General features: G+C 39.8%; 50 protein-coding genes and 1 riboswitch (1 of these 51 cut by a window edge). Of the genes, 12 read left to right on the forward strand and 38 right to left on the reverse strand.

Annotated features, from left to right (window positions below; translation table 11 throughout):
- From QYB95_RS14555 to QYB95_RS14625, 15 genes are all read right to left on the reverse strand, one after another.
- Positions 1 to 729, reverse strand: partial view of an ABC transporter substrate-binding protein gene (locus QYB95_RS14555; RefSeq protein ID WP_345783724.1) — the 5' end (the start) only. Its footprint begins 843 nt before the window's first position; 729 of the gene's 1,572 nt are visible here — the first part of the coding sequence; it begins with the start codon at positions 727 to 729; the stop codon falls past the left edge of the window.
- A gap of 442 nt (positions 730 to 1,171) precedes the next feature.
- Entirely contained in the window at positions 1,172 to 2,485 is a 1,314-nt protein-coding gene (locus QYB95_RS14560; protein ID WP_301139080.1) for a GHKL domain-containing protein, read from the reverse strand.
- Positions 2,486 to 2,638: 153 nt separating this feature from the next.
- Complete coding sequence (locus QYB95_RS14565) at positions 2,639 to 2,809, reverse strand: hypothetical protein (RefSeq protein ID WP_301139081.1); 171 nt, start codon at positions 2,807 to 2,809, stop codon at positions 2,639 to 2,641.
- Between the two features lie 201 nt (positions 2,810 to 3,010).
- Positions 3,011 to 3,874 carry a ParA family protein gene (locus QYB95_RS14570; RefSeq protein ID WP_301139082.1) on the reverse strand — a complete coding sequence of 288 codons (864 nt, stop codon included), beginning with the start codon at positions 3,872 to 3,874 and terminating at the stop codon, positions 3,011 to 3,013.
- Between the two features lie 1,192 nt (positions 3,875 to 5,066).
- Entirely contained in the window at positions 5,067 to 5,594 is a 528-nt protein-coding gene (locus QYB95_RS14575; protein ID WP_301139083.1) for a chromate transporter, read from the reverse strand.
- Between the two features lie 3 nt (positions 5,595 to 5,597).
- Entirely contained in the window at positions 5,598 to 6,149 is a 552-nt protein-coding gene (locus QYB95_RS14580; RefSeq protein ID WP_301139127.1) for a chromate transporter, read from the reverse strand.
- Between the two features lie 13 nt (positions 6,150 to 6,162).
- Positions 6,163 to 6,360 carry a hypothetical protein gene (locus QYB95_RS14585; protein WP_301139084.1) on the reverse strand — a complete coding sequence of 66 codons (198 nt, stop codon included), beginning with the start codon at positions 6,358 to 6,360 and terminating at the stop codon, positions 6,163 to 6,165.
- 154 nt (positions 6,361 to 6,514) lie between these two features.
- Entirely contained in the window at positions 6,515 to 7,081 is a 567-nt protein-coding gene (locus QYB95_RS14590) for an NUDIX hydrolase (protein ID WP_301139085.1), read from the reverse strand.
- Between the two features lie 27 nt (positions 7,082 to 7,108).
- Positions 7,109 to 7,735, reverse strand: coding sequence for a hypothetical protein (locus tag QYB95_RS14595; protein WP_301139086.1), 627 nt, complete (start codon positions 7,733 to 7,735; stop codon positions 7,109 to 7,111).
- A 56-nt stretch (positions 7,736 to 7,791) separates the two neighbouring features.
- Positions 7,792 to 8,256: a GNAT family N-acetyltransferase gene (locus QYB95_RS14600; protein ID WP_301139087.1), complete on the reverse strand. Its 465-nt coding sequence runs from the start codon at positions 8,254 to 8,256 to the stop codon at positions 7,792 to 7,794.
- A gap of 308 nt (positions 8,257 to 8,564) precedes the next feature.
- The gene (locus QYB95_RS14605; protein WP_301139088.1) at positions 8,565 to 8,702 is read right to left on the reverse strand and encodes a hypothetical protein; all 138 of its coding nucleotides are present in this window, start codon (positions 8,700 to 8,702) and stop codon (positions 8,565 to 8,567) included.
- Positions 8,702 to 9,169, reverse strand: a complete 468-nt coding sequence (locus QYB95_RS14610) for a GNAT family N-acetyltransferase (RefSeq protein ID WP_301139089.1) — start codon at positions 9,167 to 9,169, stop codon at positions 8,702 to 8,704. Before QYB95_RS14610 ends, QYB95_RS14605 begins: the two co-directional genes overlap by 1 nt.
- A gap of 248 nt (positions 9,170 to 9,417) precedes the next feature.
- Complete coding sequence (locus tag QYB95_RS14615) at positions 9,418 to 11,628, reverse strand: MMPL family transporter (protein ID WP_301139090.1); 2,211 nt, start codon at positions 11,626 to 11,628, stop codon at positions 9,418 to 9,420.
- A 274-nt stretch (positions 11,629 to 11,902) separates the two neighbouring features.
- A complete protein-coding gene (locus QYB95_RS14620; RefSeq protein WP_301139091.1) occupies positions 11,903 to 12,490 on the reverse strand; it encodes a nitroreductase family protein in 588 nt (195 codons plus the stop codon).
- A 155-nt stretch (positions 12,491 to 12,645) separates the two neighbouring features.
- On the reverse strand, positions 12,646 to 13,182 hold the full coding sequence (locus tag QYB95_RS14625) for an amidase domain-containing protein (RefSeq protein ID WP_301139128.1): 537 nt from the start codon (positions 13,180 to 13,182) through the stop codon (positions 12,646 to 12,648).
- Between the two features lie 375 nt (positions 13,183 to 13,557).
- Here QYB95_RS14625 and QYB95_RS14630 point away from each other — a divergent pair, with 375 nt between their 5' ends.
- Positions 13,558 to 14,586 (forward strand): DUF2804 domain-containing protein, encoded by a 1,029-nt coding sequence (locus tag QYB95_RS14630; protein ID WP_301139129.1) that lies wholly within the window; start codon positions 13,558 to 13,560, stop codon positions 14,584 to 14,586.
- Positions 14,587 to 14,730: 144 nt separating this feature from the next.
- Here QYB95_RS14630 and QYB95_RS14635 read toward each other — a convergent pair whose 3' ends face one another.
- Entirely contained in the window at positions 14,731 to 15,471 is a 741-nt protein-coding gene (locus tag QYB95_RS14635; protein WP_301139092.1) for a glycerophosphodiester phosphodiesterase, read from the reverse strand.
- 109 nt (positions 15,472 to 15,580) lie between these two features.
- Positions 15,581 to 16,153, reverse strand: a complete 573-nt coding sequence (locus QYB95_RS14640) for a TetR/AcrR family transcriptional regulator (RefSeq protein WP_301139093.1) — start codon at positions 16,151 to 16,153, stop codon at positions 15,581 to 15,583.
- A gap of 103 nt (positions 16,154 to 16,256) precedes the next feature.
- On the opposite strand from QYB95_RS14640, the gene QYB95_RS14645 reads away from it, so the two are divergent.
- The 4 genes from QYB95_RS14645 (at position 16,257) to helD (ending at position 21,212) form a co-directional block, all read left to right on the forward strand.
- A complete protein-coding gene (locus tag QYB95_RS14645) occupies positions 16,257 to 16,787 on the forward strand; it encodes a hypothetical protein (RefSeq protein WP_301139094.1) in 531 nt (176 codons plus the stop codon).
- 160 nt (positions 16,788 to 16,947) lie between these two features.
- Positions 16,948 to 17,526 carry a copper resistance CopC family protein gene (locus QYB95_RS14650; protein WP_301139095.1) on the forward strand — a complete coding sequence of 193 codons (579 nt, stop codon included), beginning with the start codon at positions 16,948 to 16,950 and terminating at the stop codon, positions 17,524 to 17,526.
- Between the two features lie 3 nt (positions 17,527 to 17,529).
- A complete protein-coding gene (locus tag QYB95_RS14655) occupies positions 17,530 to 18,615 on the forward strand; it encodes a copper resistance D family protein (protein WP_301139096.1) in 1,086 nt (361 codons plus the stop codon).
- 320 nt (positions 18,616 to 18,935) lie between these two features.
- Complete coding sequence (helD, locus tag QYB95_RS14660; protein WP_301139097.1) at positions 18,936 to 21,212, forward strand: RNA polymerase recycling motor HelD; 2,277 nt, start codon at positions 18,936 to 18,938, stop codon at positions 21,210 to 21,212.
- Between the two features lie 331 nt (positions 21,213 to 21,543).
- On the opposite strand, the gene QYB95_RS14665 is transcribed toward helD, so the two are convergent.
- The 5 genes from QYB95_RS14665 to QYB95_RS14685 form a co-directional block, all read right to left on the reverse strand.
- Positions 21,544 to 21,840, reverse strand: coding sequence for a rhodanese-like domain-containing protein (locus QYB95_RS14665; protein ID WP_301139099.1), 297 nt, complete (start codon positions 21,838 to 21,840; stop codon positions 21,544 to 21,546).
- A 1-nt stretch (position 21,841) separates the two neighbouring features.
- Positions 21,842 to 22,201 carry a rhodanese-like domain-containing protein gene (locus QYB95_RS14670; protein WP_301139100.1) on the reverse strand — a complete coding sequence of 120 codons (360 nt, stop codon included), beginning with the start codon at positions 22,199 to 22,201 and terminating at the stop codon, positions 21,842 to 21,844.
- Positions 22,202 to 22,360: 159 nt separating this feature from the next.
- Positions 22,361 to 22,921 carry an RNA 2',3'-cyclic phosphodiesterase gene (thpR, locus tag QYB95_RS14675; protein WP_301139101.1) on the reverse strand — a complete coding sequence of 187 codons (561 nt, stop codon included), beginning with the start codon at positions 22,919 to 22,921 and terminating at the stop codon, positions 22,361 to 22,363.
- Positions 22,922 to 23,062: 141 nt separating this feature from the next.
- Positions 23,063 to 23,377, reverse strand: coding sequence for a DMT family transporter (locus tag QYB95_RS14680; RefSeq protein ID WP_301139102.1), 315 nt, complete (start codon positions 23,375 to 23,377; stop codon positions 23,063 to 23,065).
- Positions 23,377 to 23,709: a DMT family transporter gene (locus QYB95_RS14685; RefSeq protein WP_301139103.1), complete on the reverse strand. Its 333-nt coding sequence runs from the start codon at positions 23,707 to 23,709 to the stop codon at positions 23,377 to 23,379. Before QYB95_RS14685 ends, QYB95_RS14680 begins: the two co-directional genes overlap by 1 nt.
- A 60-nt stretch (positions 23,710 to 23,769) precedes the next feature.
- A riboswitch (guanidine-I (ykkC/yxkD leader) is annotated at positions 23,770 to 23,866 on the reverse strand.
- A gap of 165 nt (positions 23,867 to 24,031) precedes the next feature.
- On the opposite strand from QYB95_RS14685, the gene QYB95_RS14690 reads away from it, so the two are divergent.
- A complete protein-coding gene (locus QYB95_RS14690; RefSeq protein ID WP_301139104.1) occupies positions 24,032 to 24,853 on the forward strand; it encodes a S1C family serine protease in 822 nt (273 codons plus the stop codon).
- Between the two features lie 154 nt (positions 24,854 to 25,007).
- Here the strand turns inward: QYB95_RS14690 and QYB95_RS14695 are convergent, their stop codons facing one another.
- Positions 25,008 to 26,000 (reverse strand): ABC transporter substrate-binding protein, encoded by a 993-nt coding sequence (locus tag QYB95_RS14695; protein ID WP_301139105.1) that lies wholly within the window; start codon positions 25,998 to 26,000, stop codon positions 25,008 to 25,010.
- Positions 26,001 to 26,133: 133 nt separating this feature from the next.
- On the opposite strand from QYB95_RS14695, the gene QYB95_RS14700 reads away from it, so the two are divergent.
- Both QYB95_RS14700 and QYB95_RS14705 read left to right on the forward strand, forming a co-directional pair.
- Positions 26,134 to 27,180, forward strand: coding sequence for a FecCD family ABC transporter permease (locus QYB95_RS14700; protein ID WP_301139106.1), 1,047 nt, complete (start codon positions 26,134 to 26,136; stop codon positions 27,178 to 27,180).
- Entirely contained in the window at positions 27,177 to 28,199 is a 1,023-nt protein-coding gene (locus tag QYB95_RS14705) for a FecCD family ABC transporter permease (protein WP_301139107.1), read from the forward strand. The genes QYB95_RS14700 and QYB95_RS14705 overlap by 4 nt, the downstream gene beginning before the upstream one ends.
- Before the next feature lie 336 nt (positions 28,200 to 28,535).
- Here the strand turns inward: QYB95_RS14705 and QYB95_RS14710 are convergent, their stop codons facing one another.
- Entirely contained in the window at positions 28,536 to 29,531 is a 996-nt protein-coding gene (locus QYB95_RS14710; protein ID WP_301139108.1) for an LLM class flavin-dependent oxidoreductase, read from the reverse strand.
- A 997-nt stretch (positions 29,532 to 30,528) separates the two neighbouring features.
- On the opposite strand from QYB95_RS14710, the gene QYB95_RS14715 reads away from it, so the two are divergent.
- Complete coding sequence (locus QYB95_RS14715; RefSeq protein WP_301139130.1) at positions 30,529 to 31,464, forward strand: aldo/keto reductase; 936 nt, start codon at positions 30,529 to 30,531, stop codon at positions 31,462 to 31,464.
- Between the two features lie 95 nt (positions 31,465 to 31,559).
- On the opposite strand, the gene QYB95_RS14720 is transcribed toward QYB95_RS14715, so the two are convergent.
- The 5 genes from QYB95_RS14720 to QYB95_RS14740 form a co-directional block, all read right to left on the reverse strand.
- Entirely contained in the window at positions 31,560 to 32,501 is a 942-nt protein-coding gene (locus QYB95_RS14720) for a ring-cleaving dioxygenase (RefSeq protein WP_301139109.1), read from the reverse strand.
- A gap of 156 nt (positions 32,502 to 32,657) precedes the next feature.
- Positions 32,658 to 33,569 carry a 1,4-dihydroxy-2-naphthoate polyprenyltransferase gene (locus QYB95_RS14725; protein WP_301139110.1) on the reverse strand — a complete coding sequence of 304 codons (912 nt, stop codon included), beginning with the start codon at positions 33,567 to 33,569 and terminating at the stop codon, positions 32,658 to 32,660.
- Positions 33,570 to 33,803: 234 nt separating this feature from the next.
- On the reverse strand, positions 33,804 to 34,682 hold the full coding sequence (locus tag QYB95_RS14730) for a GNAT family N-acetyltransferase (protein ID WP_301139111.1): 879 nt from the start codon (positions 34,680 to 34,682) through the stop codon (positions 33,804 to 33,806).
- Between the two features lie 102 nt (positions 34,683 to 34,784).
- Positions 34,785 to 36,611 (reverse strand): ABC transporter ATP-binding protein, encoded by a 1,827-nt coding sequence (locus QYB95_RS14735; RefSeq protein WP_301139112.1) that lies wholly within the window; start codon positions 36,609 to 36,611, stop codon positions 34,785 to 34,787.
- Positions 36,611 to 38,344: an ABC transporter ATP-binding protein gene (locus QYB95_RS14740; RefSeq protein WP_301139113.1), complete on the reverse strand. Its 1,734-nt coding sequence runs from the start codon at positions 38,342 to 38,344 to the stop codon at positions 36,611 to 36,613. The genes QYB95_RS14735 and QYB95_RS14740 overlap by 1 nt, the downstream gene beginning before the upstream one ends.
- A gap of 444 nt (positions 38,345 to 38,788) precedes the next feature.
- Between QYB95_RS14740 and QYB95_RS14745 the strand changes: the two genes are divergently transcribed.
- Positions 38,789 to 40,816: a sensor domain-containing protein gene (locus tag QYB95_RS14745; protein ID WP_301139114.1), complete on the forward strand. Its 2,028-nt coding sequence runs from the start codon at positions 38,789 to 38,791 to the stop codon at positions 40,814 to 40,816.
- Between the two features lie 91 nt (positions 40,817 to 40,907).
- On the opposite strand, the gene QYB95_RS14750 is transcribed toward QYB95_RS14745, so the two are convergent.
- Positions 40,908 to 41,396, reverse strand: coding sequence for a threonine/serine exporter family protein (locus tag QYB95_RS14750; RefSeq protein ID WP_301139131.1), 489 nt, complete (start codon positions 41,394 to 41,396; stop codon positions 40,908 to 40,910).
- 18 nt (positions 41,397 to 41,414) lie between these two features.
- The gene (locus tag QYB95_RS14755) at positions 41,415 to 42,164 is read right to left on the reverse strand and encodes a threonine/serine exporter family protein (protein WP_301139115.1); all 750 of its coding nucleotides are present in this window, start codon (positions 42,162 to 42,164) and stop codon (positions 41,415 to 41,417) included.
- A 132-nt stretch (positions 42,165 to 42,296) separates the two neighbouring features.
- Here QYB95_RS14755 and QYB95_RS14760 point away from each other — a divergent pair, with 132 nt between their 5' ends.
- On the forward strand, positions 42,297 to 43,739 hold the full coding sequence (locus QYB95_RS14760; protein WP_301139116.1) for a polysaccharide deacetylase family protein: 1,443 nt from the start codon (positions 42,297 to 42,299) through the stop codon (positions 43,737 to 43,739).
- 41 nt (positions 43,740 to 43,780) lie between these two features.
- Here QYB95_RS14760 and QYB95_RS14765 read toward each other — a convergent pair whose 3' ends face one another.
- The 3 genes from QYB95_RS14765 to QYB95_RS14775 all read right to left on the reverse strand — a co-directional run bounded on the left by QYB95_RS14765 (position 43,781) and on the right by QYB95_RS14775 (position 48,752).
- Complete coding sequence (locus QYB95_RS14765) at positions 43,781 to 45,937, reverse strand: beta-propeller domain-containing protein (RefSeq protein ID WP_301139117.1); 2,157 nt, start codon at positions 45,935 to 45,937, stop codon at positions 43,781 to 43,783.
- Positions 45,938 to 46,077: 140 nt separating this feature from the next.
- The gene (locus QYB95_RS14770; protein ID WP_301139118.1) at positions 46,078 to 47,247 is read right to left on the reverse strand and encodes a saccharopine dehydrogenase family protein; all 1,170 of its coding nucleotides are present in this window, start codon (positions 47,245 to 47,247) and stop codon (positions 46,078 to 46,080) included.
- Positions 47,248 to 47,270: 23 nt separating this feature from the next.
- The gene (locus tag QYB95_RS14775) at positions 47,271 to 48,752 is read right to left on the reverse strand and encodes an aldehyde dehydrogenase family protein (RefSeq protein WP_301139119.1); all 1,482 of its coding nucleotides are present in this window, start codon (positions 48,750 to 48,752) and stop codon (positions 47,271 to 47,273) included.
- Positions 48,753 to 48,937: 185 nt separating this feature from the next.
- Between QYB95_RS14775 and QYB95_RS14780 the strand changes: the two genes are divergently transcribed.
- Entirely contained in the window at positions 48,938 to 49,741 is an 804-nt protein-coding gene (locus tag QYB95_RS14780) for a TIGR00266 family protein (protein ID WP_301139132.1), read from the forward strand.
- A gap of 42 nt (positions 49,742 to 49,783) precedes the next feature.
- Here the strand turns inward: QYB95_RS14780 and QYB95_RS14785 are convergent, their stop codons facing one another.
- From QYB95_RS14785 to QYB95_RS14800, 4 genes are all read right to left on the reverse strand, one after another.
- Positions 49,784 to 51,076, reverse strand: coding sequence for a globin-coupled sensor protein (locus QYB95_RS14785; protein ID WP_301139120.1), 1,293 nt, complete (start codon positions 51,074 to 51,076; stop codon positions 49,784 to 49,786).
- A gap of 303 nt (positions 51,077 to 51,379) precedes the next feature.
- Positions 51,380 to 51,817, reverse strand: a complete 438-nt coding sequence (locus QYB95_RS14790) for a cell wall hydrolase (RefSeq protein ID WP_301139121.1) — start codon at positions 51,815 to 51,817, stop codon at positions 51,380 to 51,382.
- A 171-nt stretch (positions 51,818 to 51,988) separates the two neighbouring features.
- Positions 51,989 to 52,816, reverse strand: coding sequence for an undecaprenyl-diphosphate phosphatase (locus QYB95_RS14795; protein WP_301139122.1), 828 nt, complete (start codon positions 52,814 to 52,816; stop codon positions 51,989 to 51,991).
- A gap of 127 nt (positions 52,817 to 52,943) precedes the next feature.
- Positions 52,944 to 54,029, reverse strand: coding sequence for a metallophosphoesterase (locus QYB95_RS14800; RefSeq protein WP_301139123.1), 1,086 nt, complete (start codon positions 54,027 to 54,029; stop codon positions 52,944 to 52,946).
- Between the last annotated feature and the right edge of the window lie 44 nt (positions 54,030 to 54,073).

Raw genomic sequence — 54,073 nt, forward strand, 5'->3', positions numbered from 1 at the left:
ATTTTCCGGGATTACGCGGAACACAACTTCTTCCCATTCTTCTACTTTTCCATCATAGTAGTTGTCGTATGGAACAAGGGTGATATGGTCATCGCGTACCCATTCTTTAAATTGATATGGGCCAGTCCCGACTGGATTGGAAAGGAAGTGGTCCCAACCGTTTTCATCGATATATTTCTTAGGAAGGATACCAGACCCTAAACGAGAAAGTCTGTGGAATAGAGATGGTTCTGGTGCATGCGTGATTACTTTAAACGTTAAATCATCTACAATTTGCACCTCTTTAATTTGCTTATAGTTTGGATATTCCTTCAGCTTATCATCTGTCGCTACTCTTTCTAGCGTAAACTTCACGTCTTCGGAAGTAAGTGGATCACCATTATGGAAAGTAACACCTTCTTTTAATTTCATTTCAACTGTTAAGTCATCAATGATATTAAATTCCTCAACTAATTCAGGGTGGATTTCCCCATTCTCATCTTTTTTGAATAAGTAATTGAACATATTGACATGAATTGCTTCTGTAGAAGTGTTGTTATGATCGTGGATATCGAAGGTAACCATATCCGCACCAATCGCAATAGTTAAATTTTTGTCAGCTTCACTGCCTGTACTATTTTGTTCAGTATCGGTTGGTTCACTGGTAGTTGTTTCACCTGAACAACCTACTAGTAAAATTGCAGTAATAACAAATAAGAAAATCCCCCAAAATCTCTTTCTCTTCATCATTTCCCTCCTAAGATAGTTTTTTTCGTTCTTCCCAATTCAGATTGGGAGATTAACATTATTTTGAATAATATTAATATTCAAAATAATAAGTCATCTTTTTCCCAAAATCAACACTATTTTGTATTTATGTATATTATTGGAACGGAAGAGCCGGTTGAAATTATGATAGAAATATATCTTTTTCCGAGATGGGATTCTACTTTTTGAAGGCTTAATCTCACAAAAGGCTTATTAAAAAAAGGGTAGGTTTACAGGTAGGAAATTTTCAGAATGATGTAAAGATTTTATCAAGAAAGTTGATACTTTTAACTTGATTGGAGAAGAGATTACAGGCTCGAGCCATGCCATTGATTGGGTGTCCACACAACTTCAATCAATACAAGCACAAAAAAACCAAATTTCTCGGTTAGAAATTTGGTTTTTTTGCTTAAGTTTCACAAAACTATCTAATTGGAATGACAACGGTTGCTGTCGTAATATTTTCATCTGTAGAATGAAGCGAGATTTTACCGTTATATTTTCTTACCACTTCTTTTACAATGAACAACCCTTGTCCCCGTACTTTTCCGTCTTCGGCTGGCTTTGTTGAAAAGCCTTGTTTAAAAATCTCCTTATTGCATCCAATTTTTGGACCTGTATTCGTAATTTCAAAAATATAATGCGTCTCCTCTTCATTCACATCACATAGAATCGAGATTCTGCGCATTTGTTCGGGTAGCTCTTTCGTTGCATCAATTGCATTATCGATTAAATTTGAAAGAATTTTGATCATATCGGTCGTTTTAATGGACTGGTAAGAATTCTGGGCAATCTTCGTTTCCAATGCAATTTGATGATTTTGAGCAGCAATTTTTTTCGATTTGAGCAGGATACCCAGGCCAGGGTGCTCAATTGTAGAATTAATCGATTCGATCAATTGCACTTCGTTAGATAGCGAGTTTACATATTGCAATGCCTTCTCTGTCTCACCGATTGTAAGCAGCCCATGAATCACCTGGATATGGTTTGAGTAATCATGGCGCAAGGATGAAACCGAGCTAAGTAAAGTTTGGATTTCCCCTTGATATGTATCTTCCGTATTTTCTACTTCTTTCGCGACTTCCCTTTGATACCAACTCTGAATTAAATAAGAGGAAATAATGACAATCAATAGAAATACTGAATTGATTAAGAATATAACTATATTGTTTTCTTGGACACTGTCGTTAATCGCATTAATTTTATCCGTACTGATGTCTATCCCCAGAAAACCTATTATCTCATCATTCTCATCCATAATTGGTGCGCCGACAGATAAATACTTTCCATGCCCAGGATCATGAATAATATTCGACGTATAAGGTGTCCCTTTATAAAACGCTTGGCTTACTTGCTCTTTTGGTAAAGTGCAAATCCAGCCAATTCCTGGACCTTGCTGATCCTTAGGTACTCCATCAATCATCACATACGATACATTCGGATTATTAATTTCCAATATATATACATATAGAGCACCTATATTCTCTCTAATACTGTTTAATTCATTATTAAGCTTCCAGTAATAGTCATTTTTTTCGCGATTCTCCAAAAACTTTTTATATGTATCAATATCAATTCTTGCGGAAACCTCTTTTGCTGTATCCAGGGCTTGATTGGCAATCGCCTCTTCCACCGTTGCTTCTATGTTCCGGTCCGTTACAAAAAAACTGAAAGCATTGAAGACTACTAATAATACAGCAGAGATTACTAGAATTAGTTTTATTTTATTGTTTTTCATTACTAAGTACTTCCTTAATTTATTTCACTCAGTATTATAGTACTATAGCAATAACCTTTTTAAAACAAATAAATAGTGGGACTAAAGAGTTATCTCTATTTAGTCCCACATTTCTCAAGTATTAGAATAGCCTTCACAAACTCCCAAACGTCACTAATTCCAAGCAGTTCGTTCACTCACTGGTCGGCTGTTCCGTTTCTCGTTTTGTTTACCAAACGCTTTTTTCGATTCATAGGTTTCCAAATTTGCATCTTTATGAATCTCAGAAGCAAACTCCTCATTGTTGTTGGTTTGTTTGTTCTGATTAACATGGAGTTTATTCATTCTACAAACATTCCCTTCCCTATTGGAGTCACAATTCGTGTTGTTCGCTTCCACATTCGGCATGAGCGCTATCCTTCAGACTTGAATAGTGAACAAATAAATCATGCACTTGAAAAGCATTTTCTATTTGCTACTCGAATAGTTTGTCCAACAATGGGTATTTTATTGTAGGAGGAATATAAAAAAATGAGTTCACTCTCATTAATCAGTGGTATATCCTTCATATCTGTCTATAATTTCTTTTGCTAGATTATAGAACGCATTATATTGACCATCTTCATTCCACTTTTCCTTAAAGGCAGTATATTGTTTATCATAATCCGCTGCCATCGCCACCTGGTTATTCTCTCTAAAAATTGTCCTAAACACGTACGGAGTCAGTCCTTTTTTAAGCTTCCCCAAAGTAGTTTTATGTACTTTTGAATCTTCTTTGAACTTGGTTACAACAATTCCCAACGCTTCAATCTTAATCTCCATATTCTTTGAAAATTCATGGATGCGATCTACCACATAAGGAATGCCATAAGTAGAAAGGACATCAGGGATTGTGGGAATGATATACCCATTAGCGATGCGGAGCCCGTTCAATGTGATAATTCCCATATTCGGAGGACAGTCAATTAGAATGTAATCATAATTATATTTGATTGGGCGTATCGCCTTTTTCAAGATTTCGATTGGGTTGTCCGAGTAAAACGGGCCTGTCGGCATTTTGGCCAAGACATCTTGAATATTGATCAAATCCAGGCTGGAAGGAAGCAAATCCAAGTCTTTTACAGATGAAATATTGGATACATTTTTTTGAAGCGTTTTTTCAAGCAAGAACTTTGTATCATCAGGGTCCAAAGCTTCTTCAAATAAAGTAGCCAAGGTATAGCCATTTTCATTTAACTCTTTCCATCGCCGATCACCGATCAACATCACGGTGGCATGAGTTTGTGGATCTAAATCAATCAGCAGCACTTTCTTTTTAAATTCCGAAGTTAACACTTCCGCAAGACCTACCGTTGTCGTTGTCTTTCCTACGCCGCCCTTTAAATGAATCATCGGTATAACAATCGCCATTTAATCGCCCCTTTCCTTGTCATATAAGCTATTTCATTATTTCTATATACTAATGTCCAGAATCCACCAATCAACGGATCCGTTCCAATTTCCATAGGATAAATGCCTTAAAACAAGGTATGTCCACTCCCTTCAATTCATTAATCATTTGAAGATTTATACATTTTCCCCCTCCAAATCGCAAAATAAGACATTTCTCGGGAAATAAGTTGCTGGGTTGTTTGGAAGTTGTTGAAAGATGGAAATAGGAGAGGTTTTATTAGGTTACTTGCGGGTTTGTTCTATTTACGTGCGAGTTCACTCACTTTATTTGCGGGTTTCTCTACTTTACGTGCCGGTTCGCCCAGCTTACTTGCGAGTTTCCATTTTACGTGCGACTTTTTCTACTTTACGTGCGAGTTCGCCCACTTTACGTGCTAGTTTCTCTACTTTACGTGCGGGTTCGCCCAGCTTACTTGCGAGTTTCCATTTTACGTGCGAGTTCGCCCAGCTTACTTGCGAGTTTCCATTTTACGTGCGAGTTCGCCCTCTTTACTTGCGAGTTTCTCTACTTTACGTGCGGGTTCTCCCAGCTTACTTGCGAGTTTCCATTTTACGTGCGGGTTCGCCCAGCTTACTTGCGAGTTTCCACTTTACGTGCGAGTTCGCCCACTTTACTTGCGACTTTCTCTACTTTACGTGCGGGTTCGCCCAGCTTACTTGGGAGTTTCCACTCTACGTGCGACTTTCCCCTCTTTATTTGCGACTTTCTCTACTTTACGTGCGGGTTCGCCCAGCTTACTTGCGAGTTTCCACTTTACGTGCGGGTTCGCCCAGCTTACTTGCGAGTTTCCACTCTACGTGCGACTTTCCCCTCTTTATTTGCGACTTTCTCTACTTTACGTGCAGGTTCGCCCAGCTTACTTGCGAGTTTCCACTTTACATGCGAGTTCACTCACTTTACGTGCGAGTTTCGCTACTTTACGTGCGGGTTCGCCCAGCTTACTTGCGAGTTTCCACTTTACGTGCCACTTTACCCTCTTTACTTTCGACTTTCTCTACTTTACATGCGACTTTTCGCAGCTTACTTGCGAGTTTCACTCTCTTACGTGCGACTTCACTCCTCAATAACTCCCTTTATCAAACCTTCTCCACAACAAAAAGCCGTCAACCCATCCCCTCCCCGGAACAAGTTAACGACTCCCACAAACTATTATAAGAAAAATCCACCGACTATTAGCCCGGCCATGATTACAAAGGCTGGATGAATTTTCATTCTTTCCAGCGCCAAATATGCTGCTGCCATTAGAAGCACCGTCACCACTAAGCCGATTGCATCGTAGGACGTGTTGAAGAAGTCAAAGGTCATGTCTGCTAGCAAAATCGCAATTGCGGGCAGGACAAAGCTTGACAGCCGCTTCACTCGAGGCGAGTTTCGGTAGCGATATAAAATATTCAATAGGATAAGCATCAATATTAACGACGGCCCGACCGTTGCAAGCAAAGCCATTAGGGCGCCTGGGATACCTGCTACTTCATAACCAATAAAGCCCGCCATTTTCGTTGCGATCGGACCAGGCAGCGCATTTCCCAAAGCCAGCACTTCACTAAATTCGCTGGTTGTCATCCAGCCGTAATTATCAACAACCTCATGCTCAATCAACGGAATCGAAGAAGGCCCTCCGCCATATCCGAGAATGCCAGGATAAAAGAAGGCCAGAAAAACTTGAATGTAAACCATCCTTTATTCTCCCCCTCTTTTTTTAATTGGCAGCGTCAGGGCAAGAATCAATAATACCGCGATGACAATACCTGGATGAACGCCTAATAAAATCATTGCAACAAACGAGGCGGTAAGAATAATCGAGCCAATTTTCCAGCCCAGCGATTTCTTTGATTTCTTTAAAAAGTCCCATGTCAGTACCCCAAGCATTACTGCCACAACAGGAACAACGCCTTTCGTCATGCCTTTTACAAAATCATAATCCTTAAATTCGTTCAATGAAGCCAGCAGGATAATCATCAACACCACTGTCGGTATTACCGTCGCAATTAAAGCTGTCACCAAACCGAGCCAACCACTTACTCGATAGCCAATATACCCGGCCATCTTGGTTGCGATCGGGCCTGGCAGTGTATTCCCGATTGAGAGAACATCCGAGAACTCTTCATCATTCATCATTTTAAAGATGTCTACTACTTCTTTTTTCACTAATGGAATCGTGGAAGGGCCCCCTCCGAACCCTAAAATGCCCGAACGAAAGAAGGCTACGAAAATATCCCTTTGCTTAGCCAATAGGTCCTTCTCTTCAAACGGTACTGCTATTTTCTTCGTAACCAATTTCCAATCCCTCTCCCCCTGGGTTAGTATCACCATTTTTCACTTTCGACTTGGCATCACAAAAAAGCAAACAAACCTTTCTGTACTCCGCTCTATCAAAATTGAGTGTTTTATCCCAAAATATTTTTTTAAATAAAAAATAAACATCTTTCAACTTTGGCAGCATCACCAAGTCCTCTAAAATGTTTTAAAAAATTATATTAAAATTCTGTAGGTTCAGATATTTAATTTAAAGGTTACCTGACTACCATAAAAATGTAAAGAGGCGCCGGCTAACAGCACCTCTCCCTCACGTTCCCGTTTAAATGTGCATACTACTACTACTTCGATGTATTTACCGCGAGCTTTTCGTTAAGTTTGCAGTATACGACCTTCATTTCAGGTTCTGTGCTTGCCTCAACCGCATTCTCTAATTCAAACCAGCCAATATCACTATTTTCATCTGCTTTAATGTGTAATAATTCGCTTTCACTTGCCTCTAACAAGTACGTCACATTTAAGTGAACATGGGTTGCTACATGTTTCCCTTTCTTTTCATGAGCAGGAACGCCTAAAATCTCAATTGAATAAATTTCCTCCGAAACAGGTTTTACATTTTTCAGTCCCGTTTCTTCTGTAGCCTCTTTTAAAGCAACATGCAATAAGTCCGTATCCCCATCAGCATGACCACCTACCCAAGACCATGAATTATAAATATTATGATAAGCCATCAGCACCTTTGTATGCTCCTCATTTACAAGCCATGCAGAGGCTGTAAAGTGGGCAAACTCATTGTCCCGAGTAAATAAGTTATCGAAAGTGTCCATGTAGCGCAGAATTATCTCCTGATCCTTCTCTTCCTGTGCGTTATAGGGTTTGTATTGTTCAAGCTGCTGTTTAATATTCATTGATCGTACTCCTTAAATTCTTTATGTCTATGCCAAAAGCTGTCTATATATCTTGTGGATTCTTCTTGCTTGGGGTTTCGTCATATATGGTTCGCGTTCTTTCAAAACATGCAAAACCTCGCTCTTTGTTTCATTTGTCACAGCTATCAGGATGCTTTCCGCATGCTGGGGGATTTCTTTTGTTCGACATGTTTTCAAATGCTCGATGAGGAACGGGAAAATAACTTCGCAGTTATAATCATTCACTGTTGCTAGTTTTGCTAAAGTTAGGATTCCTTTATCAGTCGTAATGACAGTTCCAGTTTTAACCGCTAGTTGAATGGTATGCAGATGTTTCATCAATGCAATCGCACTTATTTCCGCAATTGTGGACAATACTTGCATCGCTCCCCAAACTAAACGGTTGTTAGGGCTTTTCAACAAATTAATAAAAATTTCCGCATAGTCACAAATTAATTCGGGTTTGACTCTACCGATTTCATAAGCAACCTTAATACAATCGGTTTTAATTTTTCTATTGTGGCTTGCCAAATTTTCGATGATCTCTTGGATTCCCGCTATATTATTGTTTTCCATAAGCTCCCGAGCAAGTTCAATATTAGGCCGTTCGTCTTTTCTATCCTGCCTGGATGCTAATTTCGTTAGAACCGTCATTTTCTAGCCCCCTGAAAATCTTCTCGCAATCGCAATATACTCTACTTATATCTCAATCAATTCTTTATTTTCCTATAGCCAACTAAAGTCATTCTATCATTTACGACCTGTTCAAAATCTGTACGTTCATATCCCAATTTTTCATAGAGGTAACAATTCCCCTGCTCCTCCAATATTGTTTGAAGCTCCCAAATGTTATGTTTCGTAAAGATTTCTTCAACTTGGCATATTGCCTGCTGTGCGATTCCCTTCCCTTGAAACTCAGGAAGAACAAAAATTGGGCTAATCCAGTAGCTATTATTTCTCGCGACTATCCGAATTCCACCCACGCACTTTTGGTCTACAACCATTTTAAAAAAAGAACTATATTGTATTTTTTCAAACAATCGATTGATCGGTTCATTCGCTGGATTCTTCTCGTAATCCAGATACTTTTCCAATAAGGGTTGGAAGGCCCTTGTTTGCACGTCATGCAGCAATAGGACATCTCCCGGAATCGCTTTCACCAACTTGATCTCCAATAATCTTACCCCCACAAAAAGCTCATCTAACTTAATTCGACAAACTTCTCTTCTTTCCTTCAATTCTATAAAAACATCGATTATAAAAAAAGCATTTCCTTTTCTTGAAAAGAATGCTGCACTCTACTGCTGTTTGCTTTTTTAATTTACTTACCAAGAATGAAAAATCTTAAACGAAGGAATAAAATTACTTAAAATAAGTCTATTAACATACATTTCCGCGTCAAAAAAACGACTACTTATTGATTCATTTGCCAAAATCAAACATTTCTCGGGAAATAAATCGACAATTTCCTTGCATAAAAAACTTAGAGTACCTCACTTAGTCCATTCAAGTTGCTTGCTGTTTGCGGGAATTGATGACGATGTAAGCTAAATAAAAAAAGAATGGTACTTAACCATTCCGCACTTTCTCTTTCATCCATTGGACCTTGATATAGCTCCATTAACTTACCTGTTTTTTCATTGAGACTACAGGTATGACATCGCCACTAATGAGCTGGGCAACCTCTTCTTTAAAAATCTCATAACCTAGATTTTTATATAACAAAACATTTCTTTCCACGTTTTTACGGACTTTACAGTGAACCTCTTGTATTCTATTTTGTTTTGCATATACTTCAAGAGCCTTTAATAGTTGTTTGGCATGGCCCTTCCCCTGGCACTCCGGCAGAACGGATAATCGATAAAAATATAGATAATCCTCTTTCACCTGAAAGCGCACCATGGCAATTGGCTTCCCATTCTTTTCATAGCCGACAAAGGCTTGCTCACCACTATCAAGATCTTCCTGAACTGATTCGCTCGTTTCTTTTAGCGCACTGGAGGGCATTCCGGCTTGATCATACTCTATAAATGCTAGTTGCATGATGTTGTGAATAACTAGTGCATTTTTCGAAAGCTCGATTTGCATATTAATCACCTTTTTATCATAAATATACTTACTTTTTTATTACAATACAAAAGATTTTTACAGAGTATGGGCGTTTTAGGTAGTGGTTTTTGGGGGCGATCCTATAAACTGTTTCATGTTCATTACTTTATTATCGCACTCATCTTTATCTAATAGGTATTGTAGCCAACTTTGCTACCTTTCCAGCCTTTTGTATTTCCTTATCAATAAAAAATGCTTACCCAGTCATTGGATAAGCATCTCCGCTCTTAATCTTGTTTTTTAAAGAGTTTCCCCGGCCAGAAAGAATAACGACCCAGTACCATCGTAATCGCCGGCACTAATAGTGGACGGACAATAAATGTATCAATTAACACACCAATTGCCGTAATTACTCCAAATTGAACCAGAACCTGGATAGGCAAGGTTGCGAGAATCGCAAATGTTCCAGCTAGAATTAACCCAGCCGATGTGATTACCGAACCGGTTTGGGCAATTCCATTTTTTATTGAATCTTTGATGCTTTGCGTTTTGCGGTTCTGCCAAACCTCTGAAATCATGAAGATATTATAGTCTTCCCCGAGTGCTATCAAGAAGACAAAGGAATATAACGGTATTGAACTAGCGATGGAGTCCGCTCCAAAAAATGCGGTTAAGACTAGCCATCCTAATCCCAATGCGGCAAAGAATGAAACTAGCACGGTCCCTACCAAATATATAGTTGCCGGGATTGAACGCAAGTACACTAGTAATAGAATCGCAATGATCGCCACCATTACTGGTTGAATAAGTGATTCGTCCCTCTCTTGAACCGTTTTTGTATCTACCTGGGCACTTGTTTCTCCACCGATCCAGTAGCTTTCATCTGCGTCTTCAATTCCCGCTTCTTCAAGTATTGCTTCCATCTCTTCTTTTAAGCCTGGAATTAACTCCATCGCTTCATTTGAATACGGGTTTTCATTCAGATCTGCCTCGTAAAGTTGGAGGTTGGTCTTGCTTTCCCCGACAGTCGGTTCACTCACCACATCGATATAAGGAATTTCCGCAATTTGTGCCGTCAAATCAATGTCTTCTCCTTTTGTGTCCACAATGATTTGAACGGGTGCTAACTCACCAGGAGAGAAGTTTTCTGCAATGATCGTAAACCCTTCACGTGAATCCATATCCTCCGGGAAAGAGGATAGTAGATCATAACTGTATTTAATTTGAGTGGAGGTAAAGGCTAACCCTCCTAGAACTACAGCCGTTACGATAATGACTAGCCAAGGTTTATTCGTAACAAACTCACCAATCTTTGACATTACAGGGTGCTTTGGTTTTGGCGCTTTATATGGTTTATTTTTTTGTTGTGCATATTTTTTCGCCATCTCTTCTGTACGAGGCAGGAATGGCCAAAATGCAGTACGGCCTAAAATCGCTAGAATTGCCGGTAACAGAGTCAAAGCAGCGACGCCCATAATGAGAATGGCAAAACTGAACGGTACTGCAAATCGTTGGAATGCACCAAAATCCGCCAACCCTAATGTCGCTAAACCGATGAATACGGTTAACGCACTCATCATAATTGCCCCGCCAGATTCTTTCATGGCTATAGAGAGTGCTTCAAATTTATTTTCTACTTCTACTAGTTTTTCACGGAAACGTGTGATTAAAAATAAACAGTAATCGGTTCCTGCACCAAACAACAGAACCAGCATGATGGAGACTGCCTGTGCATCTTTATCAATCCAGCCATTTTCAGCAAACCAACCTAGCAATGGACTGATCGCACCATATGCAATCCCTACAACGAGTATTGGCGTAATAGCTAAAAGTGGTGAACGATAGATTACAACCAGCAGCACTAAAATCAGGATCACCGTGGCAATCATCAGCTTCACGTCTGCTTGCATAAAGAGGTTTGTTGCATCTACGGAGATACCGGCTGGACCGGAAAAACGGGCGTGCAAACCATCTTCGTTCATATCTGTTTCGTATGGATTTTCTCCAAATTGTTCTTCAGTAATATCGTTAATTTTTGCCAAGTTTTCTTTCAGTGTATCTGTATTCGCTTTTTCATCAAAGAAAACAGGTGTCACGATGGACGTACCATTTTCAGAAATACTTCCTAAAAGAGCTTCCGTAGGGATGTCACCAAACGGTGGAAGTGTTGCTTGCTCCTTTAGTGGATTCACAGCCAACTCTCTATAAAGAGCTTGGATGGATTGGATGTCTTCCACCTCTAGACCAGCCTCTTTGTACCAAACAATCAATAAAGGAAGTCCGGAATCGGAGGAGAATTGTTCATCCATGATTGCACTTGCCTGTTCACTCATAACGTCCTGGGGCAAGTCACTTCCACCGTAGTTTTCAATACTGTTGATTTGAGGCAAAGTGATGGATAGCACGACGACGACGGTCAGCCATAGCATAAGTGTTACCCAACGGGAGCGTTTGTTTCCTACAATATTCCCCCACTTTTCCAACGGGTGTTTAGACATGCTTTCCTCCTCTTTTCAATTGTTTACTTTATTACAAAAAAACGCCAGGGCTTTGCTTCCCTAGCGTTTATTTTAGACGATTCAGTAAGATATTTCCTGTTTTATCATCAATAGAAAAATATAGTGATAATACAACGAAAAGAAAACTATTGCTTGAATAGTTCCTGCCCAAAAGTTGGACGCCCCACTTATTAATCCAGATACAAAAAACGTTATACTCTTAATTTTTAATTATATTAATATTATTAAAAGAGACTCTTTCTACAAGAATCCATCAATTATTTTCTTCGTTCTGCCCAAAAAACGTCACAATTTCGTCACTCTTTTTTCGTTCTGCTGCTCTTGGTATGTCGTCGAAGTATCCAATTTGCAGCATGGAAATAATTCTTTCACCTGATTTCACACCTAGTGCCTCACGGAATTGCGGGGCATCCAAGAAATCCGGTGTTTTCCAGCAAGAGCCGATTCCATAATCCCAAGCAAGTAATTGGATGTTCTGGATAAACATGCTTGCTGCAGCATAATCCTCCAAACGCTGCTTTTGTCGAACGTCTTCAGGAACAATCACGAAAGCATATGCACCAGGCAGCGTGAATTTTAGCATTTGTTTTTCCAATGTTTCTTCGGGAAGCTCTTTCCATTTTGGAATCGCCGTGTCGCGTAAAAGCTTATGCAATTCAAGAATTTCTTTCCCACATGCAACAACTAGTCGCCAAGGTTCTCTATTTTGATGATTTGGTGCCCAAACAGCATCATTCACGATTTGTAATAATACTTCGCGATCCACTGGTTGACCATTGAATTTTTTAATCGAGCGTCTCTCAATGATAGCTTCGCGAACAGATAATGATTGTTGGTTCATTTGTTTCTCTCCTTAAAGAAATTAACTAAATATAGAACTATAGTTATATGTTAACCTCATAATTAACCTTAACATATATTGGGGACATTTAAAATATACATCGTTTTTATCCCTTTTTATACAAAGGTTGATAAAATCATATCCCGAGATACATTTTAATTAAATACGTCGTCTATTTTATAGAAGTAATATCGAATGTTTGGGGTATAAGCCAATGAATTTGAATAGTCATAATGTCGATCGGCACTATCTGCTGTATGAGCATGAATGTAAGGGACACCATCTACCATACTCGTTACAATTGTCGTATGATCGACAACGCCGTTCCCTTGAAAATCGTAACAGATTACGTCCCCGATTTGCAGCTCGGATGGTGATCCTACCCGGGTCGCCGTAAGCCCGTTCTTTGCATTTTCCAAGTACCACCGGAAGCTATGTGCAACAGACCAGCTGTAGCTCCAAGATTCTCTCGAGTAATGGCCACCTTCTCCACGTGAACTTTTCCATGCGTCCGTAATCCACCATCCTCTTCCCCGGTTTGGTGCACCGGACATAGGTGCCCCACCAGCACGAAGGCATTGTGAAACAAAATTTGTACAATCCACTAAAAATGCCGGGTAATCCGGGTTTTTCTTATCCCACCAAGCTCTTGCATACTGAACAGCCGCATTTCGATTGTAATAAGTTGGAATATGCGAAACCTCCTTTTTTTATTCTATGCGCAATTTTATCCATCTTTCATACTTCGCGAAACAGCCAGGGAAATTGTGACAATTATTTATTAATTCTCTGTGCCTAAAGAAATAGCATCCATAATTTGTTACAATAAAACTAATTCACTTTTATTTAAGGGTGAAATTTCATAGTAAAAAGAGTACAAAACCTTGAAGCTTGATATATTTTGTAGTTAAAAATCATATTTTACTTCCAATATTAGAAATCCTGGCTAATCGAAAAGTTCTATACGGTTAGCCTTCGTTCCACTTATGCAAAATAAGAAAGTTTATGCTTTCTTGCTCTTCTAGCATTTGCATATACTAGATAACTTGAGTGAAGGGATGTTGGAGTTGATGCAGCACGCTGAAAGAGAATTAACTGAACTAACAAGGCTCTGTGATAATAAGGGAAACTTAAATCCAGCAGCTATCGGTTTTGCTCGCAAACCGATCATCGATTGCAATTTATCTGGGCACTATTTAAGGAAGAAAAAGTGGAATAATTGGTACATTTATGGTGAGGAGATTTTATTCTCCATAAAAATACTCCATTTTGATTATGCTGCGATTTGTTTTGTTAATTTCCTGGAATACGAAACACAGCGATTCTTTGAAAAAACAATGACGATTCCCCTTGGCCTGGGCAGCAAATTAAAAATGCCGACGAGAGTATTGGAGCCGATTCAATTTAAAAATAATGAGATTCATATCAACATTACGTATTTTCAAAACCAAACATTCCTGAAAGTTACGGCTGATGACTTTGATAGTGAGCCTCTTCTTGCTGAGTTGACGATTCATCACCCGCAAGCAGATGATACATTAAATGTGATTGTTCCTTGGAATCGCAAAACCTTCCAATTTACCGCAAAACATCATGCCTTGCCTACTTCGGGCTTTGTGAAACTCGGAAACCGACATTATCGCTTTAACGAGGAAGACTGTTATGGGGTACTGGATTTCAGTCGTGGGGTCTTGCCACGAGAAGCTAGATGGAATTGGGCCATGGCTTCCCAACGCGTCCGTGACCAACGAATTGGCATCAATTTCGGTGGACATTGGACGGATGGTACGGGCATGACCGAAAATGCCGTTTTTGTTAATGGACATATGAGCAAAATTCATGAAGATGTGCTGTTTAACTATGATCCTTCGAATTTTATGAAGCCTTGGTATATTACATCCAAATTCTCGGATACTGTCATGCTGACCTTCCATCCATTCTTTGAACGCTATTCACAAACGGATGCAAAGCTAGTAAAAATCAATAAACAACAATTGGTAGGTTATTTTAATGGGCAAGTCAAACTTGATGATGGCTCCACCCTCTTGATTCAGCAGATGCTTGGGTATGTGGATGAACAACAGGCGAAATGGTAAAAAGAAGGCGTTCGTTTATTGCGATTAAACGGTCGCCTTCTTTTTTTTGCGTTCATTTAGGTATTTCTCATAAAAGGTATTACTTTATGTGCGAGTTTCTACAGGCACTTGCGTGTACCCTCCTACTCCGTGCGTACCGGGGTTCTACCCTTCCATATGGACTTTATTTTGTCTCATATACCCCAACATTCTCTCAGGTTCATCCGTAAAGATGGCCTCCACACCGGAACCGATAATCAGTGCGGCATGTTCCACTTCATTTACTGTATAAACACGCACGACTGAACCTTTTTCAATGGCTTCTCGTATTGGGCGTCGAACGGACGAAGGCAAGGATACATGCAAAGCTTTGGCAGGAAGCTTTGCTTGATACGCGGCAACATCCAGGATTGTATTAACGAAAAGTGCAGCATTTTCAACATTCGGAGCAAGCTGTGCGATACGTGCAACCGCCTCGTGATCAAATGACGAAATCACCACTTGATCCATCATTTCCAGTGCTTCTACTTCTTGAAGCACTAATTCTTCTATCCCCGCATAAGCGAAGATATCGGATTTCAACTCTATATTTACACGAAGATCTGTACCACGGAAAATGTTTAGCACCTCTCCAAGAGCAGGAATTTTCGCACCGGCAAACTCCTCACTAAACCAACTGCCATAATCATATTCGCGTAACTCCTCAAGCGTCATATCTTTCACATAGCCCACGCCATTTGAAGTACGGTCAATGGATTCATCATGTATGACAACGACTCTCCCATCCTTTGTGAGGTGTACGTCAAATTCTACCCCATCGATTGGCAAATTTGCAGCAGCTTGGAAAGCAGGTAATGTATTTTCAGGGTACTTTGCAGAATATCCACGGTGAGCATAAATTTTCATATCTGGACCGTCCTTTAACTTAAGATTGTTAAGGTCTACTTCTTCAATACTTCGTCTAAGAATTATCGTATCAATCTATAGTTAACAATTCATAGTAGATATTTTAAATTTATGTAAATATCCTATCCAGTTCTCTTTCAATTAATAAACGAATCCGATTTTCATCCAATTTCACCAGCCCCATCAGGATATGAAGCGCTAGGCCATCGACTAATGCGTGTAAATGAATTGTTTCTTCCTCCATATTTATATCCTTCCTCAAAAGACCATTTTCATTTAATTGAGTCATCATCGATAGCATCCCTTGATGGACCGAATCCTCGCGAAGCTCCTTTTTTCGCAATTTGTAAGAGATGTATTCCAGCCACACCTGCATTTCGATTGTACGATTTCCAATCGGAATGAACTCCATTAGCATATTCAATACAAGCTGTTTCGGTGGCTGGGGCTGCTTTGTATGTTCCATGATGCGTTCAGTTACTTGTTCTTCAACTAACCCCATTGCAAACTCAAGTAATTCTTCCTGAGTATTGAAGTAGTGTCGAACTGCTCCAAGGGAAAGATTTGCCTCCTTTGCAATCGAACGTACAGAAGCCCCCTCCAGTCCATCTCTTGCGATGACATTCCATGTTGATTTTGCGATTAATGCTTTTCTTTCTTCATGATTCACTATTTTTGGCATGAAATTATTATAACATTTTTTAATACACTTGTATTATTTAAAAACCCATGTTATTATTTTAATACAATCGTATTAAATAAAATGTAAAAAGGAGATTCTTAAGTTGATTAAATGGATTATTGCTGCTGAAATACTGTTTTGGGTTGCAATCTTGGCTGGACTCTTCGCACGCTATGTACTGCACCGAAAACGCTTAAGCTATCTGTTGTTTTTGCTCACGCCGATTATCGATCTAGCTTTAATTGCATTAACAGTTGTTGATTTACAGTCTGGTGCTGTCGCTACAATAGCACACGGGGTTTCCGTTATTTATATTGGTGTTTCGATTGCCTATGGAAAAACAATGATTGCATGGGCAGACGATAAATTCCAGACCTACATCCTAAAAAAGGAATCAGCGAAAAAACCTCTTTATGGCACGGAAAAAGGATTACATGAATTAAAAATGTGGGGACGGCATGTATTAGCTTATGCAATTGGCAGTGTGATGTTTTGGCTTATCATCACCCTCATCAACTCGAATTCTACCGAAGCCTTATTTAATGTATGGAGAATCTGGTCGATTGCCTTACTAATTGATGGAGGAATTAGCCTCTCCTATTTACTCTTCCCTAAAAGAGCCCAATCCAGATAGACTTACAGAAAGGTGTATGCCAAGAATCAAACTTCTTTTGCATATACCTTTTATTCTTTTACTACTTCATATATTAAGTAGCGTACCAGCAGCCTTTCTAAAGGCTTTTAATCACTAATTGTGCTACAATTTATCCGAATTTAAAATTTTGGAGGTTTGTATGGTTAAAAAATTCTTGATCTTTTCGTTGATTTTCCTGTTTTCTTTTGGGAATGACACTTTTGCACATACACATATCGAAAGCTCTTCTCCTCAAAGCGGCGAAGTACTGACTGCGCCCTTAGAAGAAATTACATTGACCTTTGAAGGGAAAATTGAACAAAGCAGCTCCTTCACACTTCAGAACGCAGCTGGAGAAGCAGTTTCCGTTGACAATATTGCAATATCGGAAAATGTATTGTCCGGCTCACTCACAGAACCCATTGAAAACGGAGAGTATCTGATTAACTGGAATATCATTGGGGCTGATGGCCATCTTATCGAAGGAGAAGTTCCATTTACTGTGGATGTACCTGTAACTGAGGCGACCGAGAATGCTGAAGATGAAACTCTAGACGAGGAAGTCACAGGTGAAGAAAATAATGCAACGATAGAGGAATCAGCAACAACTAACAATGATGCCGCTGTTGAAGAGTCTACGGAAAATTCCTCATCGTCTTATTTAGTTCCAACTCTTATCGGTATTCTTATTCTGATTGTTGTAGGAAGCTTCTTCTTCATCGCAAAAAGGAAACAATAGTTTATGGCTTTGTTAGGTTTGTTAAGTCAGGCATTGGTTTATCTTTGTTTCGCTACCATCATGGGCAGTTTTATCCTGGCAATGATCCCCGAAGCCAAGCGCCCAACTATCGAAGTCCCAAAGAGTGCATTGCTGGCTGCTACAAGTGGGATTGCCCTGTTTTCTTTTTTTCCGGTATTTCAAATCCTGTTGTACTTAGTACCTAATTCGGGCTTTGGCGAAACTTTGCAATCTGTTTTATTGACATTTGAAGTCGGCAAAGCTTGGCTTTTCACATTCATTGTGTCGATTATCTTATTACTTTTTATAAGCTTTTTTGAGGTTCAAGCAAATAAATTATACGCATCTATTGGTGCAGCACTTACCTTCCTCTTAATACTCTCTTTAGGTTGGTCAAGTCATGCAAGTTCGTATAATCAATTGCTGGGATTTGTAAGTGATACTGTGCACTTTACTGCTGTAACCGTTTGGGTCGGTATACTAATTGTCATCAGTTGGTTTTCCAAAAATCATCAAAGCTGGGCGAACTTTTTAAGGTGGTTTACTCCTGTTGCCCTGGTTTGTTTTGCACTTACCATTGTTAGCGGACTGCTTTTGATGGACATTATTGTGGATGACTATACAAATTCTTGGCCTATTTCCTATGGGCAAACATTGTTATTGAAACATTTATTAATCATTCCGTTGATCGTTTTTGCTGCGATTAATAGCTTAATGATTAAAAAGAAGGTTCAAATAGATGAAAGCTTTAACCCGCTGCCATGGGTAAAGGCCGAAAGCATTCTAATGCTTCTTATTTTTTCAGTGACTGCTGCTCTTGGGCAACAATCACCGCCAAGAGAAACAGAGATTTCAAGCAATAATGTATCGCAACTGTTTCGCCTCGTTTACCAAGGGCAAATTCAGCCTAATATGCAAGTTCAGTTTGCTCCCAATGCAACGGCTATTATGCTTGCCGTTGTAACCCTTCTCTTCTTGGCATTAATGATTTTTTCTTTCATAAAGAAGATGCCGGCCATCATGACTTTTGTGATGGGGCTATTCCTTGTGATGAGCGGCTACCTGTCCTTGATGCTAAGTATTCAATAAAAATCTTGTTGAATTCAGAAGAGTAGTATACTAAGGGTTAGAGACAACAAGTTGGCTCTGCAGCTTGTGTACGAAGTAAGTGCGCTCATTAGTGGAATATATCTCAGAATCATTTTTAGTTTAAATGCCGCTCCCATTTACCGGATGGAAGCGGCTTTTCATTTTGGCGAGAATATAATGGCCATTTAATTCACATGGAGTTAACTTAAATGATTCGAAAAAACATTAGACAAAACTTCACTTCATAAGGAAAATTTAGTAAGATAAATATCTAGCTTTTTTATGTACGTTATCCCAAATGAATGGAGGATCGATCTAAAATGGCCGAGCATATTGAAAGAAGCACCACCCAGCAGCCGGAATTCCAAAAGGAAGTTGAGCGATTAGAATACACCAAACAGTATATGGGCGAACTGCTGGAGGCATCGCAGCGAGATTTAAGAGCTGTCCAGGACAAGATTAAAGAATCGATGGCGAACCTCGAATATATCGATTCCAGTGATAGTTATATCAATATCTTGACGAATTCCCGCTTTTTCGAATTAGCTTTGAATCAGAAGGAAAGTCTGGAAGCGGTTAAGAAAAAACCATATTTTGCCCGCATTCATTTCCAGCGAACAGGAGAGCTTGAGGAGCTTCTATATATAGGAAAAACCTCACTTTTCCATAATGAAACATTTGAGCCTATCATTGTGGACTGGCGTTCCCCGGTGGCAAATGTCTATTATGACGGTCGCCTTGGCGAGATATCCTACCCCGTACGTGACGAAGTGTTTACAGGGCATTTATTCTCAAAACGCCAATATAAGATTGAAGATGGCGAACTATTAAGCTTCCAGGATGTCGACTTAACAACAAATGACGACCTTTTGCAGGCACTTTCAGGGAAAGCCGATGTACGACTTACCGAAATCGTCGCCACCATTCAAAAAGAACAAAATGAAATTATCCGAGCCCACCTGAAGCAGCCGATTCTTGTACAAGGAGCTGCCGGAAGTGGAAAAACAACCATTGCCCTTCATCGAATCTCGTACTTCCTATACACCATGGGAGAACACTTTAACCCCGAGCAGCTAATGATTCTGGCACCCAATAAACTATTTATCGAATATATCGGGGACGTCCTGCCAGAGCTTGGTGTGGAACAAATTTGCCAAACAACCTATGCCGAATACGTCCAAAATGCTACAGGCATCAAGCTAAAATTACAAAATCCAAATGAACAGCTTGAAACAATTGTTGAAGAAGGGCTTGACGCTCTACCCTCTTTCAACATCCCGCAAATTAAAGGTTCTTTATTTTACCGTAACCTCTTGGACCGTTACATTAAGATACATGAACGCACGTTGGCAGATTTATTTAATGAGGATGTATTTATTGAAAAATACCGTATCATGCGTGGAAGCCACTTGAAGAAGTTATTCCTGGAAGAATTCGCTTATATGCCGATTGAAAAGCGGATTGAGCGCATCAAGAAGATTGTACAAACTGAGGTAAAACGGAAATCTAAAGCGGTTCTTTCGTCTCTCAATACCCGTTACGAAGATATGATCGGGAAAGCATTAAGCGGACTTCGTGATCCGGACAAAAGACGTGAAACGGTAACAAAATTCATCGACGAACGGGATGAACGTATCCCTAAAATCACAGCCGAAGCAAAATCAACTGCCACTGTTTATATGAAACGCTTTGAAAAAGCAAAAATTAAACAAATGTATCGAAAGTTTTTAACCGACCGGCAACTCCTGCAAGAACTTGCACCTGAATGGACATTTGAACAGCAAGAAAAGTTTCTGCAAGCTCATACAAAAGAAAAGTGGGCATTAGAAGATTTAGCTGCACTCTATTACCTGCATGCAAAAATCAAAGGCATTCAAGATCAGTGGAAGATGCGGGTCGTCTTTATAGATGAGGTCCAGGATTATAGTTTATTCCAGTTAGCCGCTCTACAAGATGGGCTTGAAACCGACATGTTCACGATGGTTGGGGACTTGGCACAGGGAATCCATAGTTACCGGTCATTGACGGAATGGGATTCGGTACTTGATTTATTCCCTCGGGCAAATTATTTCACCTTGCAGAAAAGCTACCGGACGACGATTGAAATTATGGAAATCGCAAATAAAATCCTCAAGAAAATGGATGAGGACCTGCCTTTAGTGGAACCAGTTGTCCGACATGGCAATGAACCCACTTTTGTGCAAGCCGAATTTTTCGATCCGGAAAAAATTAATGAGTTATACCAATCTATCGGGCAAAATGGCCACAAATCCATTGCACTAATTTGCAAAACAACAGCGGAAGCAACACATTATGCAAAGCTATTAAATAAAGCGGGTGTGCCTGCCGAAACGTTGAGTGATGAATCAGAGCTCGGCGGTGACAAGCTTCTTATTGTCCCAAGCCACTTGGCAAAAGGCCTTGAATTTGACGCAGTCATCATTGCAGCATTCGATATCCCCTACTTTGATACAGCGATTGACCGGAAGCTTTTATATGTTGCCCTTACTCGGGCCATGCACGAATTATATTTGGTTGGACCGGGGCTGGGATTCTTTTTGCTTGATGAAGTATCATTAGCAGGAAACAAAGCATAGGAAGATGAGAAAATTAGAGGAAAGATGGAAGCTGTTCCAAGTCTTTAGACCGGGAACAGCCTTTATTTCCTTGGCGGAATACGGACGAAGGATCGCTTTTTAGCAGGTCTTTTTGAAAGAATTTGTCGGAGAAGCCTAAATACTATACTCCTTCTTTTTAGATCAATTTCTTTTGGTTGCGGCAGGGCTGGAATTCTCATATACTCTCCACTCCTTTATTTTAAATATATTAATAATCGTTCTATATTATTCATCTTAGCGTTAGATTTAAGTATGGTGATATAAAAAAAGGCCAAACCCAATAAAAATTGAACCAGACCTTAAAAACCAATTATTCTACCTTACCTTCCCACTTAAGCATGCCGCCATTCATATTTGTTGCATCAAAACCTTGGCTTTGCAAATATTCAGTTGCTTTTCCACTTCTGCCCCCAGAACGGCAAACCATAATATAAGGTTTTGTTTTATCCAGTTCATGGGTACGGGATTCGAGTGACCCTAATGGAATATGTGTAATCCCTGGAATATGCCCTGCTTGCACCTCATCTACTTCACGTACATCGATTAAATTTAGGTTTTCGCCATTTTCTAGACGCTGTTGGACTTCTTGCGGCGTGATTTCTTTCATTTTATCTTCCCCCTTTAAAATTCCAGTTGCTTAAACCTCCACGGACATTGGTAATCTTCGTATGGCCGCGTCTTTTTAATTTTTTGCAAGCTTGATTGCTTCTTATACCAGTCTGGCAAATGACCACGATTTCTTTATCTTTCGGTAAATCGTTGAACTTCGATTTTAACGGGATGTTTTGAAATTGTTGAATATGCTGCGCATTATATTCCATCGGAGACCGAACATCTATAAATATCTTATCCGGATCATGCAGGACGTTTTTTAACTGCTCAGCATCAATTGTTTTAACGCCCTTTGCCGGCGTTAGTCTATATACGATAAACCCAACAAGGATAATAATCAAAATCCACTCTATCACGGGTGCCTTCACTCCTATTTTATGCCTATTCGACTTTATCTTAAAACTATTATACACGAGAATTAGGATAAAACCTTTAGGAGAAGTTTAGATTTGAGCGATTATTTTCCATATTGAATGATTTCTATGAATGAGATTTGGCTTGATGAAATTTCCGTTTTACTCCCCTTCACCTAAGGCAAAGCGAGCAAATTCGTGATATTTCGGCGTTTTGTCCAAATGCGTTTCGTAAAGTACTACTTCATTTACCGTAAATGATAGACGGTCTTCAAAAGCCTTTAACATTTCGATATCAAAGTTCTCTTCACCCTGCCATTTTCGGGCTAGCGTGATATGGGGACGAAACGGCTTTTTATCCAATTGAAAACCAATGTTGATGCATTGACGGTGGACCTTTTGTTGAACCCTATTCAAGTTTTCGGATTGTTCTACATCTGCCCAAAAAATCCGGGGTTTTTTATGAGGCCCAAATGTCCCAATTTTATGTAGCGTCAACGAAAATGGACGTTCATCTCCTAATACTTGCGGCATCGTACCGATCACCTCCTGTTTCATGCTTTCTTCAGCAAAGCCTAGAAATGCCAATGTGATATGATAATCCTCGGAATGTACCCATCTGGCAAAAGGGAAGTCCAGTTTATTGTTTGCAACCCATTCGTTTAAATATTCCTTCGCTTCATTAGGTAGCTTAGCTGCCAGAAAATAATGATGCTTACTCAATCGTTTCCACTCCTCAAGACTAGATATATTCTAAACATTATTATAGTTCTCATATTTAGACAAATTATCAAAAATACTTTGGAAACTGCAAAATCAATGAAAAGCGCTGAGCGTCACCCTGAACTCAGCGCTTTTTTGTAATTAAGAGATTATTTTCAGCCCTATACTTGCGCATAGAATAATAAAAATACATAGTATCCTTTTCCAGTCCTTTGATTCTCCGTAGAAAAACATACCTACCGTTGTGCCCCCGACAACTCCGATCCCAGTCCAGATTGCATATGCTGTTCCCATTGATATTGTATGCATTGAGTAGTCTAGAAGAAATAAACTGATACAAAAGCCAAGCACCAAAAAAACAAGAGGCTTCCAATTTCGGCTAACGCTGTACTGATTCATCATGGCTACACCAAAAGTTTCAAATAGCCCTGCTACGATTAAAGCAACCCATGCCATTATGCTTGCGCCTCCTTTTGATCATCCGTTACTAGCTTTAAGCCAATCACACCTACTAGCAACAGTACAATTAATAATATTTTAATAATGTTGAATGGTTCTCCAAAAAACAGTATTTCAGAAAGAACCGCCCCTGCCGTCCCCAGGCCTACAAATATCGCATAAACTGTTCCTGTAGGAAGTGTTGACGTAGCCTTAATCAATAAATAATTACAGATGACAATTGCTATAATTGTCCCTACCCATTCCCAAAACTCATCGGCATGTGCCAAACCAATTACCCAAAATACCTCAAGCAGTGACGCCAGTAAAACTTTCAGCCAAGCTTTCATATTAAATTCCCTCCCATTCTCATTCTTTACGAAAAAAAATCCTGGAAGATATTAGATAATATCTCCCAGGATTTTGTCCTTCCGTGTCACGCTTTGCGTAGTTTTCTCTCGGACCAGACTATCGTAATACCGATACGGAACCCTAGAAAACCTTTCTCTTAATCCAGTTGTCTTGTATTATGTCACATCATCCCTGCAATTTCAAGTCAGCATTATAATCACACAAGCTGGCGCAACCTTTCTATTAAATTATTTGGAAGTTTTCAAAAAACAATGATTTCCGATATGATAAAAGAAGGTAAGGTGAGCGAGGAGGGGCGAAATGGATAAAGATAAACAAAGTGAATTTGAACCGATCAGTGAAGAGGAATTAATTGAACTAGTCCTTGAGGAACAAAGAAAAGCACTTGAAAAAGAGCGGGAAAAAAGGTTAAGCGGAGTTTCAGAAACGAAGAAAAAACCTAAATCTGTTCGCCTTTTTGCCTGGATTATGGCAGTGATGCTCGCCTTTAGCACATTTGCAGTCATCTTTGAAATCTTTTCAATTCCGGCAATCGAATTTATAAAAACATCTGCCAGACTCTCAGGGCAGGAGGATATTCAAACCTATAAGCAAGCTGTTGTTGAAATCCAAACTAACGATGGAAAAGGAACGGGATTTGCAGTTTCAGATGATGGCTACATTGTAACGAATGACCATGTCATCGAAGACGCCCTTACCATTACAGTGATCTTTCCTGATGAACAGCTTTTCAAGGGCGAGGTAATTGAGAGCTATCCGGATATTGATTTAGCCATCCTAAAAGTGGAAGGAGAAAAACTTCCCTATTTAACGCTGGCTGATTCGTACACACCTACACTAAATGAACCAATTTATTTTATCGGAAACCCGTTATATTTTACCGGAATAGCCAATGAGGGTAAGGTCATTGATTACAAACAGCTTTCCGATTGGGATGAAGAGGTGATAATGTTGGATGCACCGGTCTATCGCGGAAATAGCGGCAGCCCCGTGATCAACAAAGAAGGACAAGTGGTCGGCATTGTTTTTGCAACGATTGATGATGAAACCTATGGACACGTCGGATTGTTTGTACCGGTTGACCTATTACAGGAAAAAGATATTAGTTCAATACGAAAATAATAAAATCCGTTATATTTTTCATTCTGTTGCTCACCAGATTTGTCCCAATAAGCTCATTCCCCCGTTTTTTGGTCAACCAAGTTTACGAAATTTGTTTCTTAGTAAAATAAAAAGTACTTGCCCGAAGCTCGTTCAGCAAGTACTTTTTCTTTCCCTATTTCGCTACACTTTCCAAAACATCGTCAATGATTTGATCATTTGCAATGGCACCAGTGTATAACCAGCTTGTATCTGGACCGAATTCATACACATTTCCTGCTTGTACCGCAGGGATGCTTTGCCATAATGCATCACTTAATGCTGCACTTTCACTACCATCGCTATTTACCAAGAATAGATAATCTGCATCAAGTTCGACTAATTTTTCAAGTGAAACAGCATTCCAGTTATTTTCACCGCTAGCCGAGATTTCTTCCACAACTGCCGGTACTTCAAATCCTAAATCATTGTAAAGTACATCTCCGCTTGATAATTCTTTGTTTACAACAAAGAAGCTACCTCCTACCAACCAAATCGCGGCCGCAGATTTCTTGCCAACATTTTCTTCAATCTGAGCTTTTGCTTCCCCGGCTTTAGCTTCATAATCAGAGATCACTTTTTCAGCTTTATCTTCCAACGCAAAGATGCTGCCGACCGTTCGAAGCTCTTCTCTCCAATCATTATTTAACTCCTCACCAATCACATAGGTAGGAGCAATCGCACTGTATTGCCCATACTTTCCACCCTCTACCATACTAGGCGAGTCCATAATAATTAGATCGGGCTCAAAGCTTTGTACTTCTTCAAAAGGAAGATCATAATTGATTAAGTCCACATCTTTTAGAGAATCCTGTAAATAGCCTTGAATACTTGCTCCTTCGTTTAGTGACCATTGAGCTATAGGTGTAATGCCCAAAGCTACTAATGGATCTTCCAGATAAGAAGCAATTACACGTTGAGGGTTCGCAGGTACTTGGACTTTGTTTCCTAATGCATCTGTAAGGGTGCGAGTTCCAGCTGCTTCATCCCCTGTTGAAACTTCACTTGTAGATGAATTATCCGTTTTGGTTGTATCTTCAGCTTGATTTCCACATGCTGCTAGTGCCAATGCTAAAACACCAAAAGATATTATTTTTAAAGGCTTGATTGAATGTAAGAAAGTGCCCATTTTAATCCTCCTGAAATTATGTTAAAATTCTGTTTAGTTGATAATGATTATCATTTATATTAAATGCAAATAATCACTCTCGTCAACATTTATTTATGTTTTTAGTACAGGTATAAAGAAAGTAGGCTTTTGTATGTCTCAGCCAAAAAAGATATCTCAACATTTACATACTTCGTTAAAAGGTAAACCATTTGTTTCATTGATACTTGGTTGTGTGGGAATCCTTTTGCTAATATTCCTTGGTACTTTGTCCATTCTGTACGGTGCATCCTCTATTGATGCCGCGACGATTTATCAAAGTATTTTTCATTTCGATGATGGAAATAGTCAGCATGTGATTATAAGGGAACTCCGAATTCCACGTGCCATTGCAGCAATTGCGGTGGGTGCAGGATTAGCTGTTTCGGGCGCAATTATGCAAGGAATGACGAAGAATCCGCTTGCTGATCCTTCTATCATGGGTGTGACAGCTGGATCATCCTTCGTTCTTTCACTTGCGATGGCAATCTTGCCGTCCTTGCCATATCAATCACTTACCTTCTTCTCATTTATAGGAGCAGGGTTAGGTGCATTTACGGTCTTTGGTATGGTTGCATTGGCCAAGGGAGGGATTACGCCCATACGTTTAGTATTAGCCGGTTCGGCAATTACATCCTTACTAACTTCACTATCGACGATTATTAGTATTCGCTTTGATATTGCAAAAGATATCAGCTTTTTCTATGCAGGTGGCGTTTCCAGCATTCAAATGCACCACTTAACTTTTGCGTTGCCTGCCATTGGAATAGGTTTAGTATTTGCAATCTTGTTGTCCCGCTCCATTACTGTGTTGAGCCTGGGAGAGGATATTGCGAAGGGATTGGGGCAAAATACAACACGTATACAATTATTCGGTACGATTACGGTCCTGATTTTAACTGGCGCAGCTGTTTCCATCGCTGGTATGATTGGCTTTGTCGGTTTGGTCATTCCACACATTACGCGCTTTTTCACAGGATTGGATTATCGTTTTATTATTCCGTGCTCGGCCATCTTAGGGGGCCTCTTGCTATTGGGGGCTGATATCGTCGGACGTATGGTAAACCCTCCGTTTGAAACACCCGTAGGAGCAATCACTGCTATCGTAGGTGTACCTTTCTTTCTTTATTTAGCTAGAAAAGAAGGGAGAACATTAAAATGAACATCCAACTGATGAACACACGTAAATTTTTAGGTTACATCTTATTATTTCTTATTCTGATCATTCTCCTAGTATTATTCAGCATTAATGCAGGGTATATACATATTCCCCTTTCTGATGTGTACGCAACATTAAGCGGGAATGGCACTGCTGCAAATGAGTTGACGATTCTCCAATTTCGGCTGCCCAGAATTGTAATTGCCTTATTGGTAGGATCGGGGATTGCCGTGTCCGGGGCCATTTTACAAGGGGTTACGAAAAATCCGATAGCAGATCCGGGGATTCTTGGCATCAATGCCGGAGCTGGTTTAGCAGTCGTGCTCTATATGTTCTTCCTGCAGGGCTCTGCCTTCTTTTCAGGACCATTATCGATTTTTATCATGCCTATCACTGCATTAATCGGAGCGTTTTCTGCTGCCCTTTTCATCTATTTCTTTTCAATGAAAAATCATGCCGTGACCATCTCCCGTTTACTTTTAGTCGGAATTGGCGTGAACGCGGCATTTAATGCGGGATTGATCATATTTCAAATGAAAATGGAGCCGGCTGATTTTACAGCTGCCTTAGTCTGGATCTCCGGCAGCATTTGGGGAACCAATTGGACCTATGTTTTGGCTTTATGTCCGTGGATTTTCATCTTCATCCCTTTGGCTATCTATAAATCAAACTATCTAAATATCTTGAATATAAACGACTCGATCGCCATTGGTCTGGGTATGAAGGTCGAACGTGAACGCCGACTCCTTCTATGCATTGCCGTTATCTTAGCTGGAACTTGTGTTGCCGTTGGGGGCGGAATCTCATTTCTAGGACTCGTCATCCCACAAATCGTCCGCAGATTGATTGGAGCAAATCACAAAAGGCTGCTTCCTTTAACGGCTCTAGCCGGTGCAGTATTCTTATTACTCGCAGATACACTGGGCAGAATGTTTATGGCTCCCGCCGAAATCCCGGTAGGCTTAATTGTCTCACTGATTGGTGCACCTTATTTTATGTATTTGTTGATAAAGGGAAGATAAACCATAAAAGCATCACCACTTGTTAAGCCTGTCGCAACAATCGGTGATGCTTTTTTATTGTTAAACTAAAATTCTGTACCAAAATTTTAAATTACTTGCGAGTTTTGTGTCTTTATACTTTCTTTACTTGAGACTTTTGTTATTTTACTTGCGAATTCACTCTCTTTACTTGCGACTTTGATGCTTTTACTTGCAACTTCGCTCCATTAAGGCGCTTATTGCCTCCTAATATACTCACCGATTTCGAAAAAACAATATTTTCTCATTGGCAGTATTAAAATAGAGAACATAAAAAACACTTGGATTTATTTCATCCAAGTGTTTGACGATGACATCTTACATTAATTCCTTGGCCAATAAACGATAAACATTCAATCTCGCTTCCTGTGAATGTGGGATTGTACAAATCATGGCTTCATCAAACCCATATTCTTCCTGTTCCTGCAATAAGATATCTGCTACTTCTTTAGCTGTCCCAACAAAATGTTGGCTGCGGTTATCCTCGATCCACATGCGATCCATTTCCGTTAATGGGTAGTCTTTTGCTTCCTCTGGCGTCATTCGCATTAAATCTACCTGTCCTCTATTAAATAAGAGTCGTGCAATATCGGCCGGCTTTGCTTCGTACTCCGCCTCTTCCCTAGTCTCCGCAACTGTTACGAAATAGGATATCATAATTTCGGATTTCTCCATAAATGGTGAAGGTACAAAGTTCGATCTGTACGCATCGAACACCTTTTTATTCATATACCCGTTGAAGAATTGTGCATAGGAATAACCCAATCCCATTTTGCCGGCTTGAACAGCACTATTGCCACTTGAACCTAGTAGCCAGCTTTGCGGAAGAACGACATTATTAGGTGAGGCAGTTACCCTTTGATAATATGGATTCAGAGGGGCTTGGTCATTTAAAAAGTCCAACGTCCATTGCAGCTTTTCATACAAATTATTTACTTGCGGCTGGCGACCTTCAGCCAAAGCATACATGGCGTAATTATCGCCGCCTGGAGCTCTTCCTGCTCCAAAATCTATCCGTCCAGGTGCCAAGGCACTTAATGTTTTAAACACTTCAGCAATTTTATAGGGTGAATAGTGCATAATCATCGTGCCACCAGTGCCTACTCGAATTCGATTTGTTTTTGCCGCGATATATGAAGCCGTTATCTCCGGAGCTGAGCTTGCAAAACCTTTTGTGTTATGATGCTCAGCCATCCAAATACGCTCATAGCCTAACTCTTCCGCCACTACCGCTAATTCCACCGCTTTTGTTAATGCGTCCGGTGCAGTATTCCCACTTGTAATTGGCGCTTGATCCAATACACTTAATTTCATCTTGAAGACTCCCTTCTCTATAAGCATCCCCAATTTTGATTTATTCATAAAAAAACATATCAATGCTATCGGAATTAATCTCATTGTAAGGAATTTAGGAGCATAAATCTAATTTCGTGCTTGTACTAGTAGAGAAATAGCCACAAGAATTGCAATGTCGAAATATCCTTTTGCAAACCTGGTTACATTGAACTTGAAAAGTTTGATTGACGTAAAACGACTATCTATTAACACTAATATACTTTTTCTGTAAACCAGGTTGACGCAAATTCAAAACCCTTGATTTAATCTATCAAACTAAAATGGAGCCAATTTAAATCTCACCTTGCAATTTTTATTATGCTAGTAAATTAATTAATTATTTTACCTTTCTCGACATTTCCATTTACCGAAATAGTTATATCGTCAACTACATTGACAAAAATTCAATTATTCCAGCTGATTAAGTTGCCTCTACACAAACCATTACTGAAAAATCGATCAATTAAAACACTATAGCAGGAGATTTTTTAAGCGCTCCACTCTATTCGACATGAACATTTTCCCATAATAGCAATGTCGTCAATCTGGTTGACAGAAAAATCAAGCCCCTTCATACTTAGCACACATAGCTGAGAGTGTGTCATTTAAATTTCTATTTTCAAATTACTTTTCCCATAAAGCTTTGAAAAAGGATACACCTATCGACAATTCAGCATTAAATTAAAGGCTATATTGTCAACCAAAGTTGACAAAAGTTTCAGTACCTCTTGTTATTACATAAACCCGCATAGAACTAAAAAATCTCAATAAACAAATTTCTCACCTTTCATGGCGACGATTTTTCTTACTTTCATGTACCAACTAAATTCGACAGCAACAAAGGAAATATCTGAATTTCAAATCCTTTAGCAACCCCTGATCAGTTTATTTAGTGGAATAAATTGTATAGAATTAACCTAGGAAACGAACTACTACATGACCTGCTTGAAAAAAACTTGGAAAGAAGGTTCTAATGATGGAAAACAAAATTCAACTGGGAAAATCAGAGCTTGTTGTAAATCCCATTGGTTTAGGTGCAAATGCTGTTGGAGGGCATAATCTATATCCGAATTTGGATGAAGAGGTCGGCAAGGAATTAGTCCGCACAGCCATTGAAAACGGAATGAATTTTATTGACACTGCTTTTAGTTATGGCAATGGACGTTCAGAAGAATTAATTGCTGAAGTTTTGAAGGAAAGCGGTAAACGTCACGATGTTATTCTTGCCACAAAAATTGCTCAAAGGTTTGTGGATGGAGATAAGATAATCGACAATTCTCCTGCCTTTCTACGTAGTGAGGTGGAAAAGAGTTTAAAACGCCTTCAAACAGATACCATCGATTTACTCTATATCCACTATCCCGATGAAACTACACCAAAGGACGAAGCGATTGGGACATTAAAACAGTTAAAAGATGAAGGGAAGATCCGTGCGATAGGGGTTTCCAATTTCACACCCGAGCAACTAAAAGAAGCAAACAAGGATGGCTATGTAGATGTTTTGCAAGGGGAATATAATTTATTAAGCCGATCTGCCGAATCTACCTATTTCCCTTACACTATAGAAAATAACATTGCATTCATTCCATACTTCCCATTGGCTTCTGGTCTACTTACAGGAAAATATACTACAGCATCGACTTTCAATGATTTACGTAATAGACTTCCCTATTTCCAGGAAGATGTATTTGCAAAAAACTTGGAGAAAGTGGAACAGCTTGGAACTATAGCTAATCAAAAAGGCGTTGATGTTGCCCATATTGTTCTAGCGTGGTATTTGAAACAGGAAGCAGTTACAGCCGTTATTCCAGGTGCCAAAAACTCGGAGCAAGTGCTCAATAACTTGAAAACTCTTGATGTCCGATTAACTAAAGATGAAGTTCTAGCAATTGACCTTCTATTTAAAGCTTAAGAAAAAGGGTGAGCCGTATGCTACTACGGTCACCCTTTTTAATATCGTTATTCAAACTTATCCACACCGTTCAAATAAGTACTATATCACTATGATCAATCAAGCGGCTCTAAACTACTTTCTATTTCCTCTCTGCGGTCTTCCAAGAATGGAGGTAATGCCAGCTCCTCACCTAAGGTTTCTACATCCGAATCGACTGTAAATCCTGGATCATCAGTTGCGATTTCAAAGAGGATACCATTGGATTCTCTGAAATAAAGGCTTTTAAAATAAAATCGGTCTACAATGCCTGATGTTTGGAATCCACGTTCCCTAACTTTTTTATTCCAGTAAGCCAATTCCTCATCATCTTTTGCGCGTAACGCTAGATGGTGTATGCTTCCACGGCCAGGTTTCTCACCTGGGCCATTCAATTCCCTTACCAGAATTTCTCCAAACCTCTGACCTTCAATTGATTGCAGCAGGATTTGCTCCTTGGAACGCTCCTTTACGATAAAGCCGAAAAGTTCAGTCAATGTTCTCTCTAGTTTACCAGCATTCTTTACGATTATTTCAATTGTACCCATCCCTAAAATTTGATGTTCACTAGGTACAGATGATAGATCCCATGTAGCCCAAAACTCCGGTATCTCTTCTCCATTGTTGCTTAGCAAAATCATGCGAAGTCCTTCCGGATCCTCGAAGGCAAGTGCTTCTCTACCCGCGTAACGCGAGATTTCATCATGTTTTACATTTAATTCTTCAAAACGATTTTTCCAGTACTGCAGACTTTCCACTGATGGCACCAGAAGGCCAATTTGCGTAATTGCGTTCGTACCACGGTGCGTTCTCCCTACCATTGGGATTTCAAAGAATGTTAACCCTGTTCCCGGACTTCCCACCAAGTCGCCGAAAAACAAATGATACATGGAAGGATCATCTTGGTTAACCGATTTCTTCACTCTGCGTAACCCTAGTATTTCTCTATAAAACTCATCATTCTTCTTCGCATTTTTTGTAATCATCGAAATATGGTGATGTCCTAAAATTGTTGGCATTTCTCTTCCTCCCTATTCTTTGTACCGACCTGAATTTCTACCTTCATTTTATCTCGAATTCGAGATAAAATCAATCAATAAAGAAGAACCGTCCTGTTATTACCTATTCATCCATAAGAAAAAAACGCCCCCTACAATTGCAGAGAGGCGTTCAAATTAAAATAGATAACTAATGAATAATCCAATTGATAATAAGAATGAGAAAAGCGTATTTGTAATCGCCGTGGATTTCATGGCAACACGCATAAACTGCGGTTCTTTTTCACCTTTTTTAAATCCTTGAATCGCCGAAATCGGTTTTTTCACACTCAATAATACAACTAGTGCCCAAGGGCTTACTGTACCCATGAAAACAAGAACAAGTATCCAAATATATGAGACGGCAAAGGCAATTGTTAGAGTAAGGACAGCTTTTTCTCTTCCAAGAAGAATCGCCAATGTTTTTCTTCCACCTTTTGTGTCTTCTTCAATATCACGGATATTATTCGCCATATTGATGCCGCCTACAAGAATACCAACAGGAATCGAGATTAACACCGAAGTTAACGTTAAATCGCCTGTTTGTATGTAGTAAGCAATCAGTACAAAGCCCGTGCCCATTAACGCACCTGCAAATAATTCTCCAAACGGTGTATACGCGATCGGGATGGGACCTCCCGTATAGAAGTAACCTACAGCCATACCGAATAATCCGATTACCACCAGCCACCAGCTACTGCTTGCACATATATATACACCAATCAATGCAGCCAAAACGTAAAGCAGAATCGCGACTGTTAGAACATTTTTGGGCTTTAAGCCATGGCGTACAATTCCCCCGCCAATTCCGACTGATTCAGCAGTATCTAACCCGCGCTTGAAATCATAATACTCATTAAATAAATTTGTCGCGATTTGAAGGGCCAAACAAGCGACCATCATTGCAATAAATAAAAGCCAATCGATCTGCGTATCAAATAAAGCGATCACCGTTCCTAAAATAACCGGAGCAAACGTCGCCGTTAGTGTATGCGGTCGAGTCATTTTCCACATTAATTTTGCGGGACTCATATTTTTTTCATTTTCCATGAATCGATTCAACTAACCTTTCGTTTATAGTTTTTCACATTCATTTATTATATCAAATTCACACGAATGCTCAATCACGCTTCTACAGAAAACCTTCGAGGAATTGAGCTCTGGTGGAGTTTTCCGGACTATTTCGTGAATTTACCGGACACTTTTCCTTATTTACCGGACACTCTCCCCCTCCCCCACAAAAAACACCCACAAATCACGGCTTGATTTGTGGGCATCCTCTGTTTACTCACCTGTGTAGACGAAGTAGTCTACTTGCATTGATTTTTTAAAGCCTGCTTTCTCATATACCGTAAGTGCACGCTCGTTTTCAACTTCCACATCCAGCATGACATTCGTGCTGCCATTACGCTTAGCAAAATCTTTTACCCATTTTAGCAAAGCCGTTCCAATTCCTAACCCTTGTTTATCTGGATGAACGGCTAAAGCAGAAATCATTTGAGCATTGCCTTCCTCCGAAGTAGTGACTGTACCGACGATTTCTCCTAACAGTTCCGCAACCCACAGAATTCTGCCTTCCGACCTGGTATTATAGTGGATCAGCTCAAGGGATTCTTCACGTATATCACCAAAGGCATTGCTGAAGATTTCAATTAAAGCTTCCTGATCAGTGGCTTCCAAATATGGACGAATGTGAATCTCCTCAACCGATTCTATCGCTTGGGGCGCTGCTTCCAAGGTTGCTTCAGAAAAACTATAGGAATACCCATACTTTTCTACAAATTGACGGCGGGATGTATCATTTTCTATTACCAAAGCCAATTCTCCCTCAGCACCTCTTTGATGCAATCCATCACCGATTACCTTGAGGATGGCTTCATCCAAGCCGATATCCCGGTACATTGGAGATACCAAGATGGCCCACTCATACGTATTTAACCCCATTTGGTCAACGGCACTCGCAACACCGACTAACTCATCAGTTTCATCATCATAGGCAAGGACATAGAACCCCTTTACATCAAACCTTGAGGATTCCTGCAAACTTAAAACAGAACTGTAGTTATAATTATCGACTAATAATGCTGATTCACATAATGCCTTTATTTCACTATAGGATTCCGAATCAATCGGAAACGACTGCGTAATAATTGAAAGATTCATTTATAAAACTCTCCGATTCTTAAGCTTATGCTTTACATTTTAAGTGAACGTCCAAACAGTCGCAAGGTCCTTAAGGAAATTACATGTAATTACCTATTCGAATCATTTAATGCCAGATTGACTAAGCATATTGGCATATATCCCATTGTGTGCAATTAATTCCTTTTGCGTTCCCGACTCCATTACTTGCCCTTCTTGCATGACAAATACGACATCGGCTGTACGTATCGTATTTAGGCGATGGGCAATCACAAAGCTGGTTCTTCCCTTCATCAGTTCTTCCAGGGCTTGTTGAATTTTCAATTCTGTCACCGTATCAATACTGCTCGTTGCTTCATCCAATAATAATATCACCGGATCTGCTACAAAGGCTCTGGCAATGGAGAGCAGCTGCTTTTGCCCCTGTGAAATTTCACTACCATCCGCTGTAAGTATTGTGTCGTATCCATTTGGTAATTTCATAATAAAATCATGTGCATTTGCTTTCTTGCACGCCTTCACTACCTCTTCATTTGTGGCATCAAGCCTGCCGTAACGGATATTTTCATAGACACTTGCCTCAAACAAAAATGAATCCTGCAATACAAAAGCCATCTGACTTCTTAGGGTTTGCCTCTTGATGTCCTTCACATTGACACCATCAAACAACACTTCCCCGTTTTCCGCATCATAGAATCTAGAAATCAATTGCATAATGGTTGTTTTACCCGCACCTGTTGCCCCCACCAATGCAGCGGTTTGACCAGGCTTTACATGAAAGCTTACATTTTGCAATGTGTAGGCTTCTTCAGCTAATTCATACTTAAACGAAACATCGCGGAATTCAACTTCCCCTGAAAGTAGATGATTCTCATCCACTTTTCCAGTGTCTTCTTCGACCTTTTCGTCCATTATAGAGAAAACCCTCTCTGCTCCGGCAATCGCCGATAAAACCGTATTCATCTGGTTTGCCAAATCATTTAGAGGTCGGGTAAATTGACGCGAGTACTCCGTAAATATAACGATGGTCCCTATTGAAACAAAGCCGTTGTAGGCCAAGATTCCACCAATTCCGGCGATAATCGCAAAGCTGATATTGTTTAGAAGGTTCATCACCTTGGGGATAAAACCAGAATAGGTAAGTGCCCAGAATCCCGTCCTTCTATACCTTGCACTCTTTTCGCGAAATTCGTCCTTCACTCGTTCTTCCTGAGAAAAAGCCTTCACCACCCGTTGACCGGAAATCGTTTCTTCAATCATCCCATTTAACGCACCGATTGCAGCTTGCTGTTCCTTAAACAGCTTGCCGGTTCTTCTGGTGATCCAGCGAGTTGCCATAAACATTAAAGGAATAATCAGCATCGTCAGCAATGTAAGCAAGGGACTTAAGGTAAGCATGACAATAACCGTGCCCGACAACGTCAATATACTTGAAAACACTTGAATAAACGATGTGTTCAAAGTGGCACTAACAGTTTCAATGTCATTCGTTGCCCTACTCATCAATTCCCCATGCTGCCGCTTATCAAAATACGACACCGGTAAGTGCAAGAGATGTTGGAACACCCCTGTACGCAATCGAAAAACCGCGTTTTGCGCAATACCGATCATCCAATAGTTTTGGAAAAAAAGAGACACTGCCAACAGTACATAGATAATAACCAAACCGCTAACGAGAGGTAGCATTCCATCAAATTGCTGTTTCAGTACATATTCATCAATCATATGACCAATTAGATACGGGCCTAAAAGAGCCATCGCCGAACTTACAACAACCAAGAGCAAAACTGCGATTAATAACGCTCTTTGTTCATCTACAATTCTCCAAATCCGCAGTAAAGTGTTTTTCCAATTGTTTGCCCGCGGCCCTTTTTTCTTTAGGAGAGGACCTTTTACATCTTCCTTCGCCAGAATCGGTTCATAGCCAAACGGTTTTCGTAAAAATTTCATCACGCTTCACCTTCTTGCTCTTGTTGTGACATGACAATTTGAGTATAACGGGCATTCGTACCGAGAAGTTCCTCATGTGTTCCGTAGCCAATTACCCGTCCTTCATCTAATAATAAAATGCGGTCTGCCCCTTTTGCCGTTCGAATTTTTTGGGTTACAACAAGCATCGTTGCTTGTTCCCCTTCGATTGCATCCCAGAAGGCAGTCTCTGTTTTTACATCCAGGGCACTTGTACTATCATCCAAGATGAGTATGGAAGAATCTCGTATTAAAGCCCGGGCAATCGATAGACGCTGCTTTTGTCCGCCAGACAGGTTGACCCCTTTTTGTCCAACTCTAGTTTCATAGGCGCTCGGGAAGTTTTCGATGGTCTGATGAATCTGAGCATTTGCTGTAGCCACCCTCACCTCATCCATTGATGCACCTTGTTTCCCCCAGCTCACATTTTCATAAATCGAACCTGTAAATAACATGGCGCTTTGCGGAACATAGCCTATATATTCTCTAAGCTCTTCTAATGGCCAGTCCCTAAGATTTCGTCCATTTACGTAGATTTCTCCTTTTGCAGGATCGTAAAATCTTGGCAGCAAGTTGAGCAATGTAGACTTTCCTGCCCCAGTCGCACCCATGATAGCAAGCTTTTCCCCTGGCGCTACAGTGAATGAGACATCATGAAGAACCGTTTTCTTCGAATTTGGAAATTGGAAAGTGACATGGTCAAAACGGATTGCTTCATTATGCGTGGAGTGCACAGCTTCCGAGTAAGCGGAAGGTAAATATGTCTCCGTCCCCTTTTCAGTAAGCAGGATTTCCTCCATTCGTTCCGAGGAGGCTTTTGCACGGGACAAAACATTAATAATAAATGCAAACATTGAGAACGACCCCGTCATTCTTAAAGCATAGTTGACTACTGCAACAAGCTCCCCGACCTGTGCTTCCCCATTCTGCACATCCAAGGAACCGAACCATAAAGCTGCGAGCAAACTGATATTCATGACAAATAGCAGTACCGGTTGAATAAGTTCCATTATCCGCAGAGCCTTCATTGTATCGAACTGTAAGTCGCCCGAAACTTCCTGGAAACGATTTGACTCATAGCTTCCGCGCATATAGGCTTTCACTAACCGAATTGCCTGGAGATTTTCTTGAAGGACACGATTGACACGGTCGAGCCTTCTTTGAACCTCACTAAATAAACGCACCCCTTTTTTCACGATCACGTATAAGAACAGGATTAGAATCGGCGTTCCAATCAATAAAAACAACGCCATTTTTGGATTAACGAAAAAGGCCATTACGAGGCTGCCAACAGCGGACAAGGGAGCTCGTATCATAATTCGCAAGCTCATAAACAGGACGGATTGCACCTGCTGGACATCACTTGTTAGCCTAGTAATCAATCCCGAAGTAGGAAATCGTAAATAAGTAGCCATTGTAAAGGATTGAATTTTACTGAACAAAGCATTTCTTAGATCAAAAGCAAAGCTTTGCGCAACATGTGACGAGAAAAAGGAATTAATCACCCCACTGGTAAAGGCCGAAAAAGCTAAAACAAGCAGGATAAATCCCCAGGAGCCGATTGTTTCGATATCTCTCGCAACAATCCCATCATCAATAATCTTTGCAATGATTAAAGGTTGGATCAGCTCGACAACCAACTCAGTAAGCATTAAACAAAATGCAATGATCGCCGGCCATTTATATGGCTTTACATAAGCAAAAATAGTCTTCAATTCCTTCACCCCTCCGAAGCATTATGAACACTTTCATCATCTTGGCGCCTTTAATTGTTTGCAAAGCGATCACAATGTTATTTAGTTCTATTTGTTTCGAATTTCGTAATATGTATAAGCATAATGCAAATAGCCAATAGTTGCCAACCTTCTAAAGTCGTAAGCTAAAGCTTTTCGAAATTCTCGCAGCTCATTTGTGTTCTATAAGAAAGTTTAATGACAGCATCTACTGTGCAAAAGCATGGTTGGCAGCCAAATTCTTATATACGAATAGTTCCTCTTATCTAAGAATAATTTCCCTATGAGACCTTCTTTATATTTTTATTACTTTTTACCCTCATGGTTATTTAAATGGAAACACAAGGTATTTTAATAGTGACTATTTTCTATTAAATCTTTATAATAAATAGTATGAATTTAAGACTATATAGGAGTGAGAAATGAATGGGTCAAGAGAATTTGAATATAGTGATCGATGAGAAACTGGTGAATTTGTCCCCTTTCCCTTCTTTTGTACTGAATCGAAATAATGACGTACTTATTTGGAATGATTTATGCAAAAGCTATTTTGGTTATGAGACGGAGGACTTTTTGAGTACATCGGCTGATATCAAAAGCGGGTTGCTATCCTCTTTATCACCGGAAACATACCAAAATATAGTATTAGGGAAAGAGTCATTTCGTTTTGAAAATGTACGACTATTAACTAAAGCGGATACATTTATAGACTCAACAATTATTACATCCCCTGTCGCTTTTAATAATGAACCTTCCATATTAGTTACTTGTATTCTTGATGATTCTTACACACGCATGAATGACTCTATGCAGGAACTAAAAGATCTAATAAATGGACTTTACTCCTCCTATATGGTGGTAACTGTAGATGCAGAGGGTCTCATCATTAATTGTAATCCAAACTTTTTAACGATCAGTCACTGGACGCCAAAACGCGTATTAGGAAAGACTTTTTGGCAGCTGTTTCCCGACAATGAAAACAGTATGAAAGTAACGGATTCTATCTGGAAGACAATAAACTCCGGTCAAATCTGGGAAGGGGAAGTAGAAAAAATTACAAAGGATGGTTACCCTTATTGGGTTTACTTGACTGCCATCCCTACTTATTCGCCAACTACCCAAAATTATCAATTCGTTCTGTTTGAAAAAGATGTTACCAATGAAAGAAAAATGAAACATCAACTTGAAAAAATTGCCTATATCGATCCCGAAACCGGATTAATGAATTCCCACCGGTTAGAGCAGGTTGTTAATGAAATGATTGAGGAAAAACGTCATTTTTCTTTTGTATATATCAGCATCGATAAGTTTTATACAATTAAAGAACTCGACAGCAGCAAAATGGAGGATAACTTAATCACCGAATTTACAAAACGGATGAAAATTTACTTCCAGGACAGTGAAATGGCAAGAATCAACGAGCACGAGTTTGTAGTCATTACACCTCTTGGTGAATGGTTTACTCAAGGCTTCTTAACCTATTTGAAGCAAAACCCGATTTATACGGGGAATGTAGCTGTACCTATTTCGATTAGCGGCGGCATTACGCGTTCTCCACAGGATCAGTCCACTTTCCCACATTTAATGAAAGCTTCTTTAGCAACGATTGCCAACGTTCGCGAAGCAGGTGGGGATAAAATTGTTTCATTATCCAATGCAACACATAAAGCCATTAATCGTAAATCAATTATTGAGAAACGTCTATTGCTTGCATTGGATCAACAAAATCTAAAAGTATTCTATCAACCGCAAGTCGATATTCACACTGGCAAAATTTTGGCCGTGGAGGCGTTGGTGCGCTGGGAAGACGACCAAATCGGTGTGGTAAAACCTGAAGAATTAATCCCGATTGCCGAGGAAACAGGCTTAATCAACAACATCGGATCTTTTGTTATTGAAGAAGCATGTAAGCAGGCTGTTAAATGGCATAAAGAAGGTCTGGATTTAAAAGTTACCATTAACCTATCCGTTCGTGAATTCCGGGATAAAAACATGGCTAAATCGATTTTAACGACACTGGAAAATACACAATGTCCGGCTAAATTGATCCAAATTGAAATCACGGAGAAGTTCGCACTGGAAGCAGAGGCAGAGACTTCAATCATAAAACAAATGCGTCAGCTGGAAGAACAGGGAATCGTCTTTATTCTCGATGATTTTGGTACAGGCTATGCATCGTTCCGATATATGCAGCTATTGCCAATCGAAACGTTAAAGATTGATCAAACGTTTATCCAATCACTACTTCAATCCGAAAAAACACAGCGCTTAATACACGGAATGGTTCAGTTCGGCAAATCCATGAACTTGACTGTTCTGGCAGAGGGTGTAGAAACGAAGGAACAGCAAAAACTCTTGCAGGAGTATGGCTGTGACGCTATCCAAGGATACTTGATCAGTAAACCGGTAGCTGAAGATATGATTACCAAGCTAATGATTAGTTCTGTTAACTAAAAGTAAGGGGGAGAAATTCGTTTTCTCCCCCTTCTTTTAATATTAATTTTTTCTCTAATATGTAGGAAAGCCAAACTAATCTCCATAAATTCTAGCCCTGTTTTTGCCGCCTTTTAGCACGTGCAAATGACTGCATGGATGTTCGGCCTGTTTTGAACATTCTCATCATTAGTTGGATAATCACTTCCGCAAAGACCAGTCCCATTGCGATGGCACCTGATATCATAAAAGCCCTCATACCATTTTGGATTCCCATATTGTAGTCTAGTTCTACAATATTGCGCATAGTATTATAAGCAATACCACCTGGAACGAGCGGGATAATCCCCGATACATTGAAAATAATCATCGGCATTTTAAAGCGGCGTGCAAAAATTTGTGCCACTATGGCCACGACAAATGCCCCGATAAATGATGCCTGTACTTCCGTTACATTGAATTGTATAAGCACATAATAGATAATCCAGCCAATTGCTCCAACAAATCCACAATAGGGGATCGCTTTGGTTGGCGCGTTAAAAATGACACCGAAGCAAGCTGTAAAGATAAAGCTGAATATTAATTGTATGACTAACTCCATATCCACACACCACTCCCCCTAAAAAGCAACAATGACTGCAATGCCGGAACCTATTGCGAATGCGGTTAAAAATGCTTCAGCGCCTTTTGCAATACCAGCCGTAAAGTGGCCAGCCATTAAATCGCGAACTGCATTCGTTATTAATAATCCCGGAACGAGTGGCATTACTGCCCCAACTATAATCTTATCCATTTCGGTTCCCAGGTTAAAATGAACTGCAAGAGAAGCAAGCAACCCTACAACCGATGCCGCCAAAAATTCAGAGAAGAATTTTACCCTGGTCATTTCTTGAATAACGAGCATTACCATAAATCCTATCCCCCCAGCGACAAAGGCAGCGGGCATATCCGACCAATAACCATTAAACAAAACCATAAAACAACTGCTGGCTATAGAGGCTGCCAATGCCTGTATGTGAACAGGCAGAAAATAATTAGTTTTTTGTATCAATCTTAGCTCGTCATACGCTTCTTCTAATGTTATCATTTGAACTGAAAGCTTACGAGAAACGTTATTCACTTTAGCAATCTTATGCAGATCGGTAATTCTAGTTGTAATCGAAGTAATCTTGGTTACTTGTCTTTTTCCTAAAGATAGAATGATACCTGTTGGAGTGACATAACTTTGTGCATCTTCGATATTTTGTGAGCGGGCCATACGGAGCATTGTATCTTCAACCCGATAAGTTTCCGCTCCGCTTTCCATCATCATTTGGCCAGCCAATAACAAGCAATCGAGTGCTAATTCGTATTGTTGTTCTTTGTCCATTTTTTCGTCACTCCTTTTTTCTCCATGCTCATATTATCGAACAGATTCATATAACTCAATACATATTCTGCTTATTTTTAATGAACTTGGTTAGTTTTGTCAAGAATTTTTCAAGTAGAGAGGAGTAGTAAGATGAAACGTCAACCTTGGTTGGATGTTTTATTGCTTAGTTCCATTTTCATGTTAACTGTGCTGATAGGGATGTTTATCTTCATATCCGGAGACTCAAAATATCAGCTCTCAACCGTTTCTGCCAGCAGTCCCGTTCAGCAAACGGAAAAAACTGCTACAGAAGCAGAAAAGGCGGAAAAGACTGCGAGTGAGTCGGCTGTCGAACTTCCTTCTGACTTTGAAGGAATCCAGCTTTTTAAAGAAACCCCGGATGATCAAACGAATCCTTATACCATCATTCACCCAACAACAAAGTACAATAAGCTAAATCAAGAAATCTCACAATACATAGAAAAAACAAAACAACATTATCTATCACGAGCAGAGCAAAAGAAAAAGGAAAATCCTCTTGCCAAGAGCAATCTAAAGATCCAGGTAAAGATTAGCAAATATAAACAAACCTATTATTCGATTGTCTTTACAAAAAAAGAAACATTGGATGGGAAAAATACTGACGAAACTTTTAACACGATTGTCTTTAACAATAAAACGGGACAGAAAATCATCCCGTGGTATCTATTCAATCAAGATGCTGCCAATCTCGATAAGCTTTCAAAATACGTTCGTCAAAAAATGCTGGAACAAAAAGGCTATAAAGAGCATATAAATCTATCAAAATGGAATAAAGCTTCATATCCTTATTGGGAGCGCTATAATCGTTTTGCTATCGAAAATGATGCATTAGTACTTTATTATAATAAAGGCGAGTTTTCGAATACTAAGATTGGTTCGCCTTCCCTCTCGATTCCATTGGCATTTATTAACCCAATTTTAGCACCCGAATTTCGAACTGAAACGAAAAGTGAAATCACGATTCTTACTCCTATCCAAAAGGAAAAACCGGGCAAACGGGTTGCTCTAACCTTTGATGATGGACCACATAGAACGATTACGAACGAAATTCTAAATATGCTGGATAAATATGATGCGAAGGCGACATTTTTCATGGTCGGAAAACAAGTTGAAGAAAATACTACTGTTGCGAAGGATGTCCTTGCCAGAGGCCATGAGGTTGGAAATCATACATGGAACCATGCCAAACTAACCAAACTAACATCCAAAAGCATATTATCGGAAGTTAACTCCACAAATAATATGATCTTTAAAGCAACCGGCCAATACCCGACTGTTTTCAGGCCACCTTATGGAGCAAAGAATAAACAGGTTACGGAATTAATGAAAGTTCCGGTCGTCTTGTGGACAATTGATACATTGGATTGGAAATATCGAGATTCTAGCAAACTACTGCCCATGATTCAAAAGAATATTAGAAATAACGATATTATTTTGATGCATGATATTCACCAATCAACTGCAGATGGCTTAGAAAGCGTCTTAATCTACTTGCAAAAGCAAGGTTATGAATGTGTAACGGTGAGTGAAATCATAAACTCCCAAAAATAAAAATGGCGATGAAAGCATCAAGCTTTTCATCGCCTTTATTGTTATTTGAATTGCACACTATTAATTTCGTTGAAAGTTTGCAGATCGTAACTTTTTATATTTTCTCTTGAGACCGTGTAAAGTGTCTCATCAATATACATCAATCGCAAAATGGCGGATTCCCAATCTTCATATTCCTCGCCTTCTTTTGCAGGTTTTACTAGATCGCCTTTTAATTTAATCCCATTTTCAGCCGTGATTTCGTAAACATGCGCACCGGATCCTTTGTACTCGACTTCATACTCCCCTTTTCCTTCGTATACGCTCACAGGGAAACCATAGTAGTTATGTTGATCATTTCTAAACAATGCTTTATGGTTATATTCTACCTCTGAATAAGTACCGCGCCCGCCAATTATAACGGAATCCTGTTCTTTTGGATTTGTGTAGTCCGTAATATCGAATAGGGAGATCTTGATTCCTGCAGTTGTTGTGAATGGCTCTTTCGAAAAATTATCAACTCGATTTTCCGTGTCATAGCCAATGCCTATTAAATGATTTTCATCTAAAGGATGGAGATAGTTGCTGAAGCCCGGTATCTTCAATTCTCCCAACACTTCTGGCTGCTCTGGATTCTGCAGGTCAATTACAAATAGTGGATCTACCTGTTTAAAGGTTACAATGTAGGCTTTGTCCCCCATAAATCGAGCAGAGTATATTTTCTCGCCCTTCGCAAGATCCGTTACTTCTCCTACTTTCTCTAAATTTTCGTTATAGATGAATAAGTGGTTCTTAGTTGCTTCTTCCGAACTTCCAAAAAGATTCCCCTCCGTAGTGGCTACACGGAAAAAGCCTTCATGTTCATCCATCGAAAATTGGTTTAGAATCGTTCCCGAAATGGCTGTGCTTGCTTTAAACTCTACATTTGTCCCATCGATGGAGAATTTATAAATATCCGTGTTGGCTGCCCCTACAGGCATAATCGCCATATCTTCCGCCATTTTGGATGTGGCGTTCCCTTCAACGGTTGCAGGCAGGTAATTTATCGCTGTTAAATACAAGGCTTCCTTCGACATATAAAGAGCAGAGCTTCCTCCTAAGAAACCTTTTGTTTCAACCTTTTCGTTTTTGAAATTTGCTAAGTTAATTGCAGAAATAATTGTATAGTTCGGTTCACTGGAGCCCGGCAGAATCGTCAATTTATCTATTCCCATTGGCTCCAGCTCTTCGCCTTCGGAACTATCGTAGGTATATGGACGAAGCTCAACTTCCTCCTGCTCTGATAATAACCAGTAGTTCGGTGTATTATTGGTCACAATATAAAGTGTATCTTCGTATTTACGAAGCCCATTCATATAGCCGTCCTGCCCAATCTCTCTAATCAACTGCGGATTCGCCGCATCCTTCACATTATAAAAGGCAGCTTTCGTCATGCTGATCCCACTGATATGCCCATCTTTTTCCGTCTCGATATACTGATCTGTAAAGACAATCAGCATATCGTTATGAATCATCAATTGCATTGGATAACTATTTCCATCAAGTTTGATTTTACTTGCAACCTTTAATTGAGGCTTCCTTACATCCGTTATGATCACTTGATTTTCAATGATGGAATAAATAAATTTACCATCTGTCACAACTGTATCCCCTTCATCAATCTCTTCAACTTGGTTATTTGTTGAAGAATAAGAGGACTCACTTTCAGCTAAGGCCTTATCTGATGCACTGCTTGTATTCGACGTATCTGAACTTTCCTCAGTAGTTGCCTCGAAATTCTGATTTTTTGATTCCCTGTCTAAAATTGTTTGGAAGTAGTCTTGTAGTTCTTGTACTGAGGAAATACCCTCTATTTTTTCGATGACATTGAACTTAATCTTTTGTTTATCGGCTTGAATTGATTTTTGTTTAAATGCATTTTCTTCAACATGCAAAACGTATTGACCCGGCTTTAAGTTTTCAATAACAAGGGATTGCTGATTTTCTTCTAATGTAATGACAGCGTTGACTTTTTCCCCATTCTCACCTGTCACATAAATCTTTTGTTCTTTAATACTGTTCTCGCCAATACCTTTTGAAAAGTGGACATGGTATGGTTGCTTTTCCATAACAGTCGATGCACTACTTACTTCAAGCTTTTGACCAAAAAAGAAAAATACAACACTTGCAGCAATTGCTATGACAATTAATATTCCGCCTGCAAAAAACTTACGTTTCAAGAAAACTCACTCCTTTAATTTGCCTCTTTAACCGATTAGACTTTTAAAAGCTGTTTTCGTTTCAATATTTTCCATTAAATTAAAAATAAAAAAGTGTGAAGAATGTTAAACTCTCCACACTTTGTGAGTTGATTTTTGCTTTACCACTTTACAATTGTTGAACGATGCGATGTTTCTTTAATCATGACTCCCCGTCTTGCCATTTTTTCAATATATTCATCCCCCGGGACAACGGATTCCGGCGGGAAAACGCCACGCTCTTGTATAACACCGCTGCCTACCATGATAGCAACTGCGGCAATCGTGCAAGCCGTAGCACGCGCCATTGCCGTCATCGTTGTCTCTGGATCTCGTTTAATATTCAGTTCATACTCGTAAGTTACTTGCTCTCCTGATTTTTCGCCAGAGACAATTACGCGTAATAGCACTGCGTCTTCTTTATCCCCTAAATCCAGCTTTTTCTTTAAGGCTTCCCGTACGACATCCCGAACCAACAATTGCTGGCCATCAACTTCCACTGCATTTTCTTTACTCAGGAATCCTAATTCTCTAAGAAGCTTGAACTGTTCCGCATGCCCTTTATAGCGGATCGTTTTATATTCCAATGTTTTAACATGCGGGAATGTATTGATCAGTGTTGAAGTACCCCCTGATGTATAAAAGGCCTCCAGTACACCATAATGATCAAAATAGATAGGCTCAACTCCAGCCAGAGATGGTACTTCTGTTAATTTTCCGCCCTGGATCACCTTGGCCGGCTCTGTATAATGATCAAATACACCATCAAGCGAGAAGACCAATGTATAGTTTAACGGTGGTTCCGGTTTCGTTGGAATACCACCAACATAAAGTTTAATCGATTCAACCGAATCTAATTTTGAAACACCATATCCCGCTAGAATATTAATCATACCCGGTGCCACACCTAAATCAGGTATTAATGTGATGTTCTTTGCCTTTGCCTCATCATGCAATGTTAGCAGGTATTCCGTTACTTCCCCAATATGTCCACCTAAATCAACGGAATGAACGCCTACTTCAATGGCTGTTTTGGCAACAATTTTATTGAATTCATAGAACAGTGCATTGACACAGACGTCCCCTTTAGACATGACTGTCCGAAGTTCTTCTTCATTTCTTGCGTTTAATGCAACTACTTCTATTTTATCGGATTCCAGAGAATCAACGAACTTTTGGGCAGCCGTCGTATCTATATCCGCTAAATACACTTTTTCTACTTTTTCACTAGCATTTAAGTCGCGCGCAACCTCTTTCCCCATCAAGCCAGCGCCTAAAACAACAACTTTCATAACACACATCCCCCTTTTGTTGATTAGTTTTCAGTGTCTATTTGGGCTCTTTGAAGCTTCCCACTATAGTCTACGTATATACTTTTCCATTCCGTGTAGACATCTAAAGCCGCTTGACCTGAATCACGGTGGCCATTTCCAGTTCCCTTTGTCCCACCAAATGGTAAATGGATTTCCGCCCCTGTTGTTCCTGCATTGACATACACAATGCCCGTATCTAGATCTCTTTGGGCTTTAAATATTTTATTAACGTCTTGTGAGAAGATAGAACTCGACAAGCCGAATTTCACACTATTATTTACTTCTATCGCTTCTTCTAAACTAGCAACCTCAATGATGCTTAGAACAGGGCCAAAGATTTCCTGCTGTGCAATGACCATATCATTTTTTACATTTGTAAAAACGGTTGGCTCGAAATAAAAGCCTTTATTAAAAGGCGGAGAAGTTAGGGTTTTACCTCCGACTAGCAATGTAGCCCCTTCTTGTTCTCCAACTTGAACATAATGATTGATCTTCTCCAGGGAAGCCCCATTAATAACCGGTCCGATTTTTATCGTCGGATCAAGACCATCCCCAATTGTCAGCTTACTAATCTCCTTAACTAGCATTTGCTCTAGCTTGCTTTTCACATCTTTATGCACAATCACACGGCTACAAGCAGTACAACGTTGGCCAGCTGTTCCAAAAGCACTCCAGATAATGCCTTCTACAGCTAATTGCAAATCGGCGTCCTCCATGACAATGACTGCATTCTTTCCGCCCATCTCAAGAGAGACTTTCTTCAAATGTCTTCCACCCAACTCAGCTATCTTACTCCCCGTTTCAGTGGAACCCGTAAAGGAAATCACTTTTACATCCGGATGTTCGATTAACTCAGTCCCGACTGTAGAACCTGCACCAAAGACAATATTGGCTACCCCATCAGGCAAGCCTGCTTCTTCGAATATTTTAGCCATTTCATAGGCCATCATTGGGGTTTCCGTAGCCGGTTTCCAGACAAAAGTATTGCCTGCGACAAGTGCGGGGAAGGATTTCCACGTCGCGATGGCAATTGGAAAATTCCATGGTGTAATAAGCCCAACGACACCAATCGGTGCCCGAACACTCATAGCAAATTTGTCCGCAAGCTCGGAGGGTGTCGTCTCGCCAAATAAACGTCTTCCTTCACCTGCCATATAATAGGCCATATCTATGCCCTCTTGAACTTCACCACGGGCCTCTTCGATTACCTTTCCCATCTCTTTGGTTAAAATTTGGGCAAGGTATTCCTTCTTTTCTTTTAATCTATGTCCAATTTCATATAAAAAATCAGCTCGTTTTGGTGCTGGTGTAAGTGCCCACGACTTTTGGGCTTTCTTGGCACAAGCAACGGCTTCCTCCACTTGGCGTTTTGTAGATAGGGGTACAGTTGCAAGCTGTTCACTGTTAGCCGGATTCACAACAGGAATTGTTTCAAGACCCTCATTAGAAATCCATTTTCCACCGATAAAATTTTGAAGTTCCATAACATCCTCCTCGCTTTCTATCTCGAAAAATCAATTATACTGTTCTTTATTCTACATTTTCTTCTAAAAAACCTCTTTGCAAACGATTCATGCAATGTAAAATTTATTGGATGAAACTTTTTAAGGAGGGAAAACGTAACCTTAGATGGTATATATTTATTATGAACAGTAGGAGGTTATGAATGATGAACAATCATGAAATAGATTACAAATTGTATGGCGATGATATGCAATACGTCGAAGTAGAGTTAGATCCAAACGAAACGGTGGTTGCTGAAGCAGGCAGCTTAATGATGATGGATGAAGCAATTAAAATGGAAACGATTTTTGGTGATGGTTCAAATAACGGCGGCAGTGGCGGCGGCCTAATGGGTAAATTAATGGGTGCAGGCAAACGTTTGCTGACTGGTGAAAGTTTATTTATGACTACCTTCACCAATGTTGGACAAGGCAAAAAACATGTTTACTTCGCATCTCCATATCCAGGTAAAATTATTCCGATGGATTTGAGTGTCTACAACGGCAAAATCATCTGTCAAAAGGATGCATTCCTAGCTGCGGCAAAAGGTGTATCTGTCGGTATTGAGTTCCAGCGTAAAATCGGGGCTGGTTTCTTCGGTGGTGAAGGATTCATTATGCAAAAGCTTGAAGGCGACGGTATGGCCTTTATTCACGCAAGTGGGGCAATCAAAAGAATTGGCCTGCAACCAGGACAGAAAATCCTTGTAGATACGGGCTGTCTTGTTGCCATGACTTCAGATGTGGATTACGACATTCAGCCTGTTGGGGGCGTGAAAACTGCTCTATTTGGCGGCGAAGGGATTTTCCTTGCTTCTCTTCGCGGACCTGGAACTGTTTGGGTTCAATCATTGCCATTCAGCCGTCTAGCTAGCCGGGTATTTGCTGCTGCACCTGTTTCTCAAGGCGGAGGCGGGCAAAATGCCGGTGAAGGCGGTATTGGCGGGTTATTTAACATGTTTAATAAGTAATTTTTATAGTGAGAGTCTCCGTACAAAGAGACTCTCGTTTTTTTAAAGCTGATCAATAGTATCCTTTAACGTTGAAGAGGCTTCTTCTAGCTGTCCTATAGAATTTCCTATATTTTCGACAACACTAGCCAACTCCCCTACTTGCTGTCCTACATTTTCAAAATCCAGAATTGTAGCATCAACAGAGGATGAAATTTTTTCAAAGGATTGCAGCGATTTTTCATTCTGCTCAATTCCATCCTGTACTAGATTTTGAATCTGATGAATCGATTCAATAACCTGTGATGTTGCTAAACTCGACATGCCAATCAATGTTGCGATTTTCTCAACGGATTGTTTTGTTTGATCGGCTAACTTTCGGACTTCATCTGCAACAACAGCAAATCCTTTCCCATGCTCACCCGCACGTGCGGCTTCAATAGCTGAATTTAAGGCGAGCAGATTCGTTTGACCGGCGATATTTTTGACGATTTCAACAACATCTTGAATTTCGGAGGAAGACTGGTTTAAATCCTCAACCAACTTTGTCATGACAATCGTATTCTCGTTGATCTCCTTCGTTTGGTTGCTTAAATGCCGGAGCTGTTTATATCCTTCTCCAGATGCTTCCTTCGTACCTTGTGCGCCTGTAATGCTATTTTGCAATAATTCTCTTACCTTTTTTGTATTGGCAACCAATTCCGAGACAGTCGCATTAGTTGCTAGCGATTGGTTCTCAAGAGTTACCGAAATGCCGCCTATTACTTCCTTTACCTGAGTTTTAACATTTTGTTGCTGCTCCACTATAGCCTTCGAAGCGACCCGGTCATATTCATCCAACACAATTTGCTGCTCAAAGCTAAAAATCTTTCTTACCGCCTGAATTGCCTTTTGTGTTTCTATGTATTCCAAATTTAAACCAAAGATTGTTTCCTGGATTCTAGCTTCCAAGTTATAAAAGGATGCCAGATACCACTTGGTTGTTAAGCCGATTAACACATGCATATTTGCAACTCTTCTTCTCGCTTCGATAAAATGGTCATCAATACGGCCATCGAACATTTCTACCACATGGTATTTTAACGTCTGGTGAAGTCTTTCCACGGAACTATGAGATGAAATCATTTGTTGAAATTCTACTACAGTTCCAATTACCTCATAAAAGCTCTCTACAATTTCCTTAATTTCGATTTCGACAAAGGGTTTTAATGATCGAATTATATGTAAATCTTCTTCTGTTAGTCCAATAATCTCAAGTTGCAGTAAAAAATTCTTATCTTTCAGAAAAATACCGACCTCAGGGAATCGCTCTTTCAATATCGAAATTTTGACCTCTTTTTTCTTTAAAGTGAACAAATGGTCCCCCCCTTTATAAAATTTTAGTATATTTTCAAATCTATTAATGCCGCGAATAATAAAATGGAACTACTCCACTCCCTCAAATATAAGACGGAAAATTTCGTTATTCAATAAATTTACGTAAACAGTCAAAATGTTAATATATATTCTGTCGAAAAGCAAAAAATTAATGTGACTTTTCTCACACTGCTATGAATTTCTAGAGTATTTCAAATTCGCTATACCCTATAACTCAAAAAAGAACTCCCTGACAGGAAGTTCCCTTAGCATCCATATGATGTATTCAAATAAATACTCAACCTACGAATAAACAGTTGGACAAGTCCCAGCAGCCGGTTCATAGTAGCAGTGATTTTTAAATTGTCCGGCAAAAGGCTGATCGTACCAGGTTTGAGGGCACGGTGCATACGGATTAAAATACCAAAGCGCGTATTTCCCTGGATGTTCCCTCCAATAATTCAGAACTTGTCTCGCTAATTTCTGCTCGTTTGCCCGAGCTCGATTATAAAACAAATTCCCCTTTTGAACGGCTTCAAAAGAATAATTTCCTCCCTGTACCTGATAGATCACGTCCTCAATCGACCGTAAATCTCTGAAATCTAAACAATTGGCTACAAGGCGATTCACAATTACATTCCCAACGTATAACATTCCTTGATTTCCTTCACCTTCAGCCTCGGCCCTCATCATCCTTGCAATTAAATCGACATCCGCATCTCTGAATTTTACTCTCGCCATTTTCTCACCCCAAACCTATAGTATGAAGAAAAGTGTAAGATGATGTCATAATTTAAGATATGGATGCCATTTATCGAAACAAAGTTAATATTTAAGGCAATTATTTGTTGTTCATTAAAAAATAAAAAACGTCCCAAAAGAATCAACTTCTTTTGAGACGTGATGTGTTGTTTAAAGAGCTAAAATTATGATTAAAACAACAGCTAGTACGATACGATAGATAGCAAATGGCACTAGCTTTACTTTCGAAATCAGTTTTAGGAAGAATTTAATGGCAATTAAGGCAAATACAAATGCACTAACAAAGCCCAGGATATAGAATCCTGTATGACTCGGTTCCAGGTCGCTCCAGTTCTTGACCAACGATAATCCACTTGCCCCTGCCATAATGGGAACGGCCATGATAAAGGTAAAGTCTGCAGCCGTTTTATGATCAAGCCCAAGCATTACCCCGCCTGAAATAGTAGCACCAGAACGAGAGAAGCCCGGCCATAAAGATAAACATTGAATTAACCCGATCTTGAACGCTTTCCCATAAGAAATATCATCCAATGAGGTGATCGTTGTTTTTCTTTGTCCCACTCGATCGGCAATAATCATCCAAATCGCACCAATGATTAAACCTACGATTACAGTGTTAGTAGAGAAAAGATTTTCATCGATAAAATCTTCGAAAAGCACACCTAAAACTCCGGCCGGGATAATACCGGCAATTACATGGCCCAAATTAAATTTACGAGAGGCTGTTTGTCCTTCAATTTTATATAACCCGACCAAGCTAAGCATTCGTTTCCACATAACGAACACAACCGCCAAGATAGAGCCCAGTTGAATTACGATTTTAAAGGTATTTGCCGACCCACTCCCTAAAAATTCCTTTGTATTAAGCCATAAGTCATCCACGATAATCATATGTCCTGTCGATGAGACCGGCGCGAATTCCGTCATTCCCTCAACAAATCCGAGGATAATGGCTTTCATTAAATCAAAAAATTCCATAAGTTACTCTTATCTCCTCATCTTTTTTTCCATCCACTACGCAAGTCCACGTAACTGTTTTATTCACCTAATCTACAATACATGAAGCACTTTTTGTTGTCCATACGACTCGAGTTGCAGCGGATACTTACTTCTCATTAAATGTAATATCCACTACCCATAACTCCGAACGACTGCCGATCCGCATAGGCGGCCCCCAAAAACCGAATCCCGAGGAAACAAGGGCATGCATGTCCCCTTTTTTCATATGTCCATAATCCACTTCGAAAAGCTGGTTCGTAATAAAATTATTCGGCCACAATTGTCCCAGGTGGGTATGTCCCGATACGTGCAAGTCAACTCCCGCATCTTGGGGCGCGTGTAAATCTGTTGGTGTATGGTTCATGACAATCCAGGGCATATCTGCATTTTCGTTTTCCGGCTTTAATGCTTGAATCACTTTTCTCTTTTTGTTTGTATCGTCTTCCTGACCTGTTAAATAAAAACGATCCCCAACCGAAATGGTTTCATCCATTAAAATTTGGACATTGGAACCTTTCATTTCTTCTACAAACTGCGGAATTTTCCCTCCATAGTATTCATGGTTGCCAAGTACTCCATAAACACCATATGTTGCTTTAAGTTGATTCATCACCTGATCCATTCCCTCTTCTACATACCAAACAGGGTCATCATCCACAAGATCTCCTACTAATAATACTGCGTCAGGATTCGCTTCATTGGATAGGTCTACAAATTTCTGCAAGTGGTCTTTATGCGAAAGAACCCCTAGATGGAAATCTGAAGCTACTACCAGCCTCATTGGCTCACCCGGCTTATCAATGGAAATCTCCAAATTCCGAACTACCGGCGAATAGGCATTATATGTACCCCAGGCAAACAGAACTACTAAAAGCCCCACGACAACAGAACCGACAACCGTCACATTTTTATAAGGAGTGAGCTTAATGAAGACATTGGCGATGATACATAAGATAAGTCCGTATTCAAAAAAGAACATCCAATAATTCCCCACAATAGATAGAGGACCGAGAACATCGTGCATTCTTCCTATCAGAAAACTAAAAGAAATCAGAAAGAGAATAACCCAATAAACGATCGGCCAGCGAAACAGATGAATTGCTTCCAGCCACTTTTTCAAATTCAATCCCAAATAAGCTGTAATTGCACTATATAAAATGAGCGCCAAAGTCATGCCCAAAATCCTATCCATATGTATAATCCCTCCATACTCTATATAAAAAGTATACCACGCTG

This window comes from Ureibacillus aquaedulcis (assembly GCF_030418165.1).
Classification (GTDB): Bacteria; Bacillota; Bacilli; order Bacillales_A; family Planococcaceae; genus Ureibacillus; species Ureibacillus aquaedulcis.

Coding starts and splice junctions, on each gene's coding strand:
- QYB95_RS14560 (WP_301139080.1), bottom strand. CDS start 2,485: ATGAAAAACAATAAAATAAAACTAATTCTAGTAATCTCTGCTGTATTA.
- QYB95_RS14565 (WP_301139081.1), bottom strand. CDS start 2,809: ATGAATAAACTCCATGTTAATCAGAACAAACAAACCAACAACAATGAG.
- QYB95_RS14570 (WP_301139082.1), bottom strand. CDS start 3,874: ATGGCGATTGTTATACCGATGATTCATTTAAAGGGCGGCGTAGGAAAG.
- QYB95_RS14575 (WP_301139083.1), bottom strand. CDS start 5,594: ATGGTTTACATTCAAGTTTTTCTGGCCTTCTTTTATCCTGGCATTCTC.
- QYB95_RS14585 (WP_301139084.1), bottom strand. CDS start 6,360: ATGCTGCCAAAGTTGAAAGATGTTTATTTTTTATTTAAAAAAATATTT.
- QYB95_RS14590 (WP_301139085.1), bottom strand. CDS start 7,081: ATGAATATTAAACAGCAGCTTGAACAATACAAACCCTATAACGCACAG.
- QYB95_RS14595 (WP_301139086.1), bottom strand. CDS start 7,735: ATGACGGTTCTAACGAAATTAGCATCCAGGCAGGATAGAAAAGACGAA.
- QYB95_RS14605 (WP_301139088.1), bottom strand. CDS start 8,702: ATGGAGCTATATCAAGGTCCAATGGATGAAAGAGAAAGTGCGGAATGG.
- QYB95_RS14610 (WP_301139089.1), bottom strand. CDS start 9,169: ATGCAAATCGAGCTTTCGAAAAATGCACTAGTTATTCACAACATCATG.
- QYB95_RS14615 (WP_301139090.1), bottom strand. CDS start 11,628: ATGTCTAAACACCCGTTGGAAAAGTGGGGGAATATTGTAGGAAACAAA.
- QYB95_RS14620 (WP_301139091.1), bottom strand. CDS start 12,490: ATGAACCAACAATCATTATCTGTTCGCGAAGCTATCATTGAGAGACGC.
- QYB95_RS14635 (WP_301139092.1), bottom strand. CDS start 15,471: ATGAAAATTTATGCTCACCGTGGATATTCTGCAAAGTACCCTGAAAAT.
- QYB95_RS14640 (WP_301139093.1), bottom strand. CDS start 16,153: ATGCCAAAAATAGTGAATCATGAAGAAAGAAAAGCATTAATCGCAAAA.
- QYB95_RS14650 (WP_301139095.1), top strand. CDS start 16,948: ATGGTTAAAAAATTCTTGATCTTTTCGTTGATTTTCCTGTTTTCTTTT.
- QYB95_RS14655 (WP_301139096.1), top strand. CDS start 17,530: ATGGCTTTGTTAGGTTTGTTAAGTCAGGCATTGGTTTATCTTTGTTTC.
- helD (WP_301139097.1), top strand. CDS start 18,936: ATGGCCGAGCATATTGAAAGAAGCACCACCCAGCAGCCGGAATTCCAA.
- QYB95_RS14665 (WP_301139099.1), bottom strand. CDS start 21,840: ATGAAAGAAATCACGCCGCAAGAAGTCCAACAGCGTCTAGAAAATGGC.
- QYB95_RS14680 (WP_301139102.1), bottom strand. CDS start 23,377: ATGGCATGGGTTGCTTTAATCGTAGCAGGGCTATTTGAAACTTTTGGT.
- QYB95_RS14685 (WP_301139103.1), bottom strand. CDS start 23,709: ATGAAAGCTTGGCTGAAAGTTTTACTGGCGTCACTGCTTGAGGTATTT.
- QYB95_RS14690 (WP_301139104.1), top strand. CDS start 24,032: ATGGATAAAGATAAACAAAGTGAATTTGAACCGATCAGTGAAGAGGAA.
- QYB95_RS14695 (WP_301139105.1), bottom strand. CDS start 26,000: ATGGGCACTTTCTTACATTCAATCAAGCCTTTAAAAATAATATCTTTT.
- QYB95_RS14700 (WP_301139106.1), top strand. CDS start 26,134: ATGTCTCAGCCAAAAAAGATATCTCAACATTTACATACTTCGTTAAAA.
- QYB95_RS14705 (WP_301139107.1), top strand. CDS start 27,177: ATGAACATCCAACTGATGAACACACGTAAATTTTTAGGTTACATCTTA.
- QYB95_RS14710 (WP_301139108.1), bottom strand. CDS start 29,531: ATGAAATTAAGTGTATTGGATCAAGCGCCAATTACAAGTGGGAATACT.
- QYB95_RS14715 (WP_301139130.1), top strand. CDS start 30,529: ATGGAAAACAAAATTCAACTGGGAAAATCAGAGCTTGTTGTAAATCCC.
- QYB95_RS14720 (WP_301139109.1), bottom strand. CDS start 32,501: ATGCCAACAATTTTAGGACATCACCATATTTCGATGATTACAAAAAAT.
- QYB95_RS14725 (WP_301139110.1), bottom strand. CDS start 33,569: ATGGAAAATGAAAAAAATATGAGTCCCGCAAAATTAATGTGGAAAATG.
- QYB95_RS14730 (WP_301139111.1), bottom strand. CDS start 34,682: ATGAATCTTTCAATTATTACGCAGTCGTTTCCGATTGATTCGGAATCC.
- QYB95_RS14735 (WP_301139112.1), bottom strand. CDS start 36,611: ATGAAATTTTTACGAAAACCGTTTGGCTATGAACCGATTCTGGCGAAG.
- QYB95_RS14745 (WP_301139114.1), top strand. CDS start 38,789: ATGGGTCAAGAGAATTTGAATATAGTGATCGATGAGAAACTGGTGAAT.
- QYB95_RS14750 (WP_301139131.1), bottom strand. CDS start 41,396: ATGGAGTTAGTCATACAATTAATATTCAGCTTTATCTTTACAGCTTGC.
- QYB95_RS14755 (WP_301139115.1), bottom strand. CDS start 42,164: ATGGACAAAGAACAACAATACGAATTAGCACTCGATTGCTTGTTATTG.
- QYB95_RS14760 (WP_301139116.1), top strand. CDS start 42,297: ATGAAACGTCAACCTTGGTTGGATGTTTTATTGCTTAGTTCCATTTTC.
- QYB95_RS14770 (WP_301139118.1), bottom strand. CDS start 47,247: ATGAAAGTTGTTGTTTTAGGCGCTGGCTTGATGGGGAAAGAGGTTGCG.
- QYB95_RS14775 (WP_301139119.1), bottom strand. CDS start 48,752: ATGGAACTTCAAAATTTTATCGGTGGAAAATGGATTTCTAATGAGGGT.
- QYB95_RS14780 (WP_301139132.1), top strand. CDS start 48,938: ATGAACAATCATGAAATAGATTACAAATTGTATGGCGATGATATGCAA.
- QYB95_RS14790 (WP_301139121.1), bottom strand. CDS start 51,817: ATGGCGAGAGTAAAATTCAGAGATGCGGATGTCGATTTAATTGCAAGG.
- QYB95_RS14795 (WP_301139122.1), bottom strand. CDS start 52,816: ATGGAATTTTTTGATTTAATGAAAGCCATTATCCTCGGATTTGTTGAG.
- QYB95_RS14800 (WP_301139123.1), bottom strand. CDS start 54,029: ATGGATAGGATTTTGGGCATGACTTTGGCGCTCATTTTATATAGTGCA.